This is a genomic window from Kribbella sp. NPDC051936, assembly GCF_040680955.1.
Classification (GTDB): domain Bacteria; phylum Actinomycetota; class Actinomycetes; order Propionibacteriales; family Kribbellaceae; genus Kribbella.
Genome location: NZ_JBFAXS010000001.1, coordinates 718,018 through 774,239, shown reverse-complemented (window position 1 = coordinate 774,239; position 56,222 = coordinate 718,018). Strand labels below are relative to the sequence as shown.

General features: G+C 69.3%; 56 protein-coding genes, 1 tRNA gene, 1 other RNA gene and 1 pseudogene (2 of these 59 only partly in view). 20 read left to right on the top strand and 39 right to left on the bottom strand.

Features of this window, described 5'->3' with window-relative positions; translation table 11 throughout:
• The 13 genes from AB0L64_RS04035 to AB0L64_RS03975 all read right to left on the bottom strand — a co-directional run.
• Positions 1-1,269, bottom strand: the start of a protein-coding gene (locus AB0L64_RS04035) for a glycosyltransferase (RefSeq protein WP_363707460.1). The gene continues 1,365 nt to the left of window position 1, outside the view; the window shows 1,269 of its 2,634 coding nt (coding positions 1-1,269); it begins with the start codon at positions 1,267-1,269; the stop codon falls past the left edge of the window.
• Complete coding sequence (locus AB0L64_RS04030) at positions 1,266-2,567, bottom strand: nucleotide sugar dehydrogenase (protein ID WP_363707458.1); 1,302 nt, start codon at positions 2,565-2,567, stop codon at positions 1,266-1,268. Before AB0L64_RS04030 ends, AB0L64_RS04035 begins: the two co-directional genes overlap by 4 nt.
• Before the next feature lie 25 nt (positions 2,568-2,592).
• Positions 2,593-3,657: an acyltransferase gene (locus AB0L64_RS04025; protein ID WP_363707456.1), complete on the bottom strand. Its 1,065-nt coding sequence runs from the start codon at positions 3,655-3,657 to the stop codon at positions 2,593-2,595.
• 142 nt (positions 3,658-3,799) lie between these two features.
• Entirely contained in the window at positions 3,800-4,852 is a 1,053-nt protein-coding gene (gene wecB / locus AB0L64_RS04020; RefSeq protein ID WP_363707454.1) for a UDP-N-acetylglucosamine 2-epimerase (non-hydrolyzing), read from the bottom strand.
• Between the two features lie 2 nt (positions 4,853-4,854).
• Positions 4,855-5,856, bottom strand: a complete 1,002-nt coding sequence (locus tag AB0L64_RS04015) for a Gfo/Idh/MocA family oxidoreductase (protein WP_131292813.1) — start codon at positions 5,854-5,856, stop codon at positions 4,855-4,857.
• 2 nt (positions 5,857-5,858) lie between these two features.
• Positions 5,859-6,950, bottom strand: a complete 1,092-nt coding sequence (locus AB0L64_RS04010) for a DegT/DnrJ/EryC1/StrS family aminotransferase (RefSeq protein WP_363708086.1) — start codon at positions 6,948-6,950, stop codon at positions 5,859-5,861.
• On the bottom strand, positions 6,947-7,582 hold the full coding sequence (locus AB0L64_RS04005; RefSeq protein WP_355700999.1) for an acyltransferase: 636 nt from the start codon (positions 7,580-7,582) through the stop codon (positions 6,947-6,949). Before AB0L64_RS04005 ends, AB0L64_RS04010 begins: the two co-directional genes overlap by 4 nt.
• A complete protein-coding gene (locus tag AB0L64_RS04000) occupies positions 7,555-8,742 on the bottom strand; it encodes a hypothetical protein (protein ID WP_363707451.1) in 1,188 nt (395 codons plus the stop codon). The genes AB0L64_RS04005 and AB0L64_RS04000 overlap by 28 nt, the downstream gene beginning before the upstream one ends.
• Before the next feature lie 11 nt (positions 8,743-8,753).
• Positions 8,754-9,467: a hypothetical protein gene (locus AB0L64_RS03995; RefSeq protein WP_363707449.1), complete on the bottom strand. Its 714-nt coding sequence runs from the start codon at positions 9,465-9,467 to the stop codon at positions 8,754-8,756.
• On the bottom strand, positions 9,464-10,786 hold the full coding sequence (locus AB0L64_RS03990) for a glycosyltransferase (RefSeq protein WP_363707447.1): 1,323 nt from the start codon (positions 10,784-10,786) through the stop codon (positions 9,464-9,466). Before AB0L64_RS03990 ends, AB0L64_RS03995 begins: the two co-directional genes overlap by 4 nt.
• On the bottom strand, positions 10,783-11,877 hold the full coding sequence (locus tag AB0L64_RS03985; protein ID WP_363707445.1) for a glycosyltransferase: 1,095 nt from the start codon (positions 11,875-11,877) through the stop codon (positions 10,783-10,785). Before AB0L64_RS03985 ends, AB0L64_RS03990 begins: the two co-directional genes overlap by 4 nt.
• A 3-nt stretch (positions 11,878-11,880) precedes the next feature.
• Positions 11,881-12,669, bottom strand: a complete 789-nt coding sequence (locus AB0L64_RS03980; protein WP_355700994.1) for an ABC transporter ATP-binding protein — start codon at positions 12,667-12,669, stop codon at positions 11,881-11,883.
• Positions 12,670-12,685: 16 nt separating this feature from the next.
• Complete coding sequence (locus tag AB0L64_RS03975) at positions 12,686-13,552, bottom strand: ABC transporter permease (protein WP_363707442.1); 867 nt, start codon at positions 13,550-13,552, stop codon at positions 12,686-12,688.
• Positions 13,553-14,696: 1,144 nt separating this feature from the next.
• Between AB0L64_RS03975 and AB0L64_RS03970 the strand changes: the two genes are divergently transcribed.
• Positions 14,697-15,686, top strand: a complete 990-nt coding sequence (locus AB0L64_RS03970) for a helix-turn-helix domain-containing protein (RefSeq protein WP_355700992.1) — start codon at positions 14,697-14,699, stop codon at positions 15,684-15,686.
• A 52-nt stretch (positions 15,687-15,738) separates the two neighbouring features.
• Here AB0L64_RS03970 and AB0L64_RS03965 read toward each other — a convergent pair whose 3' ends face one another.
• Together AB0L64_RS03965 and AB0L64_RS03960 are read right to left on the bottom strand one after the other, a co-directional pair.
• On the bottom strand, positions 15,739-16,836 hold the full coding sequence (locus tag AB0L64_RS03965; RefSeq protein WP_363707439.1) for an aspartate-semialdehyde dehydrogenase: 1,098 nt from the start codon (positions 16,834-16,836) through the stop codon (positions 15,739-15,741).
• 5 nt (positions 16,837-16,841) lie between these two features.
• Positions 16,842-18,110 carry an aspartate kinase gene (locus AB0L64_RS03960; protein WP_363707437.1) on the bottom strand — a complete coding sequence of 423 codons (1,269 nt, stop codon included), beginning with the start codon at positions 18,108-18,110 and terminating at the stop codon, positions 16,842-16,844.
• A gap of 231 nt (positions 18,111-18,341) precedes the next feature.
• Here AB0L64_RS03960 and AB0L64_RS03955 point away from each other — a divergent pair, with 231 nt between their 5' ends.
• Both AB0L64_RS03955 and AB0L64_RS03950 read left to right on the top strand, forming a co-directional pair.
• Entirely contained in the window at positions 18,342-18,662 is a 321-nt protein-coding gene (locus AB0L64_RS03955; protein ID WP_355700989.1) for a metalloregulator ArsR/SmtB family transcription factor, read from the top strand.
• Between the two features lie 58 nt (positions 18,663-18,720).
• Entirely contained in the window at positions 18,721-19,281 is a 561-nt protein-coding gene (locus AB0L64_RS03950; RefSeq protein ID WP_363707435.1) for a dihydrofolate reductase family protein, read from the top strand.
• Here the strand turns inward: AB0L64_RS03950 and AB0L64_RS03945 are convergent.
• Entirely contained in the window at positions 19,164-20,375 is a 1,212-nt protein-coding gene (locus AB0L64_RS03945) for an MFS transporter (RefSeq protein WP_363707433.1), read from the bottom strand. The two genes, AB0L64_RS03950 and AB0L64_RS03945, sit on opposite strands and share 118 nt — an antisense overlap.
• 87 nt (positions 20,376-20,462) lie before the next feature.
• Here AB0L64_RS03945 and dinB point away from each other — a divergent pair, with 87 nt between their 5' ends.
• On the top strand, positions 20,463-21,659 hold the full coding sequence (gene dinB, locus AB0L64_RS03940) for a DNA polymerase IV (RefSeq protein WP_363707431.1): 1,197 nt from the start codon (positions 20,463-20,465) through the stop codon (positions 21,657-21,659).
• A 3-nt stretch (positions 21,660-21,662) separates the two neighbouring features.
• On the opposite strand, the gene AB0L64_RS03935 is transcribed toward dinB, so the two are convergent.
• The 5 genes and pseudogenes from AB0L64_RS03935 to AB0L64_RS03915 all read right to left on the bottom strand — a co-directional run.
• Positions 21,663-22,316, bottom strand: a complete 654-nt coding sequence (locus AB0L64_RS03935; RefSeq protein ID WP_363707429.1) for a hypothetical protein — start codon at positions 22,314-22,316, stop codon at positions 21,663-21,665.
• A gap of 80 nt (positions 22,317-22,396) precedes the next feature.
• Entirely contained in the window at positions 22,397-23,041 is a 645-nt protein-coding gene (locus tag AB0L64_RS03930) for a DUF5063 domain-containing protein (protein ID WP_167203751.1), read from the bottom strand.
• A complete protein-coding gene (gene recR / locus AB0L64_RS03925) occupies positions 23,034-23,633 on the bottom strand; it encodes a recombination mediator RecR (protein WP_355700982.1) in 600 nt (199 codons plus the stop codon). The genes AB0L64_RS03930 and recR overlap by 8 nt, the downstream gene beginning before the upstream one ends.
• Position 23,634: 1 nt before the next feature.
• Positions 23,635-24,216: a YbaB/EbfC family nucleoid-associated protein gene (locus tag AB0L64_RS03920; protein WP_363707426.1), complete on the bottom strand. Its 582-nt coding sequence runs from the start codon at positions 24,214-24,216 to the stop codon at positions 23,635-23,637.
• 1,274 nt (positions 24,217-25,490) lie between these two features.
• Positions 25,491-27,641 (bottom strand): annotated as a pseudogene (locus tag AB0L64_RS03915) (DNA polymerase III subunit gamma and tau); the annotation flags it as partial.
• 72 nt (positions 27,642-27,713) lie between these two features.
• Here AB0L64_RS03915 and AB0L64_RS03910 point away from each other — a divergent pair.
• Positions 27,714-28,529, top strand: coding sequence for a nucleotidyltransferase domain-containing protein (locus AB0L64_RS03910; protein ID WP_363707424.1), 816 nt, complete (start codon positions 27,714-27,716; stop codon positions 28,527-28,529).
• Positions 28,530-28,577: 48 nt separating this feature from the next.
• Here AB0L64_RS03910 and AB0L64_RS03905 read toward each other — a convergent pair whose 3' ends face one another.
• Positions 28,578-30,203 (bottom strand): long-chain fatty acid--CoA ligase, encoded by a 1,626-nt coding sequence (locus AB0L64_RS03905; RefSeq protein WP_363707422.1) that lies wholly within the window; start codon positions 30,201-30,203, stop codon positions 28,578-28,580.
• A 162-nt stretch (positions 30,204-30,365) separates the two neighbouring features.
• On the opposite strand from AB0L64_RS03905, the gene AB0L64_RS03900 reads away from it, so the two are divergent.
• Genes AB0L64_RS03900 through AB0L64_RS03890 form a run of 3 tightly spaced genes read left to right on the top strand, consistent with a single transcriptional unit; the run spans position 30,366 to position 32,123 of the window.
• The gene (locus AB0L64_RS03900) at positions 30,366-30,842 is read left to right on the top strand and encodes a MarR family transcriptional regulator (RefSeq protein ID WP_363707420.1); all 477 of its coding nucleotides are present in this window, start codon (positions 30,366-30,368) and stop codon (positions 30,840-30,842) included.
• Positions 30,843-30,844: 2 nt separating this feature from the next.
• The gene (locus AB0L64_RS03895; RefSeq protein WP_359939870.1) at positions 30,845-31,249 is read left to right on the top strand and encodes an SRPBCC family protein; all 405 of its coding nucleotides are present in this window, start codon (positions 30,845-30,847) and stop codon (positions 31,247-31,249) included.
• Positions 31,250-31,274: 25 nt separating this feature from the next.
• Complete coding sequence (locus AB0L64_RS03890; RefSeq protein WP_363707418.1) at positions 31,275-32,123, top strand: alpha/beta hydrolase; 849 nt, start codon at positions 31,275-31,277, stop codon at positions 32,121-32,123.
• On the opposite strand, the gene nadE is transcribed toward AB0L64_RS03890, so the two are convergent.
• Complete coding sequence (nadE, locus tag AB0L64_RS03885; RefSeq protein ID WP_363707416.1) at positions 32,116-32,934, bottom strand: ammonia-dependent NAD(+) synthetase; 819 nt, start codon at positions 32,932-32,934, stop codon at positions 32,116-32,118. The two genes, AB0L64_RS03890 and nadE, sit on opposite strands and share 8 nt — an antisense overlap.
• 46 nt (positions 32,935-32,980) lie before the next feature.
• Positions 32,981-33,077: signal recognition particle sRNA small type (ffs, locus tag AB0L64_RS03880), an RNA gene on the bottom strand.
• A 188-nt stretch (positions 33,078-33,265) separates the two neighbouring features.
• On the opposite strand from ffs, the gene AB0L64_RS03875 reads away from it, so the two are divergent.
• A complete protein-coding gene (locus AB0L64_RS03875) occupies positions 33,266-34,057 on the top strand; it encodes a TIGR03620 family F420-dependent LLM class oxidoreductase (protein ID WP_363708084.1) in 792 nt (263 codons plus the stop codon).
• Here AB0L64_RS03875 and AB0L64_RS03870 read toward each other — a convergent pair.
• From AB0L64_RS03870 to AB0L64_RS03860, 3 genes are all read right to left on the bottom strand, one after another.
• A complete protein-coding gene (locus AB0L64_RS03870; protein ID WP_363707414.1) occupies positions 34,034-34,549 on the bottom strand; it encodes a GNAT family N-acetyltransferase in 516 nt (171 codons plus the stop codon). The genes AB0L64_RS03875 and AB0L64_RS03870 overlap by 24 nt on opposite strands.
• A gap of 120 nt (positions 34,550-34,669) precedes the next feature.
• Positions 34,670-35,077, bottom strand: coding sequence for a hypothetical protein (locus AB0L64_RS03865; protein ID WP_363707412.1), 408 nt, complete (start codon positions 35,075-35,077; stop codon positions 34,670-34,672).
• Complete coding sequence (locus AB0L64_RS03860; protein ID WP_363707410.1) at positions 35,074-35,583, bottom strand: sigma-70 family RNA polymerase sigma factor; 510 nt, start codon at positions 35,581-35,583, stop codon at positions 35,074-35,076. The genes AB0L64_RS03865 and AB0L64_RS03860 overlap by 4 nt, the downstream gene beginning before the upstream one ends.
• Positions 35,584-35,679: 96 nt before the next feature.
• On the opposite strand from AB0L64_RS03860, the gene AB0L64_RS03855 reads away from it, so the two are divergent.
• Positions 35,680-35,767, top strand: a tRNA-Ser gene (locus AB0L64_RS03855).
• Between the two features lie 45 nt (positions 35,768-35,812).
• On the opposite strand, the gene AB0L64_RS03850 is transcribed toward AB0L64_RS03855, so the two are convergent.
• From AB0L64_RS03850 to AB0L64_RS03840, 3 genes are read right to left on the bottom strand one after another with little or no spacing between them, the layout of a single operon-like run.
• Entirely contained in the window at positions 35,813-36,661 is an 849-nt protein-coding gene (locus AB0L64_RS03850) for an aminoglycoside phosphotransferase family protein (RefSeq protein ID WP_363707408.1), read from the bottom strand.
• Between the two features lie 18 nt (positions 36,662-36,679).
• Positions 36,680-37,342: a response regulator transcription factor gene (locus tag AB0L64_RS03845; protein ID WP_363707406.1), complete on the bottom strand. Its 663-nt coding sequence runs from the start codon at positions 37,340-37,342 to the stop codon at positions 36,680-36,682.
• Entirely contained in the window at positions 37,339-38,124 is a 786-nt protein-coding gene (locus AB0L64_RS03840; protein ID WP_363707404.1) for a histidine kinase, read from the bottom strand. Before AB0L64_RS03840 ends, AB0L64_RS03845 begins: the two co-directional genes overlap by 4 nt.
• Before the next feature lie 120 nt (positions 38,125-38,244).
• On the opposite strand from AB0L64_RS03840, the gene AB0L64_RS03835 reads away from it, so the two are divergent.
• From AB0L64_RS03835 to AB0L64_RS03820, 4 genes are read left to right on the top strand one after another with little or no spacing between them, the layout of a single operon-like run.
• Positions 38,245-38,946: an ABC transporter ATP-binding protein gene (locus AB0L64_RS03835; protein ID WP_359939893.1), complete on the top strand. Its 702-nt coding sequence runs from the start codon at positions 38,245-38,247 to the stop codon at positions 38,944-38,946.
• A complete protein-coding gene (locus AB0L64_RS03830; RefSeq protein WP_363707402.1) occupies positions 38,943-41,264 on the top strand; it encodes an FtsX-like permease family protein in 2,322 nt (773 codons plus the stop codon). The genes AB0L64_RS03835 and AB0L64_RS03830 overlap by 4 nt, the downstream gene beginning before the upstream one ends.
• Before the next feature lie 21 nt (positions 41,265-41,285).
• On the top strand, positions 41,286-41,753 hold the full coding sequence (locus AB0L64_RS03825) for a hypothetical protein (protein WP_363707400.1): 468 nt from the start codon (positions 41,286-41,288) through the stop codon (positions 41,751-41,753).
• A gap of 8 nt (positions 41,754-41,761) precedes the next feature.
• Positions 41,762-42,517 carry a class I SAM-dependent methyltransferase gene (locus tag AB0L64_RS03820; protein WP_363707398.1) on the top strand — a complete coding sequence of 252 codons (756 nt, stop codon included), beginning with the start codon at positions 41,762-41,764 and terminating at the stop codon, positions 42,515-42,517.
• Here the strand turns inward: AB0L64_RS03820 and AB0L64_RS03815 are convergent.
• Entirely contained in the window at positions 42,512-43,288 is a 777-nt protein-coding gene (locus tag AB0L64_RS03815) for a nitroreductase/quinone reductase family protein (protein ID WP_363708082.1), read from the bottom strand. The two genes, AB0L64_RS03820 and AB0L64_RS03815, sit on opposite strands and share 6 nt — an antisense overlap.
• A gap of 176 nt (positions 43,289-43,464) precedes the next feature.
• On the opposite strand from AB0L64_RS03815, the gene AB0L64_RS03810 reads away from it, so the two are divergent.
• Positions 43,465-44,001, top strand: a complete 537-nt coding sequence (locus AB0L64_RS03810; RefSeq protein WP_363707396.1) for a TetR/AcrR family transcriptional regulator — start codon at positions 43,465-43,467, stop codon at positions 43,999-44,001.
• A 224-nt stretch (positions 44,002-44,225) separates the two neighbouring features.
• Here the strand turns inward: AB0L64_RS03810 and AB0L64_RS03805 are convergent, their stop codons facing one another.
• The 4 genes from AB0L64_RS03805 to AB0L64_RS03790 form a co-directional block, all read right to left on the bottom strand.
• Positions 44,226-45,128 (bottom strand): carbohydrate ABC transporter permease, encoded by a 903-nt coding sequence (locus tag AB0L64_RS03805; protein WP_363707394.1) that lies wholly within the window; start codon positions 45,126-45,128, stop codon positions 44,226-44,228.
• Positions 45,121-46,059 (bottom strand): sugar ABC transporter permease, encoded by a 939-nt coding sequence (locus AB0L64_RS03800; protein WP_363707392.1) that lies wholly within the window; start codon positions 46,057-46,059, stop codon positions 45,121-45,123. Before AB0L64_RS03800 ends, AB0L64_RS03805 begins: the two co-directional genes overlap by 8 nt.
• A complete protein-coding gene (locus AB0L64_RS03795; protein WP_363707391.1) occupies positions 46,056-47,330 on the bottom strand; it encodes an extracellular solute-binding protein in 1,275 nt (424 codons plus the stop codon). The genes AB0L64_RS03800 and AB0L64_RS03795 overlap by 4 nt, the downstream gene beginning before the upstream one ends.
• A gap of 115 nt (positions 47,331-47,445) precedes the next feature.
• Complete coding sequence (locus tag AB0L64_RS03790; protein ID WP_363707389.1) at positions 47,446-48,528, bottom strand: substrate-binding domain-containing protein; 1,083 nt, start codon at positions 48,526-48,528, stop codon at positions 47,446-47,448.
• A gap of 76 nt (positions 48,529-48,604) precedes the next feature.
• Between AB0L64_RS03790 and AB0L64_RS03785 the strand changes: the two genes are divergently transcribed.
• Together AB0L64_RS03785 and AB0L64_RS03780 are read left to right on the top strand one after the other, a co-directional pair.
• Entirely contained in the window at positions 48,605-49,222 is a 618-nt protein-coding gene (locus AB0L64_RS03785; protein WP_363707387.1) for a DUF624 domain-containing protein, read from the top strand.
• A gap of 60 nt (positions 49,223-49,282) precedes the next feature.
• Positions 49,283-50,761 (top strand): DHA2 family efflux MFS transporter permease subunit, encoded by a 1,479-nt coding sequence (locus tag AB0L64_RS03780; protein WP_363707385.1) that lies wholly within the window; start codon positions 49,283-49,285, stop codon positions 50,759-50,761.
• Here AB0L64_RS03780 and AB0L64_RS03775 read toward each other — a convergent pair.
• Positions 50,694-51,149 (bottom strand): hypothetical protein, encoded by a 456-nt coding sequence (locus tag AB0L64_RS03775; RefSeq protein ID WP_363707383.1) that lies wholly within the window; start codon positions 51,147-51,149, stop codon positions 50,694-50,696. The two genes, AB0L64_RS03780 and AB0L64_RS03775, sit on opposite strands and share 68 nt — an antisense overlap.
• Positions 51,150-51,301: 152 nt before the next feature.
• On the opposite strand from AB0L64_RS03775, the gene AB0L64_RS03770 reads away from it, so the two are divergent.
• Both AB0L64_RS03770 and AB0L64_RS03765 read left to right on the top strand, forming a co-directional pair.
• The gene (locus AB0L64_RS03770) at positions 51,302-53,791 is read left to right on the top strand and encodes a Tex family protein (protein ID WP_363707381.1); all 2,490 of its coding nucleotides are present in this window, start codon (positions 51,302-51,304) and stop codon (positions 53,789-53,791) included.
• 58 nt (positions 53,792-53,849) lie between these two features.
• Positions 53,850-54,395, top strand: a complete 546-nt coding sequence (locus AB0L64_RS03765; protein WP_363707379.1) for a dihydrofolate reductase family protein — start codon at positions 53,850-53,852, stop codon at positions 54,393-54,395.
• Here AB0L64_RS03765 and AB0L64_RS03760 read toward each other — a convergent pair.
• Positions 54,371-54,577: a heavy metal-associated domain-containing protein gene (locus AB0L64_RS03760; protein WP_363707377.1), complete on the bottom strand. Its 207-nt coding sequence runs from the start codon at positions 54,575-54,577 to the stop codon at positions 54,371-54,373. The genes AB0L64_RS03765 and AB0L64_RS03760 overlap by 25 nt on opposite strands.
• Complete coding sequence (locus tag AB0L64_RS03755) at positions 54,574-54,954, bottom strand: nuclear transport factor 2 family protein (RefSeq protein ID WP_363707375.1); 381 nt, start codon at positions 54,952-54,954, stop codon at positions 54,574-54,576. Before AB0L64_RS03755 ends, AB0L64_RS03760 begins: the two co-directional genes overlap by 4 nt.
• 37 nt (positions 54,955-54,991) lie before the next feature.
• Between AB0L64_RS03755 and AB0L64_RS03750 the strand changes: the two genes are divergently transcribed.
• On the top strand, positions 54,992-55,564 hold the full coding sequence (locus AB0L64_RS03750) for a TetR/AcrR family transcriptional regulator (protein WP_363707373.1): 573 nt from the start codon (positions 54,992-54,994) through the stop codon (positions 55,562-55,564).
• Between the two features lie 43 nt (positions 55,565-55,607).
• On the opposite strand, the gene AB0L64_RS03745 is transcribed toward AB0L64_RS03750, so the two are convergent.
• Positions 55,608-56,222 carry the 3' portion of a GNAT family N-acetyltransferase gene (locus AB0L64_RS03745; RefSeq protein WP_363707371.1) on the bottom strand. The gene runs 162 nt beyond the window's last position, so only the last 615 of its 777 coding nucleotides appear in the window; its start codon lies beyond the right edge, outside the window; it ends in the stop codon at positions 55,608-55,610.

Sequence of the window (56,222 nt, the reverse complement as noted above, 5' to 3'; positions counted from 1 at the left end):
CAGCTTGTTCGGCAGCGCCATCTCGTGGCTCGGGTAGCGCAGGATCGGGATCAGCCCGACGTCCGCGGTGCGCAGGAACGCGACCACCTCGTCCGGCTTCACCGGGTCCAGGCAGTGCAGACGGTCCTGCACCTCCAGCTGCACGGCCTGCGCCTGCAGCTCGCGAACCGCGTCCGTCGCGACACCAGGCACACACACGACAGCCAGATGTGCGTCCGGCAGGTCCACGAGCGCCTGGACGGCGGTGTGGATGCCGCGCGCCCGCGTGACGCCGCCGCTGTAGACGAGCAGCGGTACGTCGGACGCGAGGCCGATCTGGCTGCGAATGTCGGACACCTCGACCGACACGTCAGCAGGGTTCGGCGTGTTCATCACCACGGTCGGCTCGTCGCGCAGCTTGTGCTCGCGCTGCAAGCGGGTCGCGATCGCCGGGCTGACGGTGATCACCCGGTCCGCCTGACCGATGTACTCGCGCTCGTGGTTGGCCCAGGCCGCGATCGACCGCCGGGTCCGGGCGCCGTACTGCGAGAGTCCGGCGACGTACTCGTGCGCGTCGTACACGACCTTCAGCGAGCGGCCGCGGAGCTTCGCCCGGCCGGCGGCGCGGGTCGCGACACCGATCACGTGCATGTCGTGCGCGTGCACGACGTCCGGCTCCAGACGGTCGATCAGGTCACCGAACGCGATCTCCAGATCCAGCGCCTCTGGGTGCAGCTTGCGCCACGGCGCCGGCCACGGCAGCCGGTGCAGCACGCCGTCGTACGCCCGCCAGCTGAACTTGAACGGGACGTCCGCCTTGTTGCCGACGCCCTTGCGCACCCAGGTCGCCCGCTCGGCGGCCTTCCAGCGCGCACGACGAACCAGCCGGGTGGCGACGCCGGCCTTGAACTTGAGCGGATTCCCCTGGCCCGCCTTGGCCCGCGCGATCGCGTGCCCGGAGTCGGCCTTGAGCTCCTTGAGCTCGGCCGCGATCCGCTGGCTCCGCGCGACGTAGGACGCGCGGTACCGGTACCCCACCAGCGGCGGCCGCCAGTTGCGGCGCGCCGTACGGCTTCGTTTCCGTTCCTCACGCAGTGCGAAAGGCACCGCCACCCGGACGATCAGCGCACCGTCGAGCATCTCCCTCGACGGGAGGCCGCTGGCCGAGACCCCGAGCACAGTCACCTCTGCTCCGGTCTCGGCCAGTGCTGCGGCCTCTTTGCGGACCCGGCTGTCGTTGGTGACGTCGTTGGCGACCATCATCACGACCCGCAGGCCGGCATCTGTCACTGGCTGACCGACCTTCCGATCACAATCCTCCGCACGCCCGCCCACTTGGCCGCGTCGGTGCGGTCCCGGCCGTCGACGAGCACCTTGACACCCGGCAGGTCCGCCGGGCCCAGCTGCGCGTACTCCGCGTGGTCCGCCTGCAGCACTGCCGCGTCCACCGGCGCGCCCAGCGTGTACGGCGTGAAGCCGAGACCCTGGAGCTCCTCGTCGGTGTACATCGGGTCGTGCACGGACACCTCGGCGCCGCGCGCCTTCAGCGCCTCCACGGCCGGGAAGACCCCGGAGAACGCCGTCTCCTTGACCCCACCACGGTACGACGCGCCGAGCACGACGACCTTCGCGCCCTTGAGGTCGCCGAACGCGCCCTCGAGCAGACCGATCGTGTAGTCGGGCATGCCGGCGTTCGCCTCGCGGGCGGCCCGGACGACGGTGGCGTCGGGGTCGGTGTACAGGTACAGCCGCGGGTAGACCGGGATGCAGTGCCCGCCGACCGCGATGCCGGGCCGGTGGATGTGGCTGTAGGGCTGCGAGTTCGACGCCTCGATGACGGCGTGTACGTCGATACCGTTCTGGCCGGCGAACCGGGCGAACTGGTTCGCCAGGCCGATGTTCACGTCCCGGTAGGTGGTCTCGGCGAGCTTCGCCAGCTCGGCCGCCTCGGCCGACCCGAGGTCCCAGACGCCGTTCGCGCGCTCCAGGTCGGGGCGCTCGTCGAAGTCCAGCACGGCCTCGTAGAACGCGGTGGCGCGCTTCGCGCCCTCCTCGGACAGACCGCCGACCAGCTTCGGGTACTTGCGCAGGTCCGCGAAGACCCGGCCGGTGAGCACCCGCTCCGGCGAGAACACCAGGTGGAAGTCGGTGCCCTCGGTCAGGCCGGAGATCTCCTCGATCATCGGCTTCCAGCGGCCGCGGGTGGTGCCGACCGGCAGGGTGGTCTCGTAGCTGACCAGGGTCCCCGGAGTGAGGTGCTCGGCCAGCGAACGGGTCGCGTTCTCCATCCAGCCGAACTCGGGCTGACCGGTCTGCTCGTCCACGAACAGCGGCACGACCACGACGACCGCGTCGCTGTTCGGGATCGCGTCCGCGTAGTCCGTGGTCGCCCGCAGGCGGCCGTCGGCCACGGTCTCGGAGAGCAGCTCCTGCAGGTGGGCCTCACCCGGGAACGGCTCCTGGCCGGCGTTCACCAGCTCGACGAACTTCTCGTTGATGTCGACGCCGACGACCTGATGGCCCTTGGCCGCGAACTGGACCGCCAGCGGCAGTCCGATCTTGCCTAAGGCAACTACACTGACACGCACAGCAACTCCACTAGGTAGTGATTCTTCATCGGGGGCCTCGGAGCTTCCGTTCCAGCGGGTGCTCGACGAACTCGTAGAGCAGCGCCGAGGCGAAGATCGAGAGGGCACAGACACCGGCGTACCAGGTCAGGTTGGACCAGCCGATCGGGCCGGCGATCCCGTGGTACTCCTTGATCGCATACATGATCGTGGCGTGCACCAGGTAGAACGCGTACGACCACTGGCCGAGCTTGACCAGCGGCTTGCTGCGCAGCAGCGACCGGCCGCCGCGCATGTCGCGGGCGGCGACCGCGAGGATCAGGAAGCCGTACAGGAAGGTGAGGATCTCCTTCTGGCACAGGCCCATGGTGATCGCGCCCGGGAACGTCTTCGCGTGCACACCGGAGTACCAGAGCACGTACAGACCGCCGCCGGTGACCAGGAACGCGAACCACACCGGAATCCGCGGCTTCCAGCCCGACCGCAGCGAGATCGCCAGACCGATACCGAAGAGGAACGCGACCGAATGCAGGATCGGTTGCGGCAGGATCGGCACGACGTCCTTGTAATGGAACAACGCCAGCCGGTACGCACCGCCGGCCACCAGCACCAGGACGCAAAGGATCAGGCCGCCGGCTGTCTTCAGCCGCTGCGTGGCCCGCCAGACGAACGGGAAGTACGCGTAGAAGAACGCCTCCACCGACAGCGTCCAGCCGGCCGGGTTCCCGCCGTACAGGACGGTCGGGTTGTTCGACCAGCCCTGCAGCAGGAGCCCTGACAGCACCAGCACGGTCACCGAGACCGGCTTGATCCAGGACATCCCGGCCGGCGGCTCGAACCGGTAGAAGACGAAGATCGCCGCGACCAGCGTGAGGAAGTACAGCGGGAAGATCCGCGCGAACCGGCGCCGGTAGAAGGTGCTGATCTTCGTGCCCGGCCGGGACGACCAGGTGAGCACGAATCCGGACAGTACGAAGAAGAACGTGACGCCGGATGTGCCGTACTTCAGGAAGTTCCAGATCGGCAGCGGTGCCAGCTGCGTCATGTGGTGGCAGAACACGAAGAAGGCCGCCCACCAGCGCAGACCGGTGAGCGACTCGACTCGTGGCAACCTCCCACTGGGGGCGGCCGGCGGTGCGGCCTCCCCCGGGAAGGTACTGACAGGCGCGCCGGGAGGTGGGGTCCCCACATCGGCCGACCCAGGCAGATCCTGGGTCGGTGTCTGGTTCTCTTCGGCGGCCTTCGTCATGTAGTTACTCCGCGAGAGTAGAGACGACACGCTCTGCAGCGTGACCGTCGCCGTACGGCATCGGGCGGTCCCCCGTGGGCGCCGGCCGGGCGGCCAACTGGGGCAGCTTACTCACGTCGGATGTCAACACGTTCCATCCGTCGTCCAGCGTCTCGACCCACTCGGTCTCGGTGCGCAGCGTGGTGCACACCCGGCCGAGCAGGAAGGCCTCCTTCTGCAGGCCTCCGGAGTCGGTCACCACACCGGCCGAACCGAGCACGGCCTGGACCATCTCGGGATAGGCCAGCGGCTCCCGGACGTGCAGCGAACCGTCCGGGCGCTCGAGCTTGATGCCGTGCTCGGCGCACTTCGCGACCAGGCGCGGGTGGGCGAGCAGCAGCACCGGCGTACCGGTCGCGGCGAGACCGTCGACGATCGCGGCCAGCCGCTCCGGGTCGTCGGTGTTCTCGGCCCGGTGGATCGTCGAGACGACGTACTCACCGCGCTTGAACGGCCCGCCGAGCTCGCTGTCCTTGACCGCGTCGCGGACCCGGAAGCACACGTCCGTCATGACGTCGCCGACGAGCCGCGACTTGCCCGCCAGACCCTCGGTGGCCAGGTGGTCCATCGCCACCTGGGTCGGGGCCAGCAGCAGGTCCGCGGCGTGGTCGGTGAGCACCCGGTTGTGCTCCTCCGGCATCAGCCGGTTGAACGAGCGCAGCCCGGCCTCGAGGTGCGCGACCGGCAGGTGCATCTTCACCGCGGACAGCGCGCCGGCGAGCGTCGAGTTGGTGTCGCCGTACACCAGCACCCAGTCCGGCTTGTGCTCGTCCAGGACGGCGTCCATCGCGGCCAGCATCGCGCCGGTCTGGACACCGTGGCTGCCGGACCCGACGCCCAGGTGGACGTCCGGGTCCGGGATCCGCAGGTCGGCGAAGAACACGTCGGACATGTTCTTGTCGTAGTGCTGGCCGGTGTGCACGATCACGTGCTGGTGCTCGGTGGCGGCGAACGCCTCCGCCACCGGCGCCAGCTTCACGAACTGCGGGCGCGCCCCGACAACGCTCAGAACCTTCATGACTACAGGGTCTCCCCGGCGACAGCGACGGTCCGGTCCTCGGTCGCCGACTGCAGAACGGCCTCGGCCACCCGAACGGTGGTCAGACCCTGCTGCAGCGTGACGATGTCGGCCTCCTTGCCGAGCACCGCGTCGCGGAACTGCTCGTGCTCGGTCTTCAGCGGCTCGGGCTTGCTGATCGCGTACCGGACCATGTCGCCCTCGCTGACACCACGGAAGTGCGCGACGTCGTCCCACGCGGTCTGCACGGTGCCGTTGGCGTGGAAGGTCAGGTCGGCGGTCAGGGTGTCGGCGATGAACGCGCCCTTCTCACCGGTGACGACGGTGAGCCGCTCCTTCATCGGGGACAACCAGTTGACCAGGTGGCTGGTGACGGTGCCGTTGGCCAGCTTGCCGGTCACCGCGATCAGGTCCTCGTACTGCCGGCCGGACTTGTGGGCACTCTGCGCGGCCACCGTGACGAACGGCGACTGCGTCACCCACGCGGTCAGGTCGATGTCGTGGGTGGCCAGGTCGAGCACCACGCCGACGTCGGCGATCCGGGCCGGGAACGGGCCCTGGCGGCGGGTGGTGATCTGGTAGATGTCGCCCAGCTCGCCGGCCTCCAGCCGCACCCGCAGCGCCTGCAGCGCCGGGTTGTACCGCTCGATGTGGCCGACCGCGCCGACCAGGCCGGCCGCCTCGAACGCCTTCGCGATCTCGGTCGCCTCGGCCGAGGAACCGGCAAGCGGCTTCTCGATCATCGCGTGCACGCCGGCCTCGGCCAGCGCCTTCGCGATCTCGGCGTGGTACTGCGTCGGCACCGCGACCATGCAGTAGTCGATCTTCTCGGCGATCAGCTGCTCGATGTTCTCGTGCACCGGACGACCGCCGGCGACGCCGAACTTGTCACCACCCGGGTCGGCGACCGCGACCAGGTCGACGCCCTCGAGGGACGCCAGCACCCGGGCGTGGTGCCGGCCCATCATGCCCAGGCCGATCAGGCCCGCACGCAGGTTCGCCATGCTCACGCACCCGCCTTCGCCACGGTGTTCACCGCGGCCACGATCCGGTTCAGGTCTTCCTCGGACAGCGAGGGGTGGACCGGCAGCGAGAGCACCTCGGCCGCGGCCTTCTCGGTCTCCGGCAGGTCCAGCTCGCGCTGGAACGAGGGGAGCCGGTGGTTCGGAATCGGGTAGTAGACGCCGCAGCCGACGCCGTACTCGGTCCGCAGCGCGTTCGCGAAGCCGTCGCGGTCCTCGGTCACGCGGATCGTGTACTGGTGGTACACGTGGCTCGCCTCGGCGGCGACCGCCGGGACGCCGACACCGGCGAGGTTCGCGTCCAGGAAGGCCGCGTTCTCCTGCCGCTGCTTGGTCCAGCCGCCGATCTTGGTGAGCTGCACGCGGCCGATCGCGGCGTGCAGGTCGGTCATCCGGTTGTTCAGGCCGACGACCTCGTTCTCGTACTGCTTGAGCATGCCCTGGTTGCGGAACAGCCGCATCCGGCGCTCGAGGTCGGCGTTCGCGACCGAGTTCATGCCGCCCTCGCCGGACGTCATGTTCTTGGTCGGGTACAGGCTGAACATCGCGAACTCGCCGAAGGTACCGACCGGCGCGCCGTTCCAGGTGGCGCCGTGGGCCTGCGCGGCGTCCTCGTAGATCTGGATGCCGTGCTTGTCGGCGATCTCCTGCAGGGCGGTCATGTTCGCCGGGTGACCGAACAGGTGCACCGGCATGACGGCCTTGGTCTTCTCGGTGATCGCTGCCTCGACGGCCTTCGGGTCCAGGCAGAAGTACGTCGGCTCGATGTCGGCGAACACCGGGGTGGCGCCGGTCAGCGCGACGCTGTTCGCGGTCGCGGCGAAGGTGAAGGACGGGACGATGACCTCGTCACCCGGACCGACACCGGCGGCCAGCAGGCCCAGGTGCAGACCCGAGGTGCCCGAGTTGGTCGCGACGCACGCCCGGCCGGAGACCAGCGCTGCGCCGAACTCCTGCTCGAACGCCGCAACCTCGGGGCCCTGCGCCAGCATCCCGGACTGCATGACCCGGTCGACGGCTTCGCGCTCCTCCTTCCCGATGATCGGCTTCGCGGCCGGAATCGGCTGCACCATCAGTTCTCCTCCTGGTTTTCTCCGGCCGGCCGCAGCCGTCCGTCGGTTTCGATGTACATCTCGCCCGTGTTCGGGCACTTCCACTCGCCGTTCCCGACGTCGAGCAGCGGCACCCCGGCCTTGCCGACCCACTTGAGCCGGCGCGCCGGGACCCCGGCGACCAGCGCGAAGTCTGGCACGTCCTTGGTCACCACCGCACCCGCGGCGACCGTGGCCCAGCGGCCGATGGTGACCGGCGCCACGCACACGCTGCGCGCTCCGAGCGAGCAGCCTTCCTTCATCGTCACCCCGACCGGTTCCCAGTCGTGCCCGCTCTTCGGCGACCCGTCCGGGTTCACCGCGCGCGGGAAGTAGTCGTTGGTGAGCACCACGGCCGGGCCGATGAACACGCCGTCCTCGAGGGACGCGGGCTCGTACACCAGGGCGTAGTTCTGGATCTTGCAGTTGTCGCCCATCCGGACCCCGGTCCCGACGTAGGCGCCGCGGCCGACGATGCAGTTCTCGCCGAGAACCGCGTTCTCGCGGATCTGGGCCAAGTGCCAGACCGACGAACCGTCGCCGATCTGGGCGCTGTCGTCGACGTCGGCGGATGGCGCGATGCGGGCCGTCACAGGGTCTCCTTCTTGGTGAGCCAACTACTCAGTACTTCGGCCGAGCGGCGTCCGTCGTGCAACTCCGCCACGAACTCCGGGCCGGCGGCCGCCTGCTCGGCGGCGGCGTCACGATCCGCGATCAGACCGCTGACGACATCACCCAGGGTGTCGGGATCCGCCTCCACGATCGGCACCTCTCGCCCGGCCAGACTACGCACCCGGTGGCGCACGGCGTCACCGACGTACGAAACCACGATGCGCCCGGCGGCCAGGGCCTCCGCGGCCGCCACGCCGTACAGGCCGATCCGGAGCTGGTCGACCACGATGTCGGCATCGCCGATCACGCTCGGCATCCGCTCGTGCGGTACGCCGGTGATCCGCCGGTACTCGATCCGGCCGCTCTCGTGCAGCCGGGTGAGCACGGCGTCGATCTCCTGCGTGCCCTTGAGTTTCGCGTTCGACGGGACGTGCGCGACGACCGGCTTCTCGCCCGCGAACAGCGGCTGCGCGGCCTGCTGCCAGGGCGCCGGGTCGATCGCGACCGGCAGCCAGGTCGCATCCGGTACGTCGTCCAGCAGGTCGACCGTGGACACGAAGACGGGGAGCTGCAGCGACGCGACCAGCTCGGCGTGCCGGCGGGCCTGCGGCTCGAGGCGCTCGGTCAGCTCGTCGCCAGGTGTGAACGGCGACCAGCGCTCCCGCTTCGCGTGCCGGCTCGGCAGCCGGATGTCGGAGCCGTGGAACAGCAGCGAGACGTTGATGCCGCGCGCGACCATCGCCTCGATGTCGGCGGAGGCGTCCGAGAAGCCGCGGGCGCCGAACAGCGGACGCAGCGACTCGACCATCACATGCGTGTAGTTCTCGACGACGTACTTCTGCTGGGCGCGCTGCCAGCGCGGCTGGCCGAACCAGGCCAGCGGCACGCCGTAGTCACTCTTGAACGCGAACTGGCCCTTCCGGTGCAGGGCGAACGAGACGGCGTCGACGTCCGGCAGGGTCTTCGCGGCCCGGGTCCAGGCGTGCCCCTGACCGGCGGAGTTGGTCGGTCCGACCAACATCCGCACCGGCGTCGTCGCTACCGGCGGGAAGGCCGGCAGCTGCGCGTACGAGTACCGCAGGCCCCGAAGGCGCCGCCGGACCGCTCCCGCGGTCCGGGCCAACGGCGCCGGCAGGTGCTCGCGGATCGCACGCGTCACCGTCACTGTGTCACCCATTACGTAGTCGGGGCCTTCATCATGTCGAGCTCGCGGCGGGCGGCCGGCAGACCCAGCACCACCGGGGTGCCGGCCTTGCGCTGGCCGAGGTTCCAGCCGGCCCAGATCGCGCCGGCGTCCAGTGCGATCACGACATCGGCCTGGTCGATGGTCGTCAGCACGTCGCGACGGCTGAGCACCCGCTCCCAGTAGGTCTTGCCGAGATCCTTGTTCGCGCGGTTCCCACTCAGGAACTTCACCGGCGCGGAGGTCTTGATTGCCTTCGGCAACATCCTGCCCGCCACCTTGCGCGCCTTCCGGGCCCGCCACTCCACGGCCTTCACGACCCGCTTGGCCCCGGTAGGCCGCGGCTTCGCCGCGGCAGCCGGGGTGGAGGCGGCGGCAGCGCCGGCTGCGGCTACCTCGGCGGCGGCCGGGGCGATCTTGGCCTCGTCGGCGACGACGGCCTCGGGGTCCGCGACCGCCTCAGGGGCGATGACGGCGTCCGGGGCCTCGTCCGTGGACTCGGCCGGCTCGGGCTCGGGGGCCGGCTCGGCCGGCATCCGGCCGGGGCCGATCAGCGTGAACGTGTTGACCTTGTCGGCCACCCACGCCGACGGCGCGACCCAGCCGACGACGTCGATGGTGATGTTCTGGTCGCCGAGGTCCTCGCGCACCTGGTCGAAGTACGTGGGCGGCAGCCGCCGCGTCGACAGCAAAACGACGTTGCTCATGCCGCCACTCCCTTCACACTCGCAGCCAGCGCCTCGATCCGCGGATCCAGCTGCAGGTCCCGCCGGTACGACGCACCGAACTCTCGCGCCTTCGCCCGGATCCCCTCGTCGGCCGTACGCGCCGCGTGCGCCGCCTCGATCAGCGCCGCCGCGATCGCCTCCGGCGTCACGTCCGCGACCGGGAACCACAGCGGGTGCCCGCGCAGGACGTCGGACGCCGCGTTCTCCGGGTCGTGCACCGACACCACCGGCAGCCCGGTCGCGAGGTACTCGAACACCTTGCCGCTGGTCACGTACCGCCCCTTGCCCAGCATCAGCAGCTGCGCGTCGAACTCGTCGTACGCCTTGGCGATCTCGGCCTTGCCGACCGGGCCCTCGTAGCTGACACCGGCGTCGGCGGCGCCGTTGATCGTCGCGAGCATGTCGGCCCGCGGCTGCGCGTAGTACCCGAGGTAGCCGTGGATCTTCGCCTTCGCGCCGGCCAGCTCCTCGGACTGCTCCTTGGCGAGCTGCCAGCCCTCGACGAACTCCTTCAGCGGCACCTTCGGCGACACCGTGCCGACGTACCCGAAGACGAGCGGCCGGTCGGTGACCGCGCCGCGGTCCTGGGTGTCCGGCACCAGGTCCGGGTCGAAGCCGTTGGCGACGGTGTGCATCTTGCCGGCGTGCGCCGGGTAGAGCTTCTCGTGCCAGTCCTTGATCGGGTCGTTGACGAACCAGACCTCGCGAGCGGACTCGACGAGCTTCTTCTCCCACTTGGCCGCACGGCTGTTCGGCTCGTGCAGCCGGTCGCCGGTGAAGACGTCCAGCAGCCAGGCGTCGCGGTAGTCCATGACGTACGGCACCTGGAACTTCTTGTGCAGGTGGTACGCCGCGGTGAACGCGACGTGCGGGTTCGCGGTGGCGACCGTGAGGTCGACCTTGTGCGCCTTGTGGATCTGCTCGGCGGCCTTCTCGATCACCGAGCGCCAGGGCCCGTACCCGCTCTCCGGGAACGGGATCTGGTCCTGCTTGGTGCGCCACTTGCTCCACAGCTTCGGGTTCTGCGCCCGGCGCTTGGACCACTTGCGCAGATCGGCCTCGAGGATCGGCCACTCGAACGGGACCCGGACGACCTCGACGGACGGGTCGACCCGCTCCTCGAGGGTCAGGTCCGCGCCGGTGAACCGGAAGAACGTGTCGCGGTCGGCCGTCAGCACGGTCACCTTCCAGCCGAGCGCGGCGAACCGGTTGGCCGTGGCCAGGGCCCGGTAGACACCGCCGCCACGGCAGGGCGGGAAGCCCCAGGCGACGTACAACAGGTGTGGGCGGTCGGTCATGCAGTTCCTCTTAAGAGATTGAGAATCGCGTCGGCCAGGTCGTCGTACGGCGTGTTCGTGGGCAGATGGTCGGCTGCCCACTGCAGCGCGTGGTCGCGCAGTTTCTCCAGCTCACCGGGATCCGCGGACCAGCGCCGCAGGGTCTCGGACGCCTCCGCCACCGAGTCCACCAGTACTCCGCCACCGGACTCCTCGATCACCTTCGACTGCCGGGGCAGGCGGGTGGACAGCACGGGAAGGCCGCTGGCGAGGTACTCGTAGATCTTGGACGGCATCGCTTCCACGAACGCCGGGGTGGGCTGGAGCATGGCCAGGCCCGTCCAGGCGCCGTGCGCGATCCGCCAGGCGTCGGCAGGCGGCTGGCGCCCGTGCAACCGGACCCGGCCGTCCAGGTCCGGCTGCGTGATGCGGGATTCGAGCCGGTCCCGGTCCGCCTGCGCGACCGGGCCGACCAGGTCGAGAGACCAGTCCGGCGCCGCGGCGACGGTCTCGACCATGTCGAACAGACCCCGGCTGGCGCGCAGGTCCCCGACGTACACCGCGCGCGGTGTGCCGATCGGCGGGGACGGCGCCAGGAAGCCGTGATCCGGGAGGTTCTGCACCACCAGGCGGTGCTTCGCCTGGTGCGGTGCGAGGTGCGAGTCGGCGACCACCGTGAGATCGGCGCCCGCGGCCAGCTTCGACCCCGCGCGGACGATCAGCCGGGCCGGCAGTCCCGCCGGCCCCTGCGCCCAGGCGCGGTCGGCCAGCAGCCGCTCGTAGTCCTCGTGCACGTCGACGACGAACTTGCGCCGCCGCAGCGTGGTGACCAGCCGGGTGACCGGGATCATGTCCGGGTCGACCGTCATCACCACCTTGGCCTTGGTCCGCCAGGGCAGGACGGCGGTCCGCGCCAGCCGCTGCACCATGTTGCCGCGCGGCCCGGCGTGCACGACCGCGCCGGCCGGTCCGCCCTCGGCATCACCGAGGCCCCACAGCTCGACCGTGAGGTCGCGGTGCTGCAGGGCCGCGGTGATCTTGTGCAGGCGCGCATCGGCCACGTCGTGGCCGGTCGTGATGATCCCCACGTCCGGCGCGGTGCTGCGTGACATTGGTCAGAGGTCCTCGAGTGAGACAGCTTCTGCTTCGCCGACCTGCAGGAACTTCGTGTACGCCTGGATGACCTCGTTGGGCTCGCCGCGCATCATCAGCTTGCCCTTGTGCAGCCAGATGCAGTCGTTGCACAGCTCGCGGACGCTGCTCATCGCGTGACTGACCAGGAACATGGTCCGGCTGTTGGTGACCAGCTCGGTCATCTTCGCCGCGGCCTTGGTCTTGAACGACGCGTCACCGGCGGACAGCGCCTCGTCGATCAGCAGGATGTCCGGGTCCATGTGCACCGCGACGGAGAACGCCAGCCGGCTGAACATGCCGGACGAGTACGTCCGCATCGGCATCTCCATGAAGTCACCGAGCTCGGCGAAGTCGGCGATCTCCTCGTACTTCGCCTCGATCTCCTTGCGGCTCAGCCCGGACGCGAGACCGCCGAGGACGACGTTCTCCCGGCCCGACAGCGCCGCGTTGAAGCCGACGCCCAGGGCCAGCAGCGTGGACACCCGGCCGTGCACCTCGATCCGGCCCGACGTCGGCGGCAGGATGCCGGCGATCGACCGCATCAGCGTCGACTTGCCGGCGCCGTTCGCGCCGATGATGCCGATCGTGGTGCCGTGGTCGACGTCGAAGGACACGTTCTGGACGGCCTTGACCTCGCGCACCGCGCGCTCGCCGCGGCCGAGCCGGACGATCGCGCTCTTGAACGTCGGCACCCGCTCGAACGTGGTCCGGTAGGTGATCGAGACGTCCTGCACCTTGACGGCCGGAATGCCCGTCGGGGTCTTCTGCATGGGCTTCTTCTCGGTCTCAGAGACGGACAACGAACTCACGCTCCCTCGACATGAAGAACAACGAGCCGACCACGAAGGCCAGAATCGCCCAGAACCCGGCGCCGGCCCACATCTGCCACTTCGGGATGTCGCCGCGGACCAGCAGGTCGGTCCACCCGCCGATCAGCGAGTAGAGCGGGTTGTACTGGATGAAGCCCTTGAACTTCGCCGGGGCCTGCTCGGCGAACCACAGCACCGGCGACAGGTACAGCCAGATCCGCACGAAGTACGGCAGGAAGCTGGTGGTGTCGCGGAAGTAGACCTGCAGGGCCGCGAAGATCATGCCCATGCCGGCGGCGAACACCGTCAGCATGATCAGGAACGCCGGGGCCAGCAGCATCTGCCACTTCAGCGGCTGCCGCATCGCGACGTGAATGATCAGGTACACCGCGAGGGTCGGCAGGAAGCGGAAGAACGCCGTCCTGACCGCCGACAGCGGCAGCAGCATCCGCGGGAACGACATGTTCATCAGCAGCTTGCCGCCGCCGACCACGCTCGCCGCACCGGCCGTCATCGCACCGGAGAAGTAATAGAAGGCGAAGAGACCGCCGCACATGTGCGCGAACCGCTCGGCCGCATCCACCTTGCCGCTGCCACCGGCGATGATGTCGACCAACAGGTAGTACACCGCGGCCAGGAGCAGCGGGTTGAGCACCAGCCAGACCTGTCCGAAGAAGGTGTTCGTGTTGGCCGCCCGGATGTTCGTCCGGGACATCTCCGCCGCGAACTCCCGCCGCTGCCACAGCGCCTTGAAGTACGGGCGCAGTGCCGGCAGTCCGACCTTGTGTGGTTCGTACACGTGCACCGACGGGTTGAACTCCTCGTCGACGCTAGTCGCGTTCATTCAGGCGATGCCTCTCTCTGCCGGAAAGTTGGATCCACAATGGCCGATCACCTGGGTTTCGGCGGTTGCCGCCCGGGGTACGGCGACGTGCCACGCGGACCGGGAAGCAGAGTAGCGGATCGGCACGGACGCCGACGACACAGCGGTCCTCCTTAGTGAGCAACGACGTACGGACGGCTACCAAACGTCGTACCCCGCTGCGTCCACAACACCTGCGTCGTCCTTCGCCGATCGTTATCCGGAATATACATTTGACAGCCAGCGACGACCAAAACGCCTTGCGGGCAAGTCAAATCGCCGTCAATTCACGATGTACGACGCTACCCACCCGCGCCAAGTTGACGTGACCTGTCCCACCAGGACAGACAGTCACCGATGAGACCCCAGGAAGTGCCTTCCGGCGGCGGACGTGTCACGCAACAGCACGTCCGCCCTCCCCATGGACAGCCTCACCATCCACGGAGTACCCGTCGGCACCTCCCGGGGTTCCACCGTCGATCCGGTCCGGTGCCCGCGGTGGGCGGATGCGGACACGTCCGGATCGACCGGCACGATGACCAGGGCGGCGGTCATCGCGCCATCAGTCCGTCCCCAGAGGTGCTGCGTACGCCGGCAGGTGCGCGCAGCAGGTGTGGGGGCGGACCGGAGACCGGAGAAGGACAGCGCACACCGGGCAGCCCGGGCGCTGGGGACGGCAGCCACGACGCGAGGGGCGGCGGTACACGGCGGAACCGGTCGCATCGGGCACTCCTCCTCATCGGCCTCACGATTGGAGATGCCACAGTTTGTACACCCTCCGGCACAGCGGGTGATGGCACGGAAGTGCGAGGGCACCGATGCGCCGGGATCGAGACCCAACCGAAACAGGCTCCGCTGACGAGACAGCCAACTCGGGCCAGAATTGGAACAGCAGCCCGGCGGCGCTCAGGTGGTCCGTCGCCGGGCTGCTGGACCTCAATTCTCGCTCACGACTGCGCGGAAATGGTGGCCAGATGGTGACACGGCACAAGAATGCTGACAGGACAACAAATATCGCTGCGTGTTTACACGTCGACACGGACCGTGCCGACGGCGCTGGAACGCCCCGTCTACGCTGGAGGGGCGGTTGCGGACGGTGACAGCAGTCGGAAGGGAGGGCGGCGTTGTGAGCGCAGCGGACACGGAGCGTGTCGGTCATCTGAGGGTGCTCGGGCTCAACGACGACGAGATCAGGGTCTACCAGCATCTGCTGCGGACCGGCCCGTCGTCGATCACCGAGCTGGACGACGCGGTTCCCGACCGGGAGCGTTCGATCGACTCCGCCCTCGGCGGACTCGTGCAGGCCGGCCTGGCCCGCCGGTCCGGCTCGGACCACTCCCGGTACCTGCCGGTCCCGCCGGACGCGGGTCTGGAGGCGATGACGCTGCGCCGCGAGTCCGAGCTCAAGCAGGCCCGGATCGAGGTCCTGAACGCGTACGACGAGTTCCGCCGGACCGTGCACAACGAGTCGACGACGCACCTGATCGAGGTGGTCACGGGCAGCGCGATCGTCGAGCGGATCCACCAGATCAAGGGCGGCGTCCAACGCGAGATCCTGGCGATCGACTCCCCGCCGTACTACATCGGCGGCCCGAACCAGGAGGAGATCGACCAGCTCAAGAGGGGCGTCTCGTACCGGGTCGTGTACTCGCCGGAGTCGGTCGAGGTGCCCGGCTACCTGACCGAGAACATCCTCCCGTGCGTCGAGGCGGGTGAGCAGGCGCGAGTGCTGCCCGACGTACCGGCGAAGCTGACCATCATCGACGGCTCGATCGCGTTCGTGTCCATGTCGGCGCGCGACACCGACGTGAACCGGTCGCTGCTCATCATCCGGCCGAGCAGCCTGCTGACCGCGCTGATCGGCATGTTCGAACTGTGCTGGCGCAACGCGCTGCCGCTGCACGCGTCGGTCGGCGCGGAGGACGACCGCCTGGAGCCGATCGAGCGCCGCCTGCTCGCCCTGCTGGCCACCGGCGCCGCGGACGACACGATCGCCCGCACGCTGGGCATCAGCCGCCGCACGTTCTTCCGCTACCTGGAGCGCCTCATGAACCGCACAGGCGCCAGCACCCGCTTCCAGCTGGCCCTCCACGCCGCCCGCGAGAACTGGCTCTGAGGAACGCAGAAGGGCCCGCACACGCTGGTGTGCGGGCCCTTCGGCGTTCCGGTCAGGCTTCCGCCGGGATGAACTCCTTGGCGACGACCTCGGCGATCTGGGCCGTGTTCAGGGCCGCGCCCTTGCGCAGGTTGTCGCCGCACACGAACAGCTCCAGCGCGTTCGGGTCGTCGAGCGACTTGCGGACCCGCCCGACCCAGGTCGGGTCGGTGCCGACGACATCGGCCGGCGTCGGGAACTCGCCCTCGGCCGGGTTGTCGAAGAGCAGCACGCCGGGAGCGTCCCGCAGCACCTCGCGGGCGCCGTCGGCGTCGACCTCCTGGACGAACCGGGCGTGCACCGACAGCGAGTGCGTGGTGACGACCGGGACCCGCACACAGGTCGCGGAGACCTTCAGGTCCGGCAGGCCGAGGATCTTGCGAGACTCGTTGCGGACCTTCAGCTCCTCCGACGACCAGCCGTCGTCCTTGAGCGATCCGGCCCACGGCACGACGTTGAGCGCCAGCGGGGCCGGAAACGGACCGAGGTCGTTGCCTACCAGCCGCCGGACGTCACCGGGCGTGCTGCCCAGCTCCCGGTTGCCGGCCACCTTGGTGAGCTGGTCGTACAGCGCGTCGATCCCGGACTGCCCGGCACCGGACGCGGCCTGGTACGACGCCACCACGAGCTGCTCGAGCTCGTAGCGGTGGTGCAGCGCGCCCATCGCGACGATCATCGACAGCGTCGTGCAGTTCGGGTTGGAGATGATGCCCTTCGGCCGGTTCCGGGCCGCCTCGGCGTTCACCTCCGGGACCACCAGCGGGACGTCCGGGTCCATCCGGAACGCGCCCGAGTTGTCCACCACGACCGCGCCCTTGGCCGCCGCGATCGGTGCCCAGTGCGCCGACACCTCGTCCGGTACGTCGAACATCGCGACGTCGATCCCGTCGAAGGCGTCCTCGCTGAGCGCGATCACCTCGACCTCTTCGCCGCGGACGACCAGCTGTTTACCCGCGGAGCGCTCGGAGGCGATCAGCCGGATCTCTCCCCAGACGTTCTGCCTGGTCGAGAGCAGGGTCAGCATCACCGTCCCGACGGCGCCGGTCGCACCGACCACCGCCAGGGAAGGCAGGCCCTTCCGGTCCTCGATCGTGTTCTCCACAGCGCTCACAGGGGTCACCGTCCCGTTCCTCCGTACACGACAGCCTGGGTGTGCTCGTCGTCCAGATCGAATGCGGTGTGCGCCGCGGTCACGGCGGCGTCCACCAGGTTCTCGTCCACGACCACCGAGATCCGGATCTCCGAGGTGGAGATCATCTCGATGTTCACGCCGGCGTCGGCGAGCGCGGAGAAGAACTTCGCGGAAACGCCCGGGTGCGAGCGCATTCCGACGCCGACGACGGAGACCTTTCCGATCTGGTCGTCGTACAGCAACTGCTCGTAGCCCACCGCGTCCTTCATCCGCGCCAGCGCGGACATCGCCCGGGCGCCGTCGGCGCGGGGCAGCGTGAACGAGATGTCGGTCCGGTTCGTGGCGACCGCCGACACGTTCTGCACGATCATGTCGATGTTCGTGTCGGCACCGGCGACCGTCTCGAAGATCCGGGCCGCCTCACCGGGCTTGTCGGGCACACCGACCACCGTGATCTTGGCTTCGCCGCGGTCGTGGGCCACGCCGGAGATGATCGCCTGTTCCATCTGATCCAGTTCCTTCGCATCGACGACCCAGGTGCCTTCCTTCTGCGAGAAGGAGGAACGCACATGGACGGGGACGTTGTAACGCCGCGCGTACTCGACGCAGCGCAGGTGCAGCACCTTGGCGCCGCAGGCGGCCATCTCGAGCATCTCCTCGTAGGAGATCCTCGAGATCTGCTTGGCGGCCGGCACGATCCGCGGGTCCGCGGTGAAGATGCCGTCCACGTCGGTGTAGATCTCGCAGTAGTCGGCCTCCAGCGCGGCGGCCAGCGCGACCGCGGTGGTGTCGGAGGCACCGCGACCCATCGTGGTGATGTCCTTGGTGTCCTGGGCGACGCCCTGGAAACCGGCCACGATCGCGATGTGGCCCTCGCCCAGCGCGTCCTCGATCCGGCCCGGCGTGATGTCGATGATGCGCGCGTTGCCGTGCGCGGCGGTCGTGATCACGCCGGCCTGCGAGCCGGTGAAGCTGCGGGCCTCGTAACCCAGGTTCGCGATCGCCATCGCCAGCAGCGCGGCCGAGATCCGCTCACCCGAGGTGAGCAGCATGTCGAGCTCGCGCGGCGGCGGCAGCGGAGAGACCTGCTGGGCCAGGTCCATCAGTTCGTCGGTGGTGTCTCCCATCGCTGAGATGACGACCACCACGTCGTTCCCGGCCTTCTTCGTCGCGACGATCCGTTGGGCCACGCGCTTGATGCAATCGGCGTCGGCGACCGAAGAACCGCCGTACTTGTGTACGACGCGTCCCACAGTGTTTCTCCTCAAACCACTGGTTGCGGTACGCCGTGCGGCGTTGCACCAGGCGTAGTCGATCGCCTCATTCTAGCCGTGACCTGACCGTTGCCTACCGGCTGACCAGCACCCGGGCCGGCCGTCCGGCCGATCGCGACCGCGGCCGGAAGGTTCCCCGGCCGGGGTCGGCCAGGGCCGGAAACCGTCCGGCCACTTGTTCATATAAGTCATCGCTGAAATACTTGCCCGGTGCACGCGTTCGACATCCTCGGCGATCCGGTCCGGCGCCGGATCCTGGAGCTGCTGGCCGACGGCGAGCTCCCGGCGGGCAGCATCGCCGGGACGATCGGCGCCGAGTTCGGCATCAGCCAGCCGGCCGTCTCGCAGCATCTGCGGGTGCTGCGCGACAACGGCTTCGCCACCGTGACCGTCGACGGGACCCGCAGGCTGTACGCCGTGGACCCCGAGCCGCTGCGGGAGATCGACAGCTGGCTCGACCGGTACCGCGGGTTCTGGACCAACCGGCTCGACGCGCTCGAGACCGAGCTGCAGCGCGGCCGCCGGACGTAACCTTCGCGGCTCCGGCTGCATCTGACTTGGTATGCGAAACATCGTGGCCAGGTTGTGCATGTCCGAGGACGGCGTCGTCGAGCGACCGGAGCAGTGGCTGGCGCAACCGGCGCTGGGACAGCTGATGCCGTCGGGCGGGACGGTGCTGTTCGGCCGCCGTACCTTCGAGCGGTACGCCGGTACGCTCGGCGGACTCGAGCACACCCGGAACCTCGTGATCGGATCGCGCCCTGTCGTCGCCCGCGCGGGCACCGAGATGCTGCAGGGCGACACACGCCGGGTACTGACCGCGCTGAAGTCCGTTCCGGGCGACGACCTGCAGGTGATCGGCAGCCTGATGCTGGTGCGGTCGCTGCTGCGGTGGCGCCTGATCGACGAGATCTCCCTGCTGATCCACCCGGTCGCCGCGGGCCGGGGGATGATCCTGGACCGGCGGCACCTGCACCTGATCTCCATGTGCGCCCGCGACGGCGGCGTCCTCGAGGCGAACTACCGCATGCGTTACGCCGCGACCGCCGCACCCTCGACGGCACTGGTGTCCACCGGCCGGTGGGGCGGGACGCGGAGCAAGGACAGGGTCGCGAGCACGCCGAGACCGGCCGCCAGGACCCACGCGTAGCGCACGCCGTACGCCTCCACCACGGCCCCCGCGACGGCCGAGCCGACCGCGGAGCCGACCATGCCGCCGCTCTGCGCCCAGCCGAAGATCTCGGTGTGCGCGGAGTTCGGCGTCAGTTCGCCGATCCGCTCGTACACGGCCGCGATCGTCGGCGCGATCAGGCAGCCGGCCGCGAACATCATGATCGCCAGCGCGACCACGGACGACGTCACGAACACACAGCCCGTGACCAGGACCGTGAGGGACAGCATCCGCCGCCAGACGTACGAGTTCCGGCCGCCGGGCAGGGCGCCGTTGACGATGCCGCCGGTCACGCTGCCGATCGCGGCGACCATCTCGAGGACGCCCGCGATCAGGCGGTTCCCGTGCTGGTCGGCGACCGCGACCATGCCGAGCGACATCGCGGCGAACCCCATCACGAGGCACGCCCAGGCGACCAGCAACGCCGTACGGTGCCGATGGAACAGGAGTTGCCGGGCGGTCGGCCGCGGCTCGGCGTTCTCGTCGTGGTGGACACCCGGGCGCTGGTTCAGCCCGAACCACCAGATGCTGGCGGCTGCCGTGACGGCACAGGCCAGCAGACCCGCGCGCGGACTGGCGAAGCTGACGATCACCGCGCCGGACATCGGGCCGATGACGAACAGCAACTCCTGCGCGGTCGCGTCCAGCGAGTAGACCGCCCGGAGCCGCGAGCCGTGCACGATCCGCGGCCAGTTGGCACGCAGCGCCGAGGTGACCGGCGCCACGCAGACGCCTGCGATGAGCGCGGCGACCGGCAGCAGCCGGTACCAGCTGTACGGCAGTAACGCGACGACGGCCATCGACGCGCCCCAGGCCATCCCGGTGCCGATCACGACCTTGCGCGCACCCTTGCGGTCCGCCATCCGGGACCAGACGACGCTCGCGACGGCGGTGCCGATCGAGTAGGCACCCGCCACCACACCGGCCCAGCCGAAGTTGCCGGCGGCATCCTTGGCCAGGAAGGCGAGCGGGACCATCGTCGCCAGCACCGGCAACCGCGCGACCAAGGCGGAGGCGAGCAACGCCATCACGCCCTGGGTCTTCCAGAGGTCGCGGTACGCGGTCAGGTCCATGAGGCTCATTCTTTCCTGACATCGATGTCTGCCGCGTCGGGAATTCTCCCTATCTGTTTTGTCCGCGGTCTATGCGAACATGTGTTCGTGTCGTCGTCGGGCGGGGCCACCATCCTGCATGCCGACCTGGACGCGTTCTACGCGTCGGTCGAGCAGCGCGACGACCCGCGCCTGCGCGGCCGCCCGGTGATCGTCGGCGCCGGCGTCGTGCTCGCCTGCAGCTACGAGGCCAAGGCCTTCGGCGTCCGGACCGCGATGAACGGCGGGCAGGCCCTGCGTCGCTGCCCGGGCGCGATCGTGGTCGAGCCGAGGATGTCGGCGTACTCCGAGGCCAGCAAGGCCGTGTTCAAGGTCTTCGAGGACACCACGCCGCTGGTCGAGGGCCTGTCGATCGACGAGGCGTTCCTCGACGTCGGAGGACTGCGCAAGATCCGCGGCACGCCGGTGGAGATCGCAGCGAGGTTGCGATCCGAGGTGCTGTCGCGGGTCGGGTTGCCGATCACCGTCGGGGTTGCGCGCACGAAGTTCCTGGCGAAGGTCGCGAGCGGCGTCGCCAAGCCGAACGGCCTGCTCGAGGTCGCACCGGACCGTGAGTTGGACTTCCTGCATCCGCTGGACGTTTCGCGGTTGTGGGGCGTCGGCGAGGTGACCGCGGAGAAGCTGCGGAACCGCGGGCTGACCAAGGTCGGCGACGTCGCGATGCTGCCCGAGGCGGCGCTGATCGCGATGCTCGGCCGGGCGTCCGGGCGGCACTTGCACGCGCTCGCGCACAACCGGGACCCGCGGCCGATCGAGGTCGGCCGGCGGCGGCGCTCGATCGGATCCCAACGGGCTCTCGGTCGTTCGCCGAAGTCACCGGCGACGCTGGACGCCGTGCTCGCGGGTCTCGTCGACCGCGTCACCCGGCGGATGCGATCCGCCGGGCGCTCCGGCCGGACGGTGACGTTGCGGCTGCGATTCGACGACTTCACCCGCGCGACCCGGTCACATACATTGCCTCAGGCAACCGATCAGACGCGCGCGATCCTGGTCACCGCCCGCGCGCTGCTGCGCACGGCACAGCCGCTGATCACCACGCAGGGCCTCACCATGATCGGCATCTCGGTCGGCAACCTGGAGAACGAGGCCGCCCTGCAACTGGCGCTCCCGTTCGACAAGGCCGCCAACAACGAGCTCGACACCGCCCTCGACCAGGTCAAGGACAAGTTCGGCACCCACGCCATCACCCGAGGCATCCTCCTCGGCAAGTCCCAGGGCCTCGAGATGCCGATGCTTCCGGATTAGTTCTCAGCTGCGGGGGTAACCGGCTTCGGCGATCCCTTCCTTGAGATCGATCAACCGCCGCTCGGGATTGAGCGACGTGACGACGTACTCCGTCAGCGGCATCAGGGCGTACACGTGCCGGACGGCATCGAGGTCCAGTGCGCGCTCGTAGTAGTCCTCGGCGAAGGTCAGGTACGCCTCGGGGCGGCCGTCCGCCACGAGGTCGAACAACCAGTCGGCCCCGTCGGCGTCCACGTCGTGCACCGGGCCGCACCGCCAGGCCGAGTCCTCCGTCGCACGCCAAAAACAGACTGTCGCCTGGGGCACTCCGTTCGGTTCCGCGAACGCCTTGTCGTCCCGCGCCGAGTGGAAGACCTCTGGCACACCGTCCAGCAAGCCGGGCCAAAGCTTTCCCGTGGTCCACGGCGACATCGGCGACTCGTGGTCGAACCCGTACGCGAACGCGCCGTCCGGCGAGAACACGATCGAGTACCCGTTCCCCGAGCCGTCCCGCATCAACGCGGCCTCCTCCGTCGGCGACCACCGCGCGTCGAAGGAGTAGAAGTTGAGGATGTCCTGGTCATCGTTCAGCACCAGGTCGAGCACCGCGAGCGCCCGGCTCACCCGCCGCACCGCACCGATCTCCGGAAGCCGCCGAATCACCTCGAAAACCGACACCGCATCATTCAACCGGATCTACCCGGTCACGCCCAACGGCCTGTCGGAGAGCTGTGGACAACCAGCCTCGCGACAGCGGGTCAGCGGCGCTGCACGGCCTCTTCGGCGACCTCGACCAGCTCGCGGTCGGTGGCCTCGGTCTCCGCGTCGTGTGCCGGCTCGAGCCGGTCGTGCGCGATCAGCGACTGGATGGCCCGCAGAACGGCGCTCGCGGCGGCGCCCCAGGTCGACACGTACGAGAACTGCCACCACCACAGCGCCTCGACGATCCGGCCGTCCTCGTAGTGCGCGAGGCCGTGCACCAGGTCGGTCGCGATCGCGGTGAGGTCGTCGGAGAGCCGGTTGACGGTGATCTCCGGCGGCGCGGCGTACGGGTCGAAGACCTCGGCGTACTCGTCCAGGCCCTCGAAGAGCACCGCGAGCCGGTCCCGCATCGCGTCCAGGTCCGGGTCCGGGCCGGCGTCGCTCTCGAAACGCTCCTCCGGCACGAAGTCCTCGAACGCGCCGAGCCGGCCGCCGGCGAGCAGCAGCTGGCTCACCTCGAGCAGCAGGTACGGCAGCGAGGCGAGGCCCTCGTCGACCCCGTCCTCGTCCGGCTGCGCGGCGATGTCGCGCACCGAGATCAGGAAGCTCCGGACCTGATCGGCGATCTGCTCGGCGAACTCTGTCAGGTCCTCGCTGTCGGTGCCCAAAGCGCGTTCCGCAATATCTGTTGGTTCAGTCATCGATCGATCGTCGCCCTTCAAATGCCCGTCCGAGAGTGACCTCGTCGGCGTACTCGAGGTCACCGCCTACTGGAAGTCCACTAGCCAATCGGGTGACGCGCAACCCCATGGGCCGCAGCAGGCGGCTCAGGTAGGTCGCGGTCGCCTCGCCTTCGAGGTTCGGGTCGGTGGCCAGAATGATCTCGGTCACCTCGCCGCTGGCCAGCCGCTGCATGAGCTCCTTGATCCGGAGCTCGTCCGGGCCGATGCCCTCGATCGGCGAAATCGCCCCGCCGAGCACGTGGTACCGGCCGCGGAACTCGCGGGTGCGCTCGATCGCGACCACGTCCTTGGCCTCTTCGACCACACAGATCAGACTCAGGTCGCGGCGCGGGTCACGGCAGATCCGGCACTGCACGTCCTCCGCGACGTTGCCGCAGATCTCGCAGAACTTGACCTTCTCCTTGACCTGCACGAGCACGTGCGCGAGCCGCCGCACGTCGGTCTCGTCGGCCGCGAGCAGGTGGAACGCGATCCGCTGCGCGGACTTCGGCCCCACACCGGGCAGCCGCCCCAGCTCGTCGATGAGATCCTGAACGGCCCCCTCGTACACGTCAGCCCGGGTTCTGGCCGGGCTCGCCGGCCGCGCTCCCCGGGTTCACGAACCCGACGCCACCCGAACCGCCCTGCTCACCGCTGGCCCGCGCTGCCCCGCCCGGCCCGGCTGTTTCATCCGGGCCCTGGGTCTTCGGAGCGCTCTCGTCCTCGTCGATCCGACCGATCTGCGGCGTCTGCGACTCAGGCAGGGCGAACCCGGCGGGAGCCGACGACTCACCGCCGCCGAACCCGGGGAAACCGCCCTCGCCACCGAACGCGCCGCCCAGCCCACCGGCCAGCGGTCCCATCGCGGCAGCAGCAGCCTGCTTCGCGTTCTCCGAGGCGTCCCGGACCGCGGCGACCACCAGGTCGGCCAGCGTCTCGGTGTCGTCCGGGTCGACGGCTTCCTTCTTGATGTTCAGGCTGAGCAGCTCGCCCGTGCCGGACACCAGGGCAGTCACCAGACCGCCGCCTGCCGATCCCTCGATCTCCTGACCTTCCAGGTCGGCCTGCGCTTCCATCAACTGGTTCTGCATCGCCTGCGCCTGCGCGAGCAGGTTGGACATGTCGAAGCCCCCAGCACCGCCACCGTCGAACACCGCGATCTCCTCGTCCGAACCGCTCTCCCGAGCCCCGAGCCTGCCTGCCCGGCCGGTCGGCGAAACCCACCGCCAACCACCGGAGCCTCAACACTAGCCGGTCCCCCGGACAACCCACCTCGCGCCCGGAAACCGACCAGTCTCCCCACGCTTTTCCACAACCCTGTGAACAACCCTATCCACACCCCTGTGAATCCTGTGGACCCTCACCTCGACCCCGACCCACCTGGCTGTGGATGGCCGTTCTAGTTGGGTTCTTCGGTGATGATCTGTGCGCCGAGGGTTTCGCGGAGCAGGTCGGTGTGGGAGCGGGAGTCGTCCTCCAGGACCATGTCGTCCTCGCCGATCGCGTCGGCCTCCTCCTCAGGCGTCAGCGGTACGTCGGGTGCGGCCGCAGCCGCCGACGCCTGCCGCGCCTGCTCAGCCGCAACGGCAGCCTCCGCCGCCCGGCGCTTGCTGCCCGTCTGCCGTCGCCCCGCCGGCGCGGCCTGTTGCGCGGCAGGCTGCTGACGCGCGATCGGCCCGTCTTCCCACGGGTCTTCCGGAGGTATGTCGTACTCGTCCGGCGGCTCCTGCAAAGCAATCGCCGCCCCGGGCCCGTCGTCCCAGGCCCCAGTCCGCCCACCCCGAGCTCCCGAACCCGCAGCCCCCGCTCCAGCTGAGCCCGCCGCGCCCGCTGCACCCGCTGCACTGCCGCCGCCTGCAGCACGCCCAGCCGGTCCCGCTGCACCGCTACCGCCCGCACCTGCTCCGGTCGATCCCGCCGCACCGCCACCGCCCGCGCCATGCCCGGCCGAGCCCACCGCGCCGCGTCCACCCGAGCCCGCTGCGCCGCTACCGCCGGCATCTGCTCCGGCCGATCCCGCGGTACCACCGCTGCGCGCACCTGCTCCAGCCGCGCCGCCGCCGCCCGCAATGGGCCCAGCCGCGCCCGCTGCACTGCCGCCGGCTGCGCCGTGCTCAGCTAGGCCCGCTGCACCGCCAGCAGCGTGGCCGGCCGCTCCGCCGACCCCGCTAGCCGCACCTGAGCCACCGGCATCGGGCGCACCACCGTGACCGCCCGCCCCGGCACCCAGCCCAGCCGCATCGGATCCGCCGGCGCCTGCCCCAGTGCCACCGGCCCCGCTGGCGCCTGTCCCGGGATCTCCTGCGCCCGATGCGCCCGCGCCGGCCGCGCCACCTGCACTCGGACCGCCAGGTCCGCTCGCACCTGGCCCACCCAAAGCCCCGGAACCACCCGCCGAAATCCCACCGCCGCCCGGAGCGCCGCTCCCGGAACCGTCCGCCGAACCTGGGCCACTGGATCCGCCGAGGCCAGCGGCCCCGCCGGATTGCGAGCCGCCAGCTTGACCAGGACCGCCCGACTGCGGGCCCGGGCGACCTGCAGAGCCGCCTCCTCCTGCGCCCGGGTCGGCCGACGGGTCGACGACTGCCTCGACACGACGGTTGATGCCGATCGAGTCGATCATCGCCTGGCGAAGAATCTCGTCGCTGCCGGACCGCGCGAAGCTCTCCCGGGCACCGGCGTTCACCAGACCGAGTGTCAGCGTCTGGTCGTCGATCGCGATGACCTGAGCGTTCTGACTCAGCATGATCCAGGCGAACCGCCGCTGCGCCTTGACGGCTTCCAAGACCTCGGGCCACAACCGCCGAATGTCAGCCAGCCCGACACCCCCACCGGCCGCCACTCCCGCCTGACCAGGCGCCGAAGCACCCTGGCCGGCCGGAGCCGACTGCGCGGGCTCGCTTAGCTGCGCGCTCTGGCCTGCCTGCTCCGGTGCGCCGGCCGGTTCATCACCCCAGGCACCAGTGCGCGCCCCGCCGGACGCGCCAACCGGTCCGCCCGCAACTGGTTCACTGCCCTGGCCAGCTCTATCGCCCGTCCCACCTACACCCGCCGCAGTCCTACCTGGACCAGCGGACGCGGCTGAGCTCGCAGGGCCGGCGGTCTCGACTGAGGCCGCCGGAGCGCTTGAGCCCGCAGTAGAGGCAGCAGATGCTGTGTCGTCGGGGCTGGAGCCGGGGCGGTTGCCTGCGCCTGCGGCGGCCCGAGCGGCCGCTCTGCTCGTCGCAGCCGCAGCAGGCGCGCTCCCGTCGCCGTACGAGTCCGCTCCGGCGACACCCGACACACCAGCCGCCTGAGCAGGACCGGACACACCGCCCGCCTGAGCAGGCGCAGACATGCCGCCCGCCGGACCGGGCCCCGGCGTACCCGCGCCCTGGACAGCGCTCGTCGCGGAGTCCGGCGTGCCGCTGGGGATGGCGAGGCGGCGTTCCATGCGGTCGAGGCGGGCCTGGATACCGTTCGTGGAGTCGTCGGCGCCGGGGAGGAGGACCTTGGCGCAGATGAGTTCGAGTTGCAGGCGCGGGGCGGTCGCACCGCGCATCTCCAGCAGACCGGCCGCGACGATGTCGGCGGCCCGGGTCAGCTCCGCCGGACCGATCCCGGCGGCCTGGGTCTGCAGCCGCTCAGCCTGGTCCTCGGCGGCCTCGATCAGACCGGAGGTCACAGCAGTCGGTACGGCGGACAGCACCACGAGGTCTCGCAGCCGCCGCAGCAGATCCTCGGCGAACCGCTTCGGGTCCTGGCCGGTCTCGATGACCTTCTCGACTGTCTCGAACACTGCAGCGCTGTCATGCGCCGCGAACCCGTCAACACACGCGTCGAGCAGCGAGTCGGGCGTGAACCCGAGCAGCGCGACCGCCAACTCGTACGTCACGCCGGCCGGGCCTGCCCCGCCGATCAGCTGGTCGAGCACGCTCAGCGAGTCACGCACCGAACCGGCACCGGCCCGCACGACGAGCGGCAACGCGGCCGACTCGATCGCCACGCCCTCGGACTGGCACAGGGTCGCCATGTAGTCGGCGAGCACCTTCGGTGGCACCAGGCGGAACGGGTAGTGGTGCGTCCGGGACCGGATCGTCCCGATCACCTTGTCGGGCTCGGTGGTGGCGAAGATGAACTTGAGGTGCGGCGGCGGCTCCTCGACCAGCTTCAGCAGGGCGTTGAAGCCCTGCGTGGTCACCATGTGCGCCTCGTCGATGATGTAGATCTTGTAGCGGCTCTCGACCGGCGCGAAGAACGCCCGCTCGCGCAGGTCACGCGCGTCGTCCACACCACCGTGCGAAGCCGCGTCGATCTCGATGACGTCGATGCTGCCCGGGCCGCCCCGTGCCAGGTCGGTGCACGACTTGCACACCCCGCACGGCTCGGCGATCGGGCCCTTCTCACAGTTGATCGCCCGGGCGAGGATCCGCGCGCTGGTGGTCTTCCCACACCCGCGCGGCCCGGAGAACAGGTAGGCGTGATTGACCCGGTTGTTGCTCAACGCGTTCCGCAGCGGTGCCGTGACATGGTCCTGCCCGATCACCTCCGCGAACGTCTCCGGGCGGTACCGGCGATACAAGGCAAGGGGCGCTTCCACGCGGCAACCCTAGCGCCGCCCGCGGACAATTCCCCGCCCACGGGGCCCGGCGCGCGACCTAGGGTGGTGCGGGTGACGACTGGGGACGAGCGGCAGCAGGCGGTGATCACCCGGGCGGCCGAGGTCCTGCGCGCCGACGAGCGGGTGCTGGGGGTGTACCTGATCGGCAGCTACGGGACGGGCGCCGCCGACCGGTTCAGCGACGTCGACGTACACCTCGTGGTGACCGACGACAGCACCGAGTGGTTCGAGGAGCACTGGGCCGACGTACTACGGGCGCTCGCCGGACCGACCGTGCTGGCGGATCGGCTGCCGGGGCTGATCGGCGGGCTGGGCATCACGCCGGACTGGCTGCACGTGGATCTGATCGTGCACCCGCTGGCGTCGTTCGACCGGTTCCAGTACGACGGGGTGCGGGTGCTGTTCGACCGGGAGGGCACGCTGTTCCCGGAGGGTGACATCGCACCTCGAGGCGGCCGACCCGGCGAACCGTACTGGCCGGACCGCGCCGTCAATCTGTTCTTCTACTTCCTCGGCAACCTGGTCACTGTTCTCGGGCGGGACGAGCGGATCGTCGCGAACCAGGGCGTTGGCGCCGTCCGCGACCAGCTCATCGCGCTGATGCTCGCCGAGCGCGGCGTTCACCGGACCAGCGGAGCGAAGCGCTTGAACGCGCTCCTGTCCGACGAACAACGCATCGCCCTGGAATCCATCCCCGCCGCCGGCACCGACCCGGCCGACATCATCGCGGCCAACCAGTACATCTGCCGTCAGTTCATCCCCCGCGGCACGGCGCTGGCCAAGGTCACCGGCAACGTCTGGCCCACCGCCTTCGTCGACGCGACCCTCGAGCACCTCCAGAACCACTTCGGCTGCAGCTTCGACTGACCACCGTCTCCGTGGGCACGAAATCTTCGTGCCCACGGCAACAACTGCCTACTCCAGGTGGTAGTTGGCGAAGCGGGTGCGGAGGTCCTTCTTTGAGAACTTGCCGACCGAGGTCTTCGGCACCTCGTCGATGAACTCGACCGCGTCCGGCAGCCACCACTTCGCGACCAGCGGCTGGAGGTATTCGAGGATCTCCTCGCTGGTCGCGCTCGTGCCCTCCTGCAGGACGACGCAGGCGAGCGGCCGCTCGTCCCACTTCGGATGCGGCACGCCGATCACCGCGGCCTCCTTCACCGCCGGATGCGCCATCAGCAGGTTCTCCAGCTCCACCGAGCTGATCCACTCGCCGCCGGACTTCACCAGATCCTTGGTCCGGTCGACGATCCGCACCGACCCGAACCGGTCGATCGCGGCGACGTCTCCTGTCTTCATCCACCCGTCCTCGGTGTTCAACTGCGCACCGTCGTCGGGCCGGTAGTACTCAGCTGCGATCCACGGGCCGCGCACCTGCAGCTCCCCGGTCACCTCGTCGTCCCAGGGCAGCGGGGTGATCGAACCGGGCTCGACGATCCGCACCTCGACACCGGGCAGCGGCAGGCCGGCCCGCGCCCGCAAGTGTGCCTGCTCCTCCTCGGGGAGGTCCGTGTTCCGCGAAGGGACGTGGGCCGCGGTCGCGACCGGGCTCGTCTCCGTCATGCCCCACGCCTGGAGGATGGGCCGGCCGAGCTTGGCGCGGAATGCCTCGGACAGCGCCTCCGGCACCGCGGATCCGCCGCACGGGATGCGCCGCAGCTTCGGCAACTCCACGCCGTCGAGCAGCGGCAGCAGCCCCTGCCAGATCGTCGGCACGCCGGCGGACAGCGTCACTTCCTGCTCCTGGAGCAGCTTCAGGATCCCCTGCGGGCTCATGTCCGGCCCGGGGAACACGAGCGACGCCCCGGCCATCGGCGCCGCGTGCGCCAGACCCCACGCGTTCGCGTGGAACATCGGCACGACGGGCATCACGGTGTCGGTCTCGGCGAGTCCGATCCCGGCGTTGGTCAGGACACCGATCGAGTGCAGCCAGGTCGAGCGGTGCGAGTAGACGACGCCCTTCGGGTGACCCGTCGTACCGCTCGTGTAGCACATCGCCGCGGCCTGGTTCTCGTCCTCGACGTGGAACTCCACCGGCTGAGCGGCGGCGAGCAACTCCTCGTAGTCGTGGAACCTCGGGTCGTCCGGGATCTCCGCCGCGGGGGCGCCGGCCGGGAGGTCGTCCATCACGACGATGTGGCGGAGCTGCGGCAGGCGCTCCAGCAGCGGCAGGAACAGGCCGAGCAGCGACCGGTCGACGAACACGACCTCGTCCTCGGCGTGGTTCGCGATGTAGACGACCTGGTCCGGGAAGAGTCTGATGTTCAGCGTGTGCAGCACGCGGCCGGTGCAGGGCGCAGCGAAGTACAACTCGAGGTGCCGGCCCGAGTTCCACGCGAAGGTCGCGACACGGCCGTCCGAGCTGATCCCGAGAGTGTCGAGGACCCCGCCCAGGCGTCTTGTGCGGTCGGCCCACTCGCCGTACGTCAGCTTGGTCGGCGCCGGGCCGCCGGTGTAGACGGTCTTGTCCGGGTAGAACTGCTCGGCCCGACGGAAGATCGTGTCGAGCGACAGCTGGTAACTCTGCATCAGACCCTTCATGAAGACACTGTGCCAGCCGCGGTGTCACCTTGACCATGACCTCAACCGGACTTTCTCCGGCACTCTTCCGGACCCCTGCCGGAATCGTCGCCTCCGGCAACAGCCACGAAACACTCACCGCAAACAGATGACACGACATACATGTCGTGTAATATGTCTGCCATGAAGGTTGTCGAGGAGCTTCGCTATCTGGTGCTGGCCATCCAGCGCGAGGGCAATCGCCTGCTCGCCGCGGAGCTGCGGCCGCTCGGCATCACGCCTTCACAGGCGGAGGTTCTGCGCGTGCTGCGCGACCACGGCCCGATGACGCTCAACGCCCTCGGCGGGCTGCTCGTCTGCGAGACCGGCAACAGCCCGAGCAGGCTGGTCGACCGGCTCGTCGCGCAGGGCCTGGTGAAACGCGGCGTCGACAAGGTCGACCGGCGTTACCTGACGCTGAGCCTGACTCCGCAGGGCCGCGCACTGCACCGCCGCATCATCACCGCGGAGAACCGGCTGCATCGCACCATGGACGACCGTCTCGCCGGCCAGGCACTCGACGAGACGATCAGCACCCTTCGCTCGCTCGCCGACGCCTTCCCGACCGGGGCCGCCCTGGCCCGCCGCCGGGGTCCCGAACTCGCCCATCAGGAGAACTAGTCATGGAACAGGCCACCGAGACCATCCACGCCGGCCAGGCAGCGATCCGGCAGGTGCTGCTGGACGCCCTCGGCCTGCCGGAGTGGAACGAGGCGTTCCTCGCCATCGACGGCCCCCGCGAGACCAACCCCGGGACCCGTTACGCGCTCCGCGTCCGTCCAGGCTTCTCCGGCGAGCTGCAATACACAGTGGTCGAGGCGGACCGCGTCGAGATCGTCTGGCAGGTCCCCGGCTTCCGCGAGGTCGGCACGTGGACGATCGGCGCGGACAGCCGGGTCACTCATACGTTCGAGCAGTCCGGACCGCTGGCGACCGTCCTCCGCCCGGCCTACCGGAACATCGCCACCATCCGCCTGGCCCGCCTCGCCAACCGCATCCGCCAGGTCCAACTGGCCCACACAGCCTGAGCCGGGCGCGCACTACGCTCCGGTCATGCTGACGGAGGTGCGCGACACCAGGCTGTACGTCGACCGGCGCGGCCGCTCGGACGCGCCGCCGCTGCTGTTCGTCCACGGCGGCCCCGGCGCGGGCTCGTACGACTTCATGGCGTTCCAGGGCGACCGTCTGGCGCGCGACTTCCACCTGATCGGCGTCGACCAGCGCGGCGTACAGCGCTCGGACCCGCTCGACGGACCGGTGAGCGAGCAAGACCTGATCGCCGATTTCGAGGCGCTGCGCGAGCACCTCGGCGTCCGGCAGTGGTCGGTCCTCAGCCACTCGTACGGCGGTCGCCTGGCGCTCAGGTACGCCGCCGCGCACCCGGCCTCGGTGACTCGCATCATCTTCGAGAACCCCGCCTGGGACATGCCACTCGCCACCGAGAACCTCGTCCGCGCGGCGCTGCCGCTACTGCCCGCAGCCGAGCTCCCGCCGCACACCGGTCCAGCGACCAAGCAGATGTGGGACGAGCGCATCGCTGTGATCGCGCAGCTCGGCGACCGCCGGATGGAGATCTATCTCGGACCAGGGTCCCGAGACTTACAGCTACCGGCCGACACTGAGCTGCCGGATGAGTACCACCAGCGCTCGGGTCACTTCTCCGGTGAGATCACCAAGTCCCCCAGCTTCGCCGAGCCCGTCTTGCAGCATTTCGCTCAGCTGACGCAGCCCGCCCTGCTGATCAAAGGCGAGTACGACCCAGCCACCAGCCCGCGGGAGATCGAGCTGTTCCGCTCCGACGTACCGAACGGCACCTACTACTACGCGACAGGCGCCGGCCACTTCGTGCACGCCGAGCAGCCGGAGTCCTTCGCCCGGCTGGTGACCGAGTTCGTCAGCTGAAGGCGAGCGGTACGGCCCGCTTGTGAGCGGTACGGCGGTGCGTGGCAATGATCTTGGCGGCAGCCGACTCGTCGACGTCGCGGCCCTCGAGGAAGTCGTCGATCTCGTCGTACGTCACGCCCAGCACCGACTCGTCCGGCACGCCCGGGTTGTTCGTCTCCAGGTCGGCGGTCGGCACCTTGCCGGTGATCTCCGGTGACGCGCCGAGCCACTCGCCGACCGCGCGGACGCGGCGCTTGGTGAGACCCGACAGCGGCGTCAGGTCGCAGGCGCCGTCGCCGTACTTGGTGAAGAAGCCCATCACCGCCTCCGCCGCGTGGTCCGTGCCGACCACCAGCCCGCCGCGCGCGCCGGCCACGAGGTACTGCGCGACCATCCGCTGGCGGGCCTTGATGTTGCCGACGTGGAAGTCCTCGCGGTCACCGAGCCCGGAGTGCCGCACCGACTCGACCATCGCGTCGGTGGCGGGCTGCACGTCCACCACGAGCGTCTCGTCTGGCTTGATGAACTCGAGCGAGCGCTGGGCGTCCACCTCGTCGGCCTGCACGCCGTACGGCAGCCGCATCGCGACGAACGTCGCCTGACCGCCCTCCGACCGCACCCGCTCCACCGCGAGCTGGCACAGCCGGCCCGCCGTGGCGGAGTCGACACCGCCGCTGATCCCGAGCACGTACGCCGAGGCGCCGGTCCGCCGGAGCCGGTCGGCCAGGAACTCGACCCGCTGCTCGGCCTCGTTGGCCACGTCGAACGCCGCGGGTACGTCGAGCTCCGCGATGATCAATTCCTGCAGATAGCGGCTCTCGGGGTTCATCGGTCTCCTTGGTCTCGGGACGACGTCTCGGAGGACCAAGCCTAGACATAAGGATTCCCCGCGCACCCGGAAGAGCTCACTTACCCTTGCTGCCTTCCGGCCCTGGGGGGATTGGGCGAGATACCGCCACGCGGGGAACCAGGCACGAGTGTACGGGATCGGAAGAGCATGCCCGAAATCCACCCGAACTCGCGCATCCGCGGGACGGCGCGTTCCACCTCCAGCCGGCGGGTCAAGAGCGCTCAGCTGCGAACGCTGTGAGCGAACAAGGGTGGCCGTCGGTGCCGGCGAGGGGTGAGACTGGTTTGGTGACGGATCATCGTTTTGGAGCATTCGGTATCACGACCGGGCTCGACAGCGTGCGGAGTCCATCGCGGCGGCGCGGGCGGCCGAGGAGCTCGGCTATCCAGTGATCTGGTTGTCCGGCGGGCCGCTGCCCGGGCTGCAGACCATCACCGACCTGGTGGACGCGACGACGGCGATCAAGTTCGTCAGCGGGATCCTGGCGGTCGTGAAGTACAGCCCGGCCGACGTGGGTACGACGTACGCCGCGCTGGAGGCGTCCGCGCCGGGACGGTTCACCGTCGGTCTGGGGGGAGCACACGGCGCCAAGCCGATCGCCACGCTCAACGCGTACCTGGACGAGCTGGATGTGCCCGTGGACCGTCGGGTGCTCGCAGCGCTCGGTCCGAAGATGCTGAAGCTGGCCGCGGAGCGGTCCGCCGGCGCGTACCCGTTCCTGACCCGTGCGGCGTACTCCGCCGAAGCGCGGAAGGTGCTCGGCCCTGACAAGCTCCTGGCCGTCAGCCACCTCGTCGTACTGGAGAGCGACGCGGAGCGGGCCAGGGCGATAGCGCGGGACACCATCAGCTTCTTCACGACGATCCCTGGCTACGCCAGCTCGCTGAAGCGGCAGGGGTTCAGCGAGAGCGATCTGTCCACACTCCCCGACCACATGGTCGATGCCCTCGCGGCTTGGGGCAGTCCGGCAGACATCAAGGCCAAGCTCACCGAGCACCTTGATGCCGGTGCCGACCACGTCGCCGTCAACGTGATCACTGGGGTGACGGGTCCGCAGCCGATCGAGCAGTGGCGTGCGTTAGCTCCCGCCCTGCTCCGGTAGCTGCTTCTCGTACAGGCGGGCGCTCGACTCCAGCTTGTCGTACCGGTACGGGCGCACCTCGCCTGTCGCCTCGAACCCCTGCCGCTGCCAGAAGCCGGTGGCGACCTGGGCGTTCGTGTCGACGACAGCCAGCCGCATGGTCCGGACCTCGGGCCAGGTGGTCTCGACGTACCGCTGGACGAGCCGGTACGTCGTCCCGCCGTACCCGCGGCCCTGGTGCTTCGCGTGGACCTCGAGGAGACCGATGAACGCCGTGCGCTCGTTCGGGAAGCCCCTGAGCAGGTCGACAACAGCAACGAGCTGACCGTCGTCGAATGCCCCCAGCACGACCTTCGACTCCTGGGGCAGGTCCGCTGGACGCATCATCAACAGGCTCTGGGCGTCTGACTCACCCGGCAGATAGCCGGTGATCCGCTCCGTGTACCCCGGATCGGACTCGATCAGCTCCTGCACCGCGTCCACATCTGCCGGGGTGATCGAGCGCAGTTCCATGCAGCCGACCCTAGATGAGGAGCCCTACCACCAGCAGCAGGATTAGCACCGCTGCAAGCACCAGGCCGACCCGCCGGGTCCCGAAACGCCGAAGGGCAATCGCCAATGGTCCGATCGGTTTCACCGTCGCTCCAGTCGTCTTTTCGCTCGATGGGTGAACAAGAGGTAGGCGACTGCCGCCAGTACGAACGGTGCGCCGAGTCTGCCGTGGCCGGCTAGTGCGAGTCCGGTCGCCAGCAGCACTGCGAACCCGGAGGCGATCCAGCTGGCGATGACCTTGTCGTTGGCGAACAAGTGACCGCGCTGACGCAGTACGTAGACCGCCCTGGTCATGACAGCGAGTCCTACGAGCACTACGGCTGCGAAGCCGGCCTGTGTCCTGGCCGGCAGCCCGTCCTCGGTCAGCCAGAGCACTACGACCAGTCCGATCACCGCAGCGGCGCCACAGAGCTGCACCAGCGACCGGACACGGCGCCGGAGCGAGAGTGCGTCGTGCAGACCCGCGATGGTGTCCTCTGCCGAGATCACGAGCCCGCCTCCTCCCTCAGCAGCCGGCGTGCGCGATGCAGGCGGGACTTGACCGTCCCCACCGGTACGCCGAGCACCTCTGCACACTCCTCCAAGCTGAGGTCCTCCAGATGAAACAGCACCAGCACCTCCCGCTCCATCACAGGCACCCCGCCGAGCAACCGCCGTACGTCGACCCTGTCGACCACCTGATCCGCCAGGTCGGGCTCCTCGTCCACGTCGACCCGCGGCTGGTCGGCGTACCGCTGCCGCAAGTGGTTGACCACGCTGCGCCGAGCGATGGTGAACAACCACGCCGCGAACCGCTCCGGCTCCTTGAGCCGCGGCAGCCCCCGCACGACGGCCAGCCAGACCTCCTGCGACACGTCGTCGGCCAGGTCCTCACGGCCGAGCATGTGCCGCACATACGACCAGACCGCCCCGTGCCACCCCCGCACCAGCTCAGCGACCGCCTCCCGCTCCCCCACCTGAGCCCGCACCACCACACCCACCCAACCCGACTCCACGCGTCACCTCCCTCACCCCCACAGTCGCCCCACCCGCCCACCAGGTTCACGCCCCCGATTTCGGATTCCCGCGCCCCCTCGGTATCCTCTCCGCTTGGAGGATTCGCCTAGAGGCCTAGGGCGCACGCTTGGAAAGCGTGTTGGGGGCAACCCCTCACGAGTTCGAATCTCGTATCCTCCGCCACTCATCAGGGCGGTTCTCAGACATGAGAGCCGCCCTGGTGCTTTGTCAGGGGAGATGGTGGAGGGCCTGGCGTAGGAAGTGGTTGCGGCGGGTGGTGGCTGTGGGGCTGTAGAGGGTGGTGGGGGTGGTGGGGGTGTTCAAGGCTGCTACGGCGTCCCAGTAGGCGACGTGTTGAGCTGGGGTGTCGGCGGTTTGTTGCCAGCCGGTGAGGACGTGGGCGGGGGCGTCAGGGCCGAAGCTGATTGCTGCTTGTTTGCGGAGTTCGGAGAGGTCTACTCCGGGCGCGCCTACGCCGGCGGTCTTCCAGTCGATGAAGGCTTCGAGGTGATGGCCGGACCAGACCAGGTTTCCGGGCCACACGTCGCCGTGGAGGTAGACGGACCGCTCACTGGGCAGACCGTGCGCGGTGACGAGGTCGTCGGCCTGGGACAAGAGCGGCGTGGTGGGCAGGTGACCGGCGCGGCGGTCTCGGGCGAAGTCGTCCACGGCGATGGGGCGTGGGCGGAATGGGAGATGGGCCTGCGGACGCATCGGGACAGAGTGCAGGTGGGCCAACGCGGCTCCAGCAACGCGAAGGCTCTCGGGGGTTCCGACTGCCCATGTCGATGTGCCAGGCACAAGGGTCTCGAGAGTGGCGGGTACGCCGGAAGCCGAGCCGGACAGATCGACGTCGACCAGGCGTGGGGCAGGCAGGTCGTGTTGTTCGGCGACTTGGAGTGCCGCGGCGCCCGTCGCGATCATCGGCGCATCGATGCGTGGAGTCGGTGCCCGTAAGACGTAGCGCGCGTCGGCGGTGGTCAGGCGCCAGGGGCCCTGGTCGCCATGGAGTGGACTGATCTCGAGCACTGGGCCGACCGCCGCCGCGGCCCAGGTCAGCAGGTTGCTTTCCCTCATGGCCGAGCGTACGCCGGGTCAGTGGTCGCCTGGGGTGATCAGGCCGGTTTCGTAGGCGAGGACTACGGCTTGGGAGCGGTCTCTGAGGGTTAGTTTGGCGAAGATTCGGGCGGCGTGGGTTTTGACGGTGGCTTCGCTGAGGGTGAGGGCGGTGGCTATTTCGGCGTTGGAGAGGCCTTGGCCCATGAGGGTGAGGACTTCCAGTTCGCGGGGGGTGAGGGACGACAGGTCGCGGTGCAGGGTGGGTGTGGGGGTGGCGAAGCGTTCTACCAGGCGGCGGGTGATGGAGGGGGCCAGCAGGGCGTCGCCGGTGGTGACCAGGCGGACGGCGGCGGCCAGGTGTTCGGGGGTCACGTCCTTGAGCAGGAAGCCGCTGGCGCCGGCGGACAGGGCGGCGTAGACGTACTGGTCCAGGTCGAACGTCGTGAGGATCAGGATCCGGCACCTGGTCGGGGTGGCGAGGATGCGGCGGGTGGCCTCCAGGCCGTCCATGGTCGGCATGCGGATGTCCATCAGGACGACGTCCGGGTGCAGGCGCCGTACGGCGTCCACTGCCTCCACGCCGTCCGCGGCCTCGCCGACGACCTCGATGCCGCGCGCGGACAGGATCATCCGGAAGCCGGTGCGGACCAGGGCCTGATCGTCCGCGATCACGACCCGCGTGGTCGCGGGCGTCGTCACGGGCGCTCCAGTGGGAGCTTGGCGCGGACGCGGAAGCCGCCGCCGAGGCGTCGGCGGGCGTCGAGCTGCCCGCCGTACACGGCGACGCGTTGCTTCAGCCCCAGCAGCCCCCGCCCCTCACCGTCGGACGCGACCGGGCGGCCTCCGGTGAGGACGCTCGGACCCGTGTTCAAGATCTCGACCCGGAGCGCGTGCGGCGCGTAGCGAACGGTCACCTCGGCGGTGTTCCCGTCGCCGTGCTTGAGCGCGTTGGTGAGCGCCTCCTGGATGATGCGGTACGCCGTGACGTCGACGCCGGCCGGTAGCGGAACCGGGTCGCCGGAGATCCGCACCTCGACCGGAAGACCGGCGAACGCGATCCGATCGATCAGCTCGCTCAGGCGCGTCAGACTCGGCTGCGGCGACAGTGCGTCCTCCTCGGCCCCGTCCGCCTTCGGTGCGAGTACACCGAGCAGATGCCGCAGCTCCGCCATGGTGTCGCGGCCAGCCGCCTCTACCGCGAGGAGAGCTGCCTCCGCCTCGTCGGGTGACGTTGCCAGCACCTGCCGGGCAGCACCGGTCTGGATGACCATGACGCTGACGTTGTGGCTGACGATGTCGTGCAGGTCGTGCGCTATCCGCGCCCGCTCGGCGTCGACCGCTTTCCGCGCCGCGGTCTCCCGTTCCCGCTCCAGCAACCAGCCCCGCTCCTCCAACGCACGCTTATGGGCACGCCGAGTGCGCACAGAGGCGAACGCGAGCAGGCCGGCCACCACAGCCAGCAGCGCTACCAGCAACCACATCACGAGATCCACTGTCCCAAAGAATGCGTGGCAGGTCGTACATCTCCAGGATGACAAGGCGCGCACTTTAGCCCGGCAGGCTGACGTCAGCGACCGTTCCGCGGCTCTAGCGTGAAGAGCATGACGGAGGACAACGGACAGGCGGTCGTACAGCTCACCGCCGTACGCAAGGAGTACGGCGAATCCGCCGCGCTCGACGGAGTGTCGCTGGAGATCCACGCGGGCGAGGCGGTCGCGGTGATGGGACCGTCGGGCAGCGGCAAGTCGACGCTGCTCAGCATGGTCGCCGGGCTGGACCGGCCGACGTCGGGATCGGTCATCGTGCACGGCGACGACCTGGGCACGCTCGACGAGAAAGGGCTGGCGCTGTTCCGGCGCCGGCGGATCGGGATGATCTTCCAGTTCTTCAACCTGCTGGACGACCTGTCGGCTCTCGACAACGTCGCGCTGGCCGCACAGCTCACCGGTACGTCGGCAGCACATGCACGGAAGCGCGCGCTCGAGCTGTTCGAGGAGCTGGGCATCGCTGGACGCCGCAACACCTACCCGGCACAGCTGAGCGGGGGTGAGCGGCAACGGGTAGCAGTCGCCCGCGCACTGATGAACCGCCCCGCCATCCTCCTCGCCGACGAGCCGACGGGCGCGCTCGACACCAGGGCGGGCGAGCAGGTCATGGATCTGCTCCTGGACCTCAACCAGATCGGTCAGACGCTCCTGCTGGTGACACACGACCAGCAGCTCGCAACACGCTGCGCCAGCCGGGTCATCGACTTCCTCGACGGACAGATCGCCGGGGAGCGCAGCCTGGAGCGTACGCCGTGAGCGCCGTCTGGCCGGTCGCGCGGGCAGCTGTACGACGGCGTCGCGTGCAGACTGTGGTGATCGGCGTCGTCGTACTGCTCTCCACAACGATGATCGTGGTCGCACTAGGCCTCCTGGCCGCGTCGAGCGGACCGTTCGACCACGCGTACGCGAAGCAGAGCGGTTCCCAGCTGACGGCGTCGTACGACCGCAGCAAGGTGACCGACGCGCAACTGACAGCGGCGGCGCGGAGTGCGGCCGCTGTCGCCGGGCCGTTCGCGCAGGCGACGCTCGAGCTCGACCGCACGCAGCTGATGGATTCACTGGTGACGGTGGGCCGTGCTGATCCAGGTGGCGCTGTGGATCGGCTGAACGTGTGGAAGGGGCGCTGGGCAACCAAGCCGGGCGAGATCGTGCTCAACCGGAACCCGGTCGACATAGAGGGCCGCGGGGGCCCGCAACTGAACGGCACCATGACAGCGGGCGGTCGAACGCTGACCATCGTCGGGTTTGCATACAGCGTTAGCCAGTCGGCCGATGCCTGGGTGACACCGGAACAGATGAACGCGCTGCACCCGACGGCGACGCAGATGCTTTATCGCTTCGCTCACGCTGCGACCAACGCGGACGTCACGGCGGGCCAGCAAGGCGTGACGGCTGGTCTGCCGTCCGATGCCCTCATAGGCACACAGTCGTACTTGGCGTTGCGAGCGATGGCAGCGGGTGAGCCCAACACGTTCGTACCGTTCCTGATGGTGTTCGGATGGCTGGGACTCGCCGTCGCCGTACTGATCGTGGCCAACGTCGTGAGCGGTGCTGTGGTCGCAGGGTTCAAGCACATCGGCGTTCTGAAGTCGCTGGGCTTTACGCCGACGCAGGTCATGGCGGTGTACCTGGGGATGATCTCCATCCCGGCCGTCATCGGCTGCGCCGCCGGTGTTGTCCTCGGCAACGTACTCGCGACGTCCTTGCTGACGAGGGCTTTCGAGAACTACGGCGCCGGCGGGCTGGGCGTGCCGATCTGGGTCGACATCGCGACGCTCCTCGGCGTGCCTGCTCTGGTTGCATTGTCTGCCCTGTTGCCGGCGTTGCGAGCACGCAGTCTGTCAGCGGCTCAGGCGATCAGTGCGGGGAGCGCACCGCGGGCCGGACGAGGGCTACGAGTACAGCGGTCGCTGAGTGGGACCCGGCTGCCGCGGGCGGTCAGTCTGGGACTGGGCATGCCGTTCGCGCGTCCTGGGCGTACGGCGCTGACCCTGGCGGCAGTGGTGCTCGGAGTGACCAGCGTGACGCTGGCTGTCGGGCTGGGGAAGTCACTGACGACCTACCAGACCGCAGCGAGTCGAGCGGATGCTGTTGACCTGACGATGTTCGCCGGCCAAAGCGGTGCCGAGGGCGAGGCACCGCCGCCGGGTGCGCCCCCTGGCGCCAAGCTGACCGACGCCGAAGACGAGGCCGTACTGCGGGCAACGCCTGGTGTGACTTCCGTGGCTGCCAGCACGGACATGGGAATGCGGCTTCCTGGGACACGAACGGACGTCCGGGTCTCGTTCTACCGCGGCGACTTCGATCAACTCGGGTACCGGATCCTGGCCGGACGCTGGTTCGACGGTCCGGGCCAGGTGGTCGTGTCGGAGCGGTTCCTGCGGCAGCGCGGCCTGGCTGTCGGCGACACGATCACACTGCAGTCCAGGGGCAAGAGCGTACGGGCGCAGATCGTCGGGAAGGCGATGTACAACTCCGGCGACGAGGCGCTGTCCAACTGGGCAACGCTCGCGCTCATCGCGCCAGAGCTCCGGGCCAACCTGTACGAGGTCAACGTGAAGCCGGGGACCGATCTCGACGCCGTCGTCAAGGCGGTGCAGGCCAAGGACTCCGGTTTGGAGGAGACGCCCGGTCAAGACCCCGGTACGTTCGTGGCCGTCGTACTGGCGACCGTAGTACTGCTCACGCTGATGCTGGGAACCGTTGCGGCGCTAGGTGTGTTCAACACCGTCGTACTCAACACCCGCGAACGCCGCCGCGACCTGGGCATGCTCAAGTCGATCGGTATGACGCCTGCGCAGGTGACCGCGATGGTCGTGACGTCGATGGCCGCGGTAGGAGCGGTCGGCGGCCTGCTCGGCATCCCGCTGGGGATCGTTGCGCACCGCTTGGTCGTCCCGGCGATGGCCAACGGCGCCCAAATCGAGCTGCCGGACTTCATGCTCGAGGTATACCCTGCGGGCCTGCTCGCCCTGCTGGTCCTCGCCGGCATCGTGATCGCCGCGGCCGGCGCGTACTTCCCCGCCCGCACGGCCGCCCGCGCCACGATCGCCGAGGTCCTCCACAACGAGTGAGCTTGGACAGGAGGTCGCACGGTGACACCGGAGCGGGTGCTGCAGTTGCTGGACGCGCTGAAGCCGCTGGACGTCTGGGTGGACGGCGGCTGGGGTGTGGATGCGCTGGTGGGCCGGCAGACGCGGCCCCACGGCGATCTGGACCTAGGTGTGGCCAGGCCGCAGCTGGATGAGGTGGTGCAGGTCCTGGAAGGACTGGGGTACGCGGTGACAGATGCCCGGTTCGTGCAGGTCACCGTGCAGCTGACACATGCGGCCGAGGGGCATCGCGTGGACCTGCACCCGAGTACACCGGTCGACGGCGGGACCGAGCAGTTCGACTTCGATGGCAACACCCACCTCATACCGCCTGCCGTCGAAGGGTGGATCGGCGGGCGGACGGTGCGCTGTATGCCGCTCAGTGCGCAACTCCGGTCGCACCAGGGCTACCAGCTGAGACCGGTGGACCTGCACGATATGCAGTTGCTCGAACAGCTGAGGTCGGGCTGACTTAGGGCATGGACGAGGTCGTCGCGGGCAATCGGATGGTGTGGGAGCGGGCTTCACAGAAGCACGTTCACGAGTACGACGAGTTGCTGGCGGAGGCTCGCGGGGACGAGCAACTGTTTGCGCGGGAGCGGGAGCTGCTGGCGCCGGTCCTGGCGCAACGGCCGGTGGTGGTGCATTTCCAGAGTGGGCACGGGCTGGACGACGTGGCGTTGGTGAAGGCCGGTGCCGACCGTGTCGTCAGTGTCGACTACAGCTCCGTGGCGGCCGGCGCTGCGCAGCGCCGGGCCGACGACCTGGGCGTGAGCTGCCGGTACGTCGTGGCCGAGGTCCCCGGCGTACCGCTGAAGGACGCATCGGCCGATCTCGTGTACACGGGCAAGGGCGCGCTGATCTGGATGCGGGACATCGACGCCTGGGCCGGGGACGCGGCCAGGGTGGTACGACCGGGTGGACACCTCTTCGTGTACGAGGCGCACCCGGCCGTACCGCTGTGGACCTGGGACCAGGACGAGCCGCGGATCCGACCTGACCGGAGCTACTTCGCCAAGTCGCACATCAACGACACGTTCCCCGGCAATGGCGCCCAGGAGTGGCAGTGGACGCTCGGCCAGATCGTCACCGCGATCACGAAAGCCGGTCTACGGCTCCAGGTCCTCGAGGAGTACGCGGAGCCGTTCTGGCGCCCGCAGGACGACACGAGCGCCGCAGCGTGGTCCGGCCGACTCCCCAACTCCTACGCGCTGCTGGCGCAACGGCCGCTATAGATACGGCAGCAGCTCTGCCTCCTCACGGTCCAGGTGCGCGTTGAGCTGGGCGATCAGCTCATCGACCTGGGCCAGGACGTCCGGAGCACCGACCAGACGCTTCAGCTCCTCGAGCAGTACGGCGATCTGGTCGTGCTCCGTCTGGAGTACAGCGATCACGTCTGCGAGCTCGGGGTGCTGCTCCAGCAGCGACGGGAACAACATGGTCGACTCGCCGGTGTGATGGAAGTGCAGCCCCTGGCAGACCGTCAGGCAGTTGATGCGGAGCTGTGCGCCCAGCGTGCCCGACGTGGCGACCTCGCGCCGGATCAGGGCCAGCTCGCGCCGGAACGCCGCGTGGATGGTGTTCAACGCCTCGGCGAACGAGCCTCCGCCGTGCGGCGGCGGCCCTGGTTTCTGGACCAGCGCGACCACCGGGATCGTCCGAGTGGTGCGCTGCTGGTACTCGCCCCACCCCGCGTCGGCCTCGACGAGCCGTGCGAAGACCTCGTCGCGCTCCGCGCCCCGCAGGACGACCGCGGTCGCCGGATAGTCGAACAGGCCCAGGTCGATGTGGACCTCCGGGTCGGCGAGCAGGTTGTGGTACCAGCCCGGATGTTTCGGGCCGCCGCCGGCCGAGCCGACGACCAGGACCCGGTCGCCGTCCGGGTAGTACCCGAGAATCGCGGTGCGCGGTGTGCCGGTCCGCGCGCCAGTGGTTGTCAGGAGCAACAACCGGGAGTTCTCGAAAGGACCGCCGACCTTACCGTCGTTGGCCTTGAACTCCGCAATGAGTTGTGCGGTGAAATCGTTCAGGATTCGCTTCTCTCTCTGGTGTCATGACAAAGGAATTCGCAGACAACAGAGAAGCGGGGCGGGCCCCGCGCGGCGCTCAGAACGCAGCCGGGGACCCAACTCGGTAATGGCTCGAAGCCGACCCGGCAGTCACGTCGGCGATACTACCGTACGTGTCCTTGCCCGATCGGCTCGTCCAGGCCGGGGTCGAACTCCTCGAGGAGGACGGCCTCTCCGACCTCACGCTGCGTGCGATCGCGCGCCGGACAGGCGTCTCGCACGGTGCACCGCGCCGCTACTTTCCGACCCACAACTCGCTGCTCGCCGCCATCGCCGCGACCGGCCTGCGGGATCTCGCCGCCCGCCTGGAGCCCGCCGGCGACGGACCGCCCGAGGAGCAGTTGGTCGCGGCCGCGACGAAGTACCTGGAATTCGCCGCCGAGCGGCCCGGGATGTTCGACCTGATCTTCCGCCACGACCTGCTGGCCGGGGCCGGCGGCAATCTGCGCGCGACCTCGCTGCCGCTGTTCCGGACGTTCGTCGACCTGGTCGCCCGGCTGCACCCCGCCGACGCCGAGCTCCGCGCCACCGCGCTGTGGACGAACCTGCATGGCCTGGCTACGCTCCGCGCGACCAACGCGCTGGAGCTCCTCGGCACGACCGATCTCGGGCCGATGGTCCGGTACGTCGTCCACAGCCACCTGCACTGATTCGCTCACGGACCGTCGCCGAATGCATGCGAAAGGAAATCGTCTCGCGGATCGGCGAAAAAACCTCACGATTCTTGTAACGAGGGCCACACCGCGCCGATAAACGGGTGAGTGACCCAGCGGGGGGACCGAGTGGGAAACTCCGGTGTTTCTTCGGGACCACCGCATGTGGAGGGGGCCTCGCAGGTGCTCACCCGGGGCGGGGTGAGCACCTGTTCGAGGATTCAGCCCTTGATGCCCACGTTCGCCATTCCTTCGACGAACCGCTTCTGGGCGAAGACGAACAGCACGATCATCGGCAGCGTCGCGAGCGCCGTCCCGGCCATCAGGTACGGCCACTGGATCTCCGCCGGGTTCTGGGAGAAGATCGCCAGCCCGAGCTGCAGCGGCCGCAGGTCGTCCGACGTGGTGATCATCAACGGCCAGAGGAACCCGTTCCAGGCGGCCTCGATCTGGAACACCGCGATCGTGATCAAGGCCGGCTTGATCAGCGGCGTCATGATCCGCCAGAAGATGCCGAACTCACCCAGCCCGTCCACCCGGGCGGCCTGCGCCAGCTGGTCCGGCAGCGAGACGTAGAACTGCCGCGCCAGGAACGTGAACAACGGCGCCGCGCCGAGCGGGATGATCAGGCCCCACCACGAGTTCAGCCAGCCGATCCCGCCCTGGCCGAGGATGTTGTTGCCGCCGAACAGCGGGATCGACTTCACGATCAGGAACAGTGGCACCAGGATGATCTGGAACGGCACCAGCAGCAGCACGATGAAGTAGTTCAGCAACGTCTTGCCGCCGCGGATCGGCAGTTTCGCCAGCGCGTACCCGGCCGTCGTACAAACCGCCAGCGTGAACGCGGTCTCGCCGACCGCGATGATCAGGCTGTTGCGGAAGTACCGCAGGAACGGCGCGGTCTGCATCGCCTCGACGAAGTTCCGCCAGCGCAGCTCCCCCGGCAGCCAGCCGAACTTCGCGATCTCCAGGTTGCTCTTGAACGCGGTCAGCAGCATCCACACGAACGGCGTGATCATCAGCAGCGCGCCGACCAGCAGGACGACGTACAGCAGGATCCGGCCGGGCCGGAACGCCGACGGCTTCGCCGAACCCACCGCCGGCAACGAAACGCTAGTCATTGGCATCCGCCTTCTGGAGCAGGCGCCCGACGCCGATGAAGAGCGCGATCACGATCATCATGATCACGGTCTCGGCGGACGCGTAGCCGAGTTTCAGGTCCTGGAACGCGTTCTGGTAGATGTCCATCACCAGCACCCGGGTCTCCGATCCGGGGCCGCCCTGCGTCATCACGTACACCAGGTCGAACACCTGGAAGGTCCCGACGATCGACGTGATCAGGACGAAGAACTGGACGGGGCCGATGGCCGGCCAGGTGACGTTGACGAACCGCTGCCAGCGGCCCGCGCCGTCCAGCTCGGCCGACTCGACCAGGTCGCGGGACACGCCCTGGAGCGCGGCCAGGTAGATGATGATCTTGGTCCCGAGGCCCTGCCAGATGCCGACCACCATCAGCGACGGCAGCGCCGTGGCTGGGTCCGCCAGCCATCGGTTCGGCGCGAAGCCGAACAGGCTGAGGAAGCCGTTCGCCAGGCCCGAGCCCGGGTTGTAGATCCACAGCCAGATCGTGGCCACCGCGACGGTCGCGGTCACGGTCGGGATGTAGAACGCTGTCCGGAAGAACCCGAGGCCGCGGATCTTCTGGTTCAGCCCGATCGCGACCGCCAGCGAGATCGCCATCGAGATCGGGATCACCACGATCGCGTACAGCACCGTGTGCCACAGCGAGGCCAGGAAGTCGACGTCGCGGAACAGGTCGGCGTAGTTGCCGAAACCGACCCAGGCCCAGGTGTCACCGAAGCTGTAGTCGGTGAGGCTGAGCACCAGTACCGCGATCACCGGGATCACGATGAAGACGCCGGAGTGCAGTAGCGCGGGCGCGAGCAGGGCCCAGCCCGCGCGGGCCTGGCTGCGGAGCAGCGTGCGACCGTCCTTGGACGGGCTCACCTTGCGGGGAGTGGCAAGTGTGGGACGTTCAAGAGTTGTACTCATCGGGACTGTCCTGCCAGGTTGTGCAGCACCTTGGCGGGGTCCTTCTGTCCGAGGACCGCCTGGGTGAGCTGGATGTCGAAGTTGCCGCGCATCTCGAGCCAGTTGGACGGCACTTCGTTCTCGTTGACCGCGTAGACCAGGCCGTCCGCGACGAACTGGCTGAGCGGGTTGGACTTCGCCTGCGGCGAGTTGCTCGCGTCCTTGTAGGCCGGGACCTTCTTGTTCAGCTTGGCCAGCGCGTCCAGCGTGGCCGGCTTGGTCAGCGACTGGATGAACGACCAGGCCGCGTCCTTGTGCCGGCTGCGGGACCCGATCGAGGCCAGGTCACCGCCGACGTACTCGATCTCCTTGCCGCTGTTGAAGCGGAAGAACTTCAGGTCGTCACAGTTCTTCTGGCCGATGCCGTCCGCGGAACAGTCCACACCGCCGTTGACGATCCCCATCGCGGCCTCACCAGTGAGCACGAGTGGTTGCTGGGCCGCGTTCGTCTGGCCGTACGGCTGCACGTTGTTGATCATCGACTTGATCCACAGCAGCGTGTCGAGGCCCTTCTGGTTGTCGAAGTTCGGCTCGCCGCCGACGTACAGCGGCGTACCGGTCGAGGCCAGGAAGGTCGTGAACGACTGCCGGAAACCGGTCGCGGACGCGAGGTCGAACCCGCTGCGGGTGATGTTGCCGTCCTTGTCCCGCTTGGTCAGCTTCTCGGCGGCGACCTTGATCTCGTCCAGCGACGCCGGCGGCTTGTCCGGGTCCAGGCCCGCCTCGCGGAACGCGCTCTTGCGCAGCGCGACGGCGCGGGCGTCGGCGATCAGCGGGTAGGCGTACAGCTTCTTGTCGTAGGTCACCGCCGGGATCAGCGCCGGGGTGCTCTTCTCCCTGATGTAGTCAGGCGTCACGCCGTACTTGCCGAGGTCCTCGAAGATGTTCTTCGACGCGAACGGCTGCACCCAGCCGACGCCGGTCACCATCACGTCGTACGGGATGCCGGCCGCGATCGCGGTGGACATCTTCTCGTTGAGGTTCTTGTACGTCGCGAAGTCCGGCTCGACCTTCATCTTCGGATAGGCCTTGTGGAAGTCGTCGACGACCTTCTGGAACTCCGCCTTGCCCTTCGCACTGGGCGGGAAGGACGGGAGCAGCACCCGCAGCGTCCCGGTCGCCTCGGCCGGGGGCACGCCGTCCGTGCTCTTGTCGATCACCCCGCTGCCACAACTGCTGACCACGACGCTGAGCGCAGCGGCCAGCAGGGTCAGTCCCACTCCACGTCTCACAGGGGAACTCCTTCGCTGACTTTGTTCAGCCGGGGCCTACGACCCCTAAGTGCAGCGAAAGTATGGGAAAGGGCTTTCCTCGTCAATACCCAAGCGCTCGAATGATCACATTCGATCAGGATCGGAACACGGACAGGTTCTGTTCCGCCTCGGCGGTGCCGCAGGAGGTGCGGATGTTGAGGGTGGGGAGGAGGCTCAGGTGCTGGATGGGGGTGGCGGGGGACTCGAGTTTGCGGAGGAGGAGGTCACAGGCGGTTTCGCCGAGGGCTCGGCGGGGTGGGGAGATGGCGGTGAGGGGGACCACGGCCAGGGACGCGGTGACGTCGTTGTAGGCGATCACCGCCAGGTCCTCGGGGACGCGCAGACCGAGCTCCATCGCACGTTCGACCAGGCGGGCGCCGTGTTCGTCGGAGTGCACCAGGACCGCGCGGCTGCCGAACGACTCGCATTCGGCGAGGAACGCGTCCAGCTGCGCGATCGCGCCGGGGTCGTCGCCGCGCATCGGCAGGTCGACCGGCGACAGGAACACGTCGACGCCGAGCGCCTTCGCGGCCGACTCGATCCCGCGCCGCAGCCAGTACGCCGTGACCGTGGCCTGCAGGTTGATCGCGATCCGGCGGTGGCCGAGCGCCAGGAAGTGCCGCAGCGCCAGCATCGCGCCGTACGCGTGGTCGGTGCGGACATGGTCGTACTCGCGGGCCGCGTGCGGGAAGCCGAACGCGCGCTCCATCAGCACCACGGGTACGTCGATGTCGTCGAGCCGGCTGTCCAGCCGGGCGGCGTCGCCGTCGCCGAGCGCGGTGCTGATCAGCAGCCCGGCGACGCCGATCCCGAGCACCTTGTCGAGCCGTTCACGCTCGGTGGTCACGTCGTACCCGGAGACGCCGAGCACCAGCCGCGCGCCGTACCGGTCGGCGATCGCCTCGGCGCCGCGGATCACCTCGGAGTAGTACGACGTCGCGCTGGGGACGATGATGCCGATCGTCAGGCGGCTGCCGTGCGCGCCCTGCTCCGCGGTCCCGACGCCGATCGCGCCGCCGTGCACCCGGCGGAGCAGTCCGGCCGAGTCCAGTTCGGCCAGGTCCCGGCGTACTGTGATCGCGGAGACGCCCAGCTCGGCGACCAGGTCCGCCACCCGGAGCCGGCCGTGCCGGCGCAGGGTCCGCAGGATCAGCTCGTGGCGCTCCTGTGCAAGCATGTGATCCCCTGGTCTGTCCGTGATTGTTCGTGATCATACGATCAGGACCCGCCCGTACGGAACGAGGAGGCGATCGGTGGAGAAGGCCGGCCGGACGAGCACCGTGTTGGGAAAGCTGACGGTCGTCGGCGACCTGTTGATGCTGCAGCTCGTGTTCGTCGTGATCAGCCTGGGCATCCTCACGCTCTTCCCGGCCGCGTTCGCGATGCAGCGGGTGGTGCCGGACGCCATCAGCCAGGAGAAGCCGAAGCTGCTGCGGCGGTTCTTCCACGAGTTCGGCTGGGCGATGAAGCGGTTCTGGCTGCCCGCGTTCGGGCTGTGGGTCGGCGGCGTGATGCTGGCGTTCGGGATCTCGTTCTGGGCGTACGCCGACGGCCCGGTGCGGATCTTCGCGCTCGCGGTGCTGATTCCGCTGACCGGCATGATCCTCGGGCTCTATCTGAGCGGCCTGGCGATCCTGCCGGAGGCGCCGGAGACCGCCACGTTCAAGTCGCTGTTCCGGTCCGCCAACTTGTTCCTGTTGCGTCGGCCGCTGCCGGTGGCCGGCGGGGTCGTCGTACTGCTCACCTGGTTCGCCCTGGCGTCGCAGCTGCCCACACTGCTCGTTGTCGGGTCCGGACTGGTGCCGGCGCTCACGGCGTACGCGCTGTCCCGGCCGCGGCGCGAAAAAACTTCTGAAGACGTGTCAATCTGAGTCCTCCTGGTTCGACGTAGAGGTGTAAGGCCACTACGACGGACTGCAAGGAGAACCGGAATGTACGCGACGACCGACACCCTGGCGACGACGCCGGCCGCGCAGGGCGGCCGCTCGCGCTGGCTGGCTCTGTACACCCTGTGCGCGGGCATGTTGATGATCGTGCTCGACGTGACCGTGGTGAACGTGGCCCTGCCGGCCATCCAGGACGACCTCGGCTTCACCAGCTCATCCCTCGCCTGGGTGGTGAACGCGTACCTGATCGCGTTCGGCGGCCTCCTGCTGCTGGCCGGGCGACTGGGCGATCTCCTCGGGCGGCGGAACGTCTTCACCGCCGGACTGATCGTTTTCACCGCCGCCTCGGTGCTGTGCGGTCTGGCCGGGTCGCAGGAGGTGCTGGTCATCGCGCGGTTCATCCAGGGCGTCGGTGGCGCGCTGACCTCCGCGGTGATCCTCGGCATGATCGTGACGCTGTTCCCCGAGCCGCGGGAGCAGGCCAAGGCGATCGGCATGTACGCGTTCGTCGCGTCGGCCGGCGGGTCGATCGGCCTGCTGGCGGGCGGCGTCCTGACGCAGGCGATCAGCTGGCACTGGATCTTCTTCGTGAACCTGCCGATCGGCGTGCTGACCGTCGTCCTGGCCGTGAAGCTGATCGAGAAGGACAAGGGTCTGGGCATCGGCAAGGGCACCGACGTACCGGGTGCGGTACTGATCACCGCGGCGCTGATGGTCGGCGTGTTCACGATCGTGAAGCCGGCTGCCGAGCTGGGCTGGACCGCTCAGCGGACCCTGGTGCTGGCCGCGGTCACGCTGGTGCTGCTGGCCGGGTTCATCGTCCGCGAGGCGACTGCCGCGAACCCGCTGGTACCGCTGCGGATCTTCCGCTCCCGCACGCTGACCGGCGCGAACCTGGTGCAGGCGCTGTCCGCGTCCGGCATGTTCGGCATCTTCTTCCTCGGCTCGCTGTACCTGCAGCGGGTGCTCGGGTACGACGCGCTGGAGATCGGGCTGGCCTTCCTGCCGACCACCGTGGTGATGGGGCTGCTGTCGGTGAGGTACTCGGAGAAGCTGGTGATGCGGTTCGGGCCGCGGCGCCCGCTGGTCGCCGGACTGTCGCTGATCGTGGTCGGGCTGGCGCTGTTCACGCAGGCGCCGGTCGGCGGCAACTACTTCGTCCACGTGCTGCCGGTGCTGGCGCTGCTGGGTCTGGGCGGCGGTATCTGCTTCCCGGCGCTGATGGGTCTGTCGATGTCCGACGTGAAGCCCGAGGACGCCGGCCTGGCCTCCGGTCTGATCGGCACCATGGGCGAGGTGGGCGCGGCCCTGGGCCTGGCCGTCCTGGCCACGCTGTCCGCCACCCGCACCGCTGCGGTCGCCGACACCAAGCCCGCACTGGACGCCCTGACCGACGGCTACCACCTCTCCTTCGCCGTCGCCGCCGCGATCGTCGCCGCCGCGGTCGCCATCGCCGTCACGGTGATGCGCCCCGCAAAGCAGCAGACTGAGGCCGAGGACGACGTACTCCTCGAAGCAGCCTGACCCTTACGACCCGAGCTCCCCGGCGGCGCGCGATCTGGCTGACGACCACGGAAACCAGCGCCAGCCCGACAGCCGCCAGGAGACTGGTCCGCCGGGACAGGAAGTGGGCCAGGAGCGCGAAGCCGCCACAGGTCAGCAGCAGGGCCAAGTACACCGAGGCCAGCACGGGGTGGGCCTTCATGCGGGCGGTCAACCGAGTGAAGCCCTGCGAGCTGATGCCTGCAGGCACCAGCATGCCGACCAAGAACGCCGCCAGCAGGATGTCTTCCAGACGGCGCGTGCTCACCGCCTGAACGGTCACTGCCACGAGTATCAGTGCGTTGATGACCCGGGCTGCTGCCCGCGGCGGTTCGAGGCTGCGCTCGACGTACCTGCTGAACTGCCCCATGTGTTCCTCCCCGACGGGATGATCGCACGGGTTGTCCACAGGTGGGGGTGGGACGGGTTTCGGGGTGGGGGGTGGGATGGGGAAGGATATGGGACCTGACCGGGGCAGAATGCTCGGTGGTTGTCGGGCGTAGAGGGGAACGGACAGTGGTGGTGCAGTCGATCGAGCAGCGGATCGCCGAGGAGCTGGAGGTCGGTGAGAACCAGGTGCGGGCAGCGGTGGCGCTGCTGGACGAGGGGTCGACGGTCCCGTTCATCGCGCGGTACCGCAAAGAGGTCACCGGGATGCTGGACGATGCCCAGCTGCGCACCCTCGAGGAGCGCCTGCGGTATCTGCGGGAGCTCGAGGAGCGCCGGCAGACGGTGCTCGAGTCGATCGAGAGCCAGGGCAAGCTGGACGACGCGCTGAAGGCCGCGATCCTGGCGGCCGACACCAAGTCCCGGCTGGAGGACATCTACCTCCCGTTCAAGCCGAAGCGCCGGACCAAGGCGATGATCGCCCGGGAGAACGGCCTCGAGCCGCTCGCCGACGGGCTGATGGCCGACCCGGACGTCGAGCCGATCGCCGCGGCCGCGGTCTTCGTGAACGCCGAGGTCCCGGACCCGCAGGCGGCGCTCGACGGCGCCCGGGCGATCCTGGTCGAGCGGTTCGCCGAGGACGCCGACCTGATCGGCGCGCTGCGCGAGCGGCTCTGGGAGCAGGGCCGGCTGGCGTCGGCGGTCCGCGAGGGCAAGGAGACCGACGGCGCGAAGTTCTCGGACTACTTCGACTTCGACGAGCCGTTCACGAAGATGCCGTCGCACCGGATCCTCGCGCTGTTCCGCGGCGAGAAGGAGGACGTGCTGACGATCTCCGTCGAGCCGCTGCCCGCCGGTGTGGAGGTGGACGGCCCGACGGAGTACGAGACCACGATCGCCCGCAAGGTCGGCATCGAGAACCAGGGCCGCCCGGCCGACAAGTGGCTGGTCGAGACGGTCCGCTGGGCCTGGCGGACGAAGATCCTCGTGCACCTCGGCATCGACCTGCGGATGCGGCTGCGGCAGGTCGCCGAGGAGGAGGCGATCCGGGTGTTCGCGGCCAACCTGCGCGACCTGCTGCTGGCCGCCCCGGCCGGCACCCGCGCCACGATGGGCCTCGACCCGGGCTTCCGGACCGGCGTGAAGGTCGCCGTCGTGGACGCGACCGGCAAGGTCGTCAACACCGGCGTCATCTACCCGCACGTCCCGCAGAACCAGTGGGACAAGTCGATCGCCACGCTGGCCGCGCTCGCGGCCGCGCACGACGTCGAGCTGATTGCCATCGGCAACGGTACGGCGTCGCGCGAGACCGACAAGCTGGCGGCCGAGCTGATCGCCAAGCACCCGGAGCTCAAGCTCACCAAGGCGGTCGTGTCGGAGGCCGGCGCGTCGGTGTACTCGGCGTCCGCGTTCGCCTCCCAGGAGCTGCCCGGGATGGACGTCTCGCTGCGCGGCGCGGTCTCGATCGCCCGCCGGCTGCAGGACCCGCTGGCCGAGCTGGTGAAGATCGACCCGAAGTCGATCGGCGTCGGCCAGTACCAGCACGACCTCCCGGAGAACTCGCTGTCCCGCTCGCTCGACGCGGTCGTCGAGGACTGTGTGAACGCGGTCGGCGTCGACCTGAACACGGCGTCCGCGCCGCTGCTCACGCGGGTCTCCGGGATCACGCCCGGCCTGGCGGACAACATCGTCCAGCACCGCGACGTCAACGGGCCGTTCACGTCGCGGACGGCGCTGAAGGACGTGGCGCGGCTGGGCCCGAAGGCGTTCGAGCAGGCGGCCGGGTTCCTCCGGATCCCCGACGGCGACGACCCGCTCGACGCATCCAGCGTGCACCCGGAGTCGTACCCCGTCGTCCGCCGGATCCTGGACGCGACCGGCTCCGACGTGAAGGCGCTGATCGGGTCCTCGGAGCTGAAGCGGCTGAAGGCGGCGGACTTCGTCGACGACATGTTCGGTCTGCCGACGGTGACCGACATCCTCGCCGAGCTGGAGAAGCCGGGCCGCGACCCGCGGCCGGCGTTCAAGACCGCCGTGTTCGCCGAGGGCGTGGACAAGATCGCGGACCTGAAGCCGGGGATGCGGCTGGAGGGCCAGGTCACGAACGTGGCCGCGTTCGGCGCGTTCATCGACATCGGGGTGCACCAGGACGGGCTGGCGCACGTGTCGGCGCTGTCGAAGAACTTCGTCAAGGATCCGCGCGAGGTGGTCAAGCCGGGCGACATCGTCACGGTGAAGGTGCTCGAGGTGGACATCCCGCGGCAGCGGATCTCGCTGACGCTGCGCCTGGACGACGAGGTCGGCTCGGGCGGCCAGGGCAACCGCGGTCAGGGCCGTGGGCAGGGCGGCGGGCAGGGCGGCGGCCAAGGTGGTCAGGGCGGCCAAGGTCGTGGCCCCGGCGGCCGTGGCCCGGGCGGTCAGGGTCGCGGCCCGGGCGGCTCCGGCGGTCAAGGCGGTCGCGGCCCGGGCGGTCAAGGCGGCCGCGGCGGTTCCGGTGGTCAGGGTGGTCAGGGTGGTCGCGGCGGCAACCGCGGGTCCGGCGGCCGGGGCAACCAGCCCGAGACGCCGATGGACGAGACCTCGCTCGCCGACGCGTTCCGCAAGGCGGGCTTCACGGTTCGCTGACGTCGAGGGGTGACGGTCGGCTCCGACGTACCCGGTGAATCCAGCGAGGAGGATCCTGATGCGCGACCTGATCGTCACCCAGAACGTCACCGTCGACGGCGTGATCGAGGCCGGTGACTGGTTCGGACCGGCGGACGGCGGCCCGGAGGTGCTCGCCGCGCTGCGCGACCAGATGCTGCGCGCGGACGCGTTCCTGACCGGCCGCGTGACGTTCGAGCAGCTGCGCGGCTACTGGCCCGCCCGGACGGACGATCCGAGCGGCATCGCGGCGTACCTCAATCGCGTCCAGAAGTACGTCGTGAGTTCGACGCTGCACGATCCGGGCTGGTCCCCGACGGCGATCCTCCGCGGCCTGGACGACGTACGCCGCCTGAAGGACACCGCCGGCGGGGACATCGTCTGCACCGGCAGCATCGACGTCACCCACCAACTGATCGCCGCCGGCCTCGTCGACGAGTATCGCCTCTTCGTCTACCCCACCGTCATCGGCACCGGCCGCCGCCTCTTCCCGGACAACACACCCCAGCCGCTCACCCTGACCAGCCTCAGGTCCTTCCCGAGCGGCGTCGCGCTCCTTACCTACCGCCGCACCTCGACCTCGTAGCCGGCTTCCTCCACCGCGGCGCGGATCGCGGCGGGATCGACAGGCCGGTCAGCGACCAGGACAACCGTTCCGGTCGGCAGATCGATCTCGACCGACTCGACGCCGGGCACGGCCTCGAGTTCCTCGGTGACGAAGCCGACGCAATGGCTGCAGGTCATCCCGAGCACCTTGAACGTCGTCATGCCGCAGTCACGTCCCTCGTGGCCTGCGTCGTCCGGCGCATCCGCCCGTCCGGGGCGAGCTCACCGAACAGGTACACCTCGGTCGCGATCGTCCGCCCGCGCCGCAGCTCCGCGTGGATGGTGAACCGCGCAGCCACCCGGTCGCCGGTGCGGATCGCCTCGTGCACGTCGTACGAGCAGAAGACGAGGTTCTTCCGCACCGGTCGCAGATGGTCGATCAGCCGCTGCCGGTCGAGCGTCACGCCGTCGGCGATCTGTTCGATGTCGGGCGTGTAGTACCGGTCCACGATCGCCGCCGCGTCACCGCCCGCGATCACCTCACGGGTGAACGACCCGAAGAAGTCCGCGACGAACTCACGCGCGCTTAAATCTGACATACCGTCAAAGATAAGCATCTCCGCTAACCTTGACAAGGTGTCAGAGAACAAGCCGGTACGACGCCGCCGCGCCGACGCCGACCGGAGCCGCACGGCGATCCTCACCGCGGCCGTCGCCCTCCTGGACGAGCACCCCGACGCAAGCCTCGAACGCATCGCCGAGGCAGCAGACGTCGCCCGGCAGACCGTGTACGCACACTTCTCGTCGCGCGGCGTCCTACTGGACGCCGTACTCGACCAACTCACCACCGAGACGCTGAGGGCGATCGACGCGCTCGACCTCGACGAAGGACCGGCACTGACCACTGTGCTCCGTCTGATCGACGTGGCCTGGCGAGCTTTCGAGCAGCATCCGCTCCTGCTTCACGTGCCGCAGACCGTCACCGACGACGGCCGCCATGACCCGGTTACCGAGCGCCTCGAGCGCCTCATCCGCCGCGGTCAGCGCGCGGGTGAAATCACCCGCGACCTTCCCGCGCCCTGGCTGGTCACTGCGCTGACAGCACTCGGCCACGCAGCCGGCGCGTCAGTAGCCGCGGGCCGCCTTACCACGACAACCGCGCACAGAACCCTCCACACCACTCTCACCCGCCTGCTCCAACCCACCTGACCCCTCTCGTGGGTTCGCCCACCAGATTGGGGAGTGGGAAGGGTCAGCGCAGGTCGGCGAGGTGACCGCCGGGGTCGCCGAGGTGGACGGCGGTGGCTCTGGGGGCGTAGCCGAGGCGGCGGTAGACGCGGTCTGCGCCGTCGTCGCCTGGAGTCAGCCAGGCCAGCGTCGCGCCGCCCAGTTCGTACGCCTTCAGCGTCGCGTACGCCGTGGCGATGCCGCCGAGGCCGCGCCGTCGGTGGGCGTGGATCGTGCCGACACCGGCAACCTCGGTCACGCCGTCGGCCACTGCGGTCCACGAGGCGGTCGCGGCCGGTACGCCGTCGACGGTCACGAGGACTGCGCCGCCGTCGGCCGGGTCGGGCTTGAGCGCGAATCCGGCGCCGTCCATCTCGTACGCCTCAGCCGCCACCGTGTTCGCCACCTTCTGGTCCTCGTCGGACGAGACGACCTTCACCGTGACGCCGGCCGGCAACTCAGGTACGAGCAGGTCGTCGGGTTCGGCGACGAGCAGCGGGAGACGCGACACCAGCGTCATTCCGTTCGCCGCGAGCGCCTCGGCCAGGCCTGGGCTCGCCTCGTCGACGAGTTCGGCGCTCAGCCAGCGGTCCTCGGCGGCGAAGGCCTGCCGGATGACAGCCAGCGCGGGCGCGACCTC

Coding starts and splice junctions, on each gene's coding strand:
- wecB (WP_363707454.1), bottom strand. CDS start 4,852: ATGAAGGTTCTGAGCGTTGTCGGGGCGCGCCCGCAGTTCGTGAAGCTG.
- AB0L64_RS04015 (WP_131292813.1), bottom strand. CDS start 5,856: ATGGCGAACCTGCGTGCGGGCCTGATCGGCCTGGGCATGATGGGCCGG.
- AB0L64_RS03995 (WP_363707449.1), bottom strand. CDS start 9,467: ATGAGCAACGTCGTTTTGCTGTCGACGCGGCGGCTGCCGCCCACGTAC.
- AB0L64_RS03990 (WP_363707447.1), bottom strand. CDS start 10,786: ATGACCGACCGCCCACACCTGTTGTACGTCGCCTGGGGCTTCCCGCCC.
- AB0L64_RS03985 (WP_363707445.1), bottom strand. CDS start 11,877: ATGTCACGCAGCACCGCGCCGGACGTGGGGATCATCACGACCGGCCAC.
- AB0L64_RS03980 (WP_355700994.1), bottom strand. CDS start 12,669: ATGCAGAAGACCCCGACGGGCATTCCGGCCGTCAAGGTGCAGGACGTC.
- AB0L64_RS03975 (WP_363707442.1), bottom strand. CDS start 13,552: ATGAACGCGACTAGCGTCGACGAGGAGTTCAACCCGTCGGTGCACGTG.
- AB0L64_RS03950 (WP_363707435.1), top strand. CDS start 18,721: ATGTCCGAGGACGGCGTCGTCGAGCGACCGGAGCAGTGGCTGGCGCAA.
- AB0L64_RS03945 (WP_363707433.1), bottom strand. CDS start 20,375: ATGGACCTGACCGCGTACCGCGACCTCTGGAAGACCCAGGGCGTGATG.
- AB0L64_RS03930 (WP_167203751.1), bottom strand. CDS start 23,041: ATGACTGAACCAACAGATATTGCGGAACGCGCTTTGGGCACCGACAGC.
- AB0L64_RS03905 (WP_363707422.1), bottom strand. CDS start 30,203: ATGAAGGGTCTGATGCAGAGTTACCAGCTGTCGCTCGACACGATCTTC.
- AB0L64_RS03900 (WP_363707420.1), top strand. CDS start 30,366: ATGAAGGTTGTCGAGGAGCTTCGCTATCTGGTGCTGGCCATCCAGCGC.
- AB0L64_RS03895 (WP_359939870.1), top strand. CDS start 30,845: ATGGAACAGGCCACCGAGACCATCCACGCCGGCCAGGCAGCGATCCGG.
- AB0L64_RS03890 (WP_363707418.1), top strand. CDS start 31,275: ATGCTGACGGAGGTGCGCGACACCAGGCTGTACGTCGACCGGCGCGGC.
- nadE (WP_363707416.1), bottom strand. CDS start 32,934: ATGAACCCCGAGAGCCGCTATCTGCAGGAATTGATCATCGCGGAGCTC.
- AB0L64_RS03870 (WP_363707414.1), bottom strand. CDS start 34,549: ATGGAACTGCGCTCGATCACCCCGGCAGATGTGGACGCGGTGCAGGAG.
- AB0L64_RS03850 (WP_363707408.1), bottom strand. CDS start 36,661: ATGAGGGAAAGCAACCTGCTGACCTGGGCCGCGGCGGCGGTCGGCCCA.
- AB0L64_RS03840 (WP_363707404.1), bottom strand. CDS start 38,124: ATGTGGTTGCTGGTAGCGCTGCTGGCTGTGGTGGCCGGCCTGCTCGCG.
- AB0L64_RS03835 (WP_359939893.1), top strand. CDS start 38,245: ATGACGGAGGACAACGGACAGGCGGTCGTACAGCTCACCGCCGTACGC.
- AB0L64_RS03820 (WP_363707398.1), top strand. CDS start 41,762: ATGGACGAGGTCGTCGCGGGCAATCGGATGGTGTGGGAGCGGGCTTCA.
- AB0L64_RS03805 (WP_363707394.1), bottom strand. CDS start 45,128: ATGACTAGCGTTTCGTTGCCGGCGGTGGGTTCGGCGAAGCCGTCGGCG.
- AB0L64_RS03800 (WP_363707392.1), bottom strand. CDS start 46,059: ATGAGTACAACTCTTGAACGTCCCACACTTGCCACTCCCCGCAAGGTG.
- AB0L64_RS03790 (WP_363707389.1), bottom strand. CDS start 48,528: ATGCTTGCACAGGAGCGCCACGAGCTGATCCTGCGGACCCTGCGCCGG.
- AB0L64_RS03780 (WP_363707385.1), top strand. CDS start 49,283: ATGTACGCGACGACCGACACCCTGGCGACGACGCCGGCCGCGCAGGGC.
- AB0L64_RS03775 (WP_363707383.1), bottom strand. CDS start 51,149: ATGGGGCAGTTCAGCAGGTACGTCGAGCGCAGCCTCGAACCGCCGCGG.
- AB0L64_RS03765 (WP_363707379.1), top strand. CDS start 53,850: ATGCGCGACCTGATCGTCACCCAGAACGTCACCGTCGACGGCGTGATC.
- AB0L64_RS03760 (WP_363707377.1), bottom strand. CDS start 54,577: ATGACGACGTTCAAGGTGCTCGGGATGACCTGCAGCCATTGCGTCGGC.
- AB0L64_RS03755 (WP_363707375.1), bottom strand. CDS start 54,954: ATGTCAGATTTAAGCGCGCGTGAGTTCGTCGCGGACTTCTTCGGGTCG.